The following is a 56,663-nucleotide window of genomic DNA, read 5'->3' on the forward strand; positions in this document are numbered from 1 at the left end:
GGAAGCCTTCGTGCATGCCGCGGCCGAGGTCGGCATCCCGACCAATCCGGATTTCAACGGCGCGACCCAGGAGGGCGCGGGCTTCTTCCAGACCACGACGCGGCGCGGCCGGCGCGCCTCGACGGCGCGGTCCTACCTGCGGCCGGCGCTGACGCGCGGCAATCTGCATGTCGAGACCTCGGCGCTGGCGCAGCGCATCCTGTTCGACGGCAAGCGCGCGAGCGGCGTCGCGTACAGGCACAACGGACAGTTGCGGACGGCCAAGGCACGCAAGGAAGTTCTGGTGTCGAGCGGCGCGTATAACTCGCCGCAATTGCTGCAGCTCTCCGGCGTCGGCCCCGCCGATCTGTTGAAGCAGCACGGTATCGAGGTTCTGCTCGATGCGCCCGGCGTCGGCAACGACCTACAGGATCACATGCAGGTGCGCATCGTCACGCGCTGCGCCCAGAGCGTCACGCTGAACGACGTCATCAACAATCCGGTGCGCCGCGTCATGGCCGGCCTGCGCTACGCGGCGTTGCGCAAGGGGCCACTGACCATCGCGGCCGGCACGTCGGGGGCGTTCTTCAAGACCAGTCCGCGGCTGGCGTCGCCGGACATCCAGATCCACTTTCTGCCGTTCTCGACCGACAAGATGGGCGAGAAGCTGCATGCGTTCTCGGGCTTCACGGCTTCGGTCTGCCAGCTGCGCCCGGAGAGCCGCGGCTCCTTGAAGATCCGGAGCGCGGACCCGGGCGTGCCGCCGGAGATCCGCATCAACTACCTGGCGACTGAGACCGATCGCCGCGCCTTCATCGACGGCATCCGCATCCTGCGCAAGATCCTGGCGGCGCCGGCGCTGAAGTCATACTCGGTCGGGGAAGTCGATCCCGGCGCCAAGGTGGTGAGCGACGACGATTTGCTCGATTTCTGCCGCCGAACCGGCAGCACGGTCTATCATCCGACCTCGACCTGCCGGATGGGCAGCGATGCGCTTGCGGTCGTCGACCAGCGGCTCAAGGTGCGCGGTGTCGAGGGTCTGCGCGTCGTCGATGCGTCGGTCATGCCGGACCTGATGTCGGGCAATACCAACGCGCCGACGATCATGATCGCGGAGAAGGCGTCGGATATGATTCTGGAGGATGCAAGGTAAGACGTGATCCGTCATCCTGAGGTGCGAGCGCAGCGAGCCTCGAAGGATGCACGGCCACAGACGGGCCGTCGACCCTTCGAGGGCCGCTGAAGGAGCGGCCACCTCAGGGTGACGGTGAGACGGCGGTGTCGTGGCCCGGATGGAGCGAAGCGTAATCCGGGGCCGGTCCATCGACGGAGGAGGGAGAGCCGGGCCGTCGACCCTTCGAGACGCGCGCAAGGGTGACGGTGATAGAGTGGGCTACGGGCCGATAGGCCGGGCTATCAGGCCTCACCCCTTATACGCGCGGACCCGTGCGACCATCTGCTCGACATGGGCGATCGGCGTCTCCGGCAGGATGCCGTGGCCGAGATTGAAGATCAGCCGCCCCTTGCCAAAGTTCTCCAGCACATCGTCCACCGCGCGGTCGAGCGCGGCGCCGCCGGCGATCAGGGCCAGCGGATCGAGATTGCCCTGCACGGCGACGCGACTCTGCACGCGCTCGCGGATCATCGACGGCTCGGCGGCCCAATCGATCGAGACGGCATCGACGCCGGTTTGCTCGACATAGGCCGGCAGCATGCCCGCCGCGCCGCGCGGAAAGCCGATGATCCTGGCACCGGGGACCTGCTTGCGCACCCCGGCGACGATGCGCCGGGTCGGCTCGATCGACCAGCGGGCGAACTCGCGTGGCGGCAGCACGCCGGCCCAGGTGTCGAAGATCTGCAGGCAATCGGCGCCGGCCTTGAGCTGCCCGACGAGATAGTGGATCGAGTTCTCGACCAGGACGTCGATGATCTTGGCGAAGGCGTCCGGATGGCGGTAGGCGAGCATCCGCGCCGGCGCCTGGTCCGGCGTGCCCTGTCCGGCCACCATGTAGGTCGCGACCGTCCATGGCGCGCCGCAGAAGCCGATCAACGTAATGTTCGGCGCAAGCTCGCGGCGGACGCGGCGCAGAGTTTCAAAGACCGGCTCGAGCTTGTCGAAATTGGCCTGGGTGGCCAGCGTCGCGATCTCGCCGGGCGTTGCCAGCGGATCGAGCCGCGGCCCTTCGCCGGCCTCGAAGCGCACCGAACGGCCGAGCGCGTAGGGGATCACCAGGATGTCGGAGAAGATGATCGCGGCGTCGAAGTTGAACCGGCGGATCGGCTGCAGCGTGATCTCGGTGGCGAATTCGGGCGTGAAGCAGAGATCGAGGAAGCCGCCAGCCTTGGCGCGCAGCTCGCGATATTCCGGCAGATAGCGGCCGGCCTGCCGCATCATCCAGAGCGGCGGCACGGCTTGCCGGTGGCCCGACAGGAGGTCGATGAGCGGCTTTGTGGTGGGATCCTGGGGCACGCGAAAGTTCCTGATCAAGGTCAAAATTTGGCCCCTGATACACGCTGCGGCGCAATGGGCCAAGGCGGTTCTGGAACCCCGGTTTGCGCGGGCGCGCTGCAAGGCCGGATTGGAGGATCCCTTCCCGGCCTCCGATCCGGTCAGTGCCACGCAGCCGGCGCCGTTGAGGCACGACGGCAATCCGGACAATTAGCTGGTATATCCCGGGGATCGCTAACCACGATGCGAAATGAGTTCAGCCATGCGAGAACGGCTCACTGCGGAGCGGTGGTTCGAAGCGCACCGCGCCCGCGGTGTGGGGCGCGATCGTCGCGGCAGGAATCGCCGTATCGTGATGCGCTGGACCGGCTAGACCGGACCGCTTTCGGGGCGCTGCACCCGGTCAAATTCGAAGGTCACGCCGAGCCGGCGCTCCAGCCGCCAGACCAGAATGCAGTGCCGCCGGATCGGTTCGCTCTCGATCTCGAGATCGAACGCGAACGGAATTGCGACGTCGCTTTCCACGGCCAGCCCCGCGCCGCCGGTCGAGATGTTGAGCACAAGACATCCGACGCTGGTGGTGCGGAAGAAGATCGTTCCGCGCTTCATCAGGACGGTTCGCTGGCTGTCGGTCTTGTATCTTTTTATTGTTGTACTCACGCCAGTCTCCTACCCCGATGTGATGCCCGTCGCGCTCAGTCCCCTAGTTCACCAGCACCGCGCCGTCGCAGCGAACGCCCAGCACCCAGACGTCGACCTGGCCGAGCCCGATGCCGAGCGTCGAGAGCAGCGTCGCCAGCACCTGATCGATCGGGCTCGTCACGGCGTTGAGGATGCCCATGACGAGCGCGCCCAGTCCCGGGATCGGGAGCCCGAGCGGGCCGACATTGATGGTGAGCGAGAGGTCGCCGAGCAGGGTTGATGTGAGCGACGTGAGGAAGTTGGTGGTCGTCACCGTCTTCTTCGTGCCCGACTGGATGTCGCTGTAGCTGAAATTGACGTTGGTCGGCGTGGTGTTGCCCATGCCGGCATGGGCGAGGCCGGTGACGGTGACGAGGCCAAGATTGACCAGCAGCGCCGGCGGCGGATTGGGCTTGGTCGTGAAGTTGGTCATGTCGGCAACCGTGACGTTGCCGATCCAGGCGTCGACGATTCCCGGCGTCACGCCGATCGTGACCTGCGAGGTGTTGATGTTCGGATGGCCGCAGGACACCGCGTTGAGCGTCGCGGTGCCCGAGGCGACCTCGACATAGACCGGGAGGTTGATCGCGGAAACGCTGCCGGAGCCGAGCACATTGATGGTCGCCAGGATCCTCGTCTGCGCGGTGTGGACGCTGACGCCCTGGGTGCCCATCGCGATCCAGCTCGAGCCGACCGGACGCTCGCCGATCGTTGCGATCACGGATACGTTGGCGATGCCGGGCAGGCCGAGATTGATCGAGGTTGCGATCTGATGGTTGCCGTTGGCGATCTGCGCCACCGTGTTGATGAGGTCGAAGACCGAAACGCTGGCGCCGACCTTCGGTTTCTGGCCCACCGTGAGGTTGGCGAAGGGGCCGAGATCGACCAGGGTGCCCGGCGAAATCTTGGTTGAGGAGCCGGTGACGGCCTGGGAGATCGTCGACAGTGCGGTCGTCGCCGCGCCCGCGCCGTTGGTGATCTGCTGTGTGGTCAGCGCGGCCGCCATGATATCGCCGACCTTGAGGTTGCTGCTCAGGAGGTCGCTATAGGTGACGCCGGTCAGGTTGACCCGGGTTGCCAGCGCCGACAGGAAGTCGAGGGCATCGATCTTGGCGCTGATCAGCGAATTGTAGTCCATCACCGAGAGCGACAGCGTGGTGCCGAGCATGGAGCCGAGCAGCGCGTTGAGCGCCCCGCCGTTGACGGAGAGCAGCCGCGACCCGATCGCGAACGAGGCCATTTCGGTTGACGTCGCGGTCGCGGTCGTCGTGATGTTGAAGCTGCTCGCGCCGGTCAGATAGCGCGCGAAGTAGAGCGGGGTCTTGGTTGTCAACGTGACGCGCGCGGCGTTCGGAATGCCGACCGCCGGGGTCACGAAGCGGGCCTGCGGCGCGATGGCGCTGCTTGCGGTGTAGGTCCCGGTCTCGACCTTGACCAGCGCGCTGGCCGGATAGTTGTTCTGCGTCACCGTCGCGGAGGCGGCGTTGACCGGATTGCTCAGATTGGCGGCTGCGACGATCGCGGCGAGGTCGGCGGTGCTCTGGGTCTTGCGCCGGTCGGCGAAGATCGTGCCGAGATCGATGGCAAGCCCGGCGCACCCGATCAGGAGCGTCATCAGGCCGGCCGAGATCATCGCGAAGTTTCCTCGTTCGTCGGCGCCGAAGCGCCGCATCAGCATGAGGATGCCCCTCATGCTAGAATCCCCCGTACTGGATCGCCGCGGAGCGGACGATGGTGCTCGCCGGAGCGGGGACGAAAGGCAGCTTGTAGATGAAGTTGCCGGCCGCGTTGTAGTTGACCGTCACGACGTAGACGTTGGCGTTCAATGGGGATGGTGCGGCATTGACGGTGAGATTGCTGGCGACGAGCAGCGGATAGGTCGAGGCGTTGGCGGTGACGTAGCTCGTCGCGAGGCTGTTGCGTTCAGTGTCGGTCATTCCGGCGATCGACGACCGCGCCGCTTCGGCGGCGAGTTGCTGGACGCCATGCACCATCGCGAGATACGAACCGAATACAATGATGCCGAAAATGAAGGCGAGAAACAGCGGCAGCATCAGCGCAAATTCGACAGCAGAAGCGCCGCTTCGACAGCGAAATAACCTGGTCATGGCACACCTCGAAACGCAAACAGGGCGCCACGTTGCGAGGCTTTGATTAAGGAAAACTATGAAAACGCTTCCGCGAATCAGTGACGTCAATTCAGATGAATGGCAGCGTTCAAACTTATTGGGTGGGCGACACGTTATGGGGCGATCAGGATTTTTGATGCCGTGTCCGCAGAAACCCGGGGTCTGATTGTGTTGAGGTGCTGCATGCGCGTGCAGATGCAGTCGTCCGATACCGTAGCACTACGTGGCAATGCACGTAACAATACATATGACCTGCATTCACGGCGCCGTCGCGACAAATTGAAACTAAACGAAAGTGCAACCAAATGTTAGTATAGCTGAATCACATACTGGAGAACGTAATTGCGTCCCGTGCTGAGATTGGAGGGCTCGCGATGCACAGACCACGTCAGCATTTGAATATTCCTACAGAGATCGTTCGCACCGTCGTTGCGATTGCGGAGACGGGAAGTCTATCGAAGGCCGGCGAGCGTCTCGGCCTCAGTCAGCCGGCGATCAGTTCGCAGGTCAAGCGACTGCAGAGCCTGGTCGGCGGTGCGCTCTTCGTCAGAACGGCGAACGGCACCACGACGACGGAGCTCGGCAAGGTTGCCGTGCAGCAGGCAAGGCGAATCCTCGAAGCGAACGACCAACTGCTTCGGCTCGGCGGCAATCACGAAGGACCGCAGCCGTTGCGGCTCGGAATGAGCACGATGCTCGCCGACGAATTCCTCAAGCTGCATCCGGCCGACGCACTCGCCGACGTGCTGGTTCACGCCGACATGTCGCCGATCGTCATCAGAGGATTGATCGACGGCTACATCGACATCGCCTTCGTCTACAGCAACCCTTCGCTGGAGAACGAAGACGAGGTGACGATCGCCGCCGAGGCCGACGAGCGCTCGGTATGGGTGCGATCACGCGATTTTGTTCTGCGGCCGGGCGCCCCGATCCCGATCCTGGCGTGGCCGGGTGACGACTGGATGATCCGGACGCTCACCAAGCACAACATCTCGTACAAGATCGTGTTCAGGAGCCCGAACCATCAGCTGCGACTCGAAGCCGCACGGGCCGGATACGGCCTGACGGCGTGCCCCGAGCGGATGATCCCGTCCTCGCTGATTTCGGCGAAGGACTATTATCTGCCGGAGCTTCCGCTGCAGAAGCGCATGCTGTGTGTTCGCCCGGGCCTCGAGGGAAGCCGCGCAACGGCGATGGTGCAGCGGTTGTCCAGCCTGTTCTTCAGCGGCGCGAAGCCGATGCGTCAGGTGAGCAACATGTAATCCGGCGCCGCCGGGCTCCGGCGGCACCGATCAGTAGTGCGGTGGGCGCTCGTTGGCGGGGCCCGGCGCCTGGCGTTCGGCCTCCTGAAGCCGGTCGCGCAGCTCGGCGAGCTGGCGCGTCAGCGCGTCGATCTGCTTCCATTGTGCCGTGATGGTCTGGTTCAGCGTCTCGATGGCTTCATCCTGGTAGGTCAGGCGGACCTCCAGCGCATCGATCCGTTCGTTCAGCTTTGCCGCGTCATTCATGCACGGCGTCCTCGCGTTCACGTTCACGCAGGCCGTGGCCGAGCGCGACCCGTTCGTCGAACACAAAACAGTCGCCGCGCCAGCGGCTGTCCTGCCGCGGCGTTTCCTCGAGATATTTCAGGATGCCGCCCTTGAGGTGATAGACCTCGCTGAAGCCTTGCGCGAGCAGATAGGCGCTCGCCTTCTCGCAGCGGATGCCGCCGGTGCAGAACATTGCAATCCTGCGGTGCTTCGCGGGATCGAGCTGCCGCGCGGCGAATTCCTTGAATTGTCCGAAGCTCGCGATCTTGGGATCGACCGCGCCTTCGAAACTGCCCATCGCGACCTCGAACGCGTTGCGGGTGTCGAGCACCATGACGTCAGGCGAGGCGATGAGCTCGTTCCAGTCGACGGCGTCGACATAGGTGCCGACCTGCCGCGTCGGATCGACCGTGGTGTCGCCGAGCGTCACGATCTCCTTCTTCAGCCGCACCTTGAGCCGCTGGAACGGCATCTGCGCGGCTTCGGAGAATTTCAGCTCGAGATTGTCGAGGCGGCCGCCGAACAGCGGCCCGTCCTTAAGCTCCGCGACGAAGCCATCGACGGCTTCGTCGCTGCCGGCGATGGTGCCGTTGATGCCCTCATGTGCGAGCAGCACGCTGCCCTTGAGATCAAGGTTGGTGCAGAGCGCGCGCAGCGGCTCGCGCAATGCGCGGAAGTCGGGCAGCGCGGCGAACTGGTAGAAGGCGGCGACCTTGAGGGGCATGGCCGGGGTTTATCAGGCCAGCCAGACCGGCGAAACCCCGCAAAGCCATGCATTATCGGGATAATTCCTCTGGCATACCATGCATTGCCCTGCCAGGGATGAATGTGCCATGTACGTCGCATTCCCTTGGCATCCACCCGCCGCAGCAGCATCAGACCCTCACGATCAAGCGAGCTCTCCGTTATGAGGAATTTCCACTTCGCCGGCCGTTCCACGGTCCACGCCCAGAACGCGATGGTCGCAACGTCGCATCCGGAAGCGGCGCTGGTGGCCATCGACGTGATGCGCGCGGGCGGCACCGCCGCGGACGCTGCGGTTGCGGCCTGCGCGCTGCTCGGTGTCATCGAGCCGCAATCGACCGGCATCGGCGGCGACTGCTTTGCGCTGATCCAGCCGAAGGGCGAGGGCAAGATCACGGCCTATAATGGCAGCGGCCGGGCGCCGATGGCGGCCACCGCCGAGTGGTATCTCGAACGCAAGATCCATTCGGTGCCGCTGACCTCGGCGCATGCCGTCAGCATTCCCGGCGCGATCGACGCCTGGGACGTGATCCTCAGGGATCATGGCAAGTTCGGCTTCGACCGGCTGCTGCAGCCCGCGATCAAGGCCGCCGAGGAGGGCTATGTCGTCGCTCCGCGCATCGCCTTCGACTGGAAGAACGGTTTTGAGAAGCTGAAGAACGGCACCAACACCGAGCGCTATCTGCTGCCGCACGGCAAGCCTGCGGTCGCCGGCGACGTGATCCGCCAGCCCGAACTCGGCAAGACGCTGCGCGCGATCGCGCAAAAGGGTCGCGACGCCTTCTATAGCGGCGAGATCGCCGCCGACATGGTCGACACGCTGCGCGGTATCGGCGGCCTGCATACGCTGGAGGACTTTGCGGCGCATTCGACCGAGACGACCTCGCCGATCGGCACGATGTACAAGGGCTATGACGTCTGGCAGTGCCCGCCGAACGGCCCCGGCATCACCATGCTGGTCATGCTCAACATCCTGTCGCGCTTCGACCTGACCAAGTTCAAGCCGCTCAGCATCGAGCGCTTCCACCTCGAGGCCGAGGCGGCACGCATCGCCTACATGATGCGCGAGCAGTACATCGGCGATCCCCAGCACGCCCATGTCGATGTCGCCGGTATCCTCTCCAAGGAGTTCGCCGACGAGCACATCAGGAACATCCGGATGGACCGGCTGCTCGAATTGCCGAACGTCGCGCCGCCGATGAATCCCTCGACCGTCTACATCACGGTGGTCGACAAGGACCGCAACGTCTGCTCCTTCATCAACTCGATCGCGCACTCGTTCGGCTCGGCGATCGTCTCCAACAAGACCGGCGTCCTGCTGCAGAACCGCGCCGGCGGATTCCGCATCCAGCCCGGCCATCCGAACTGCATCGCGCCGGGCAAGCGTCCGCTGCACACCATCATCCCGGCGCTAGCCACAAAAAACGGCCGCGCGGTGATGCCGTATGGCGTCATGGGCGGGCAGTATCAGCCGGTCGGCCAGACCCGCGTGCTGACCAACATGCTCGACTATGGCTGCGACATTCAGGAGGCGATCGACATGCCGCGCGGCCTGCATTACGAGGGCGTCTACCAGCTCGAGCACAGCGTGCCGGCGGAGATCGTCGAAGGCCTGAAGAAGATCGGCCACAAGACCACCAGCGTGGTCGCGCCGCTCGGCGGCGGCCAGGGCATCTGGATCGATTGGGAGAAGGGCACGCTGACCGGCGGCTCCGATCCGCGCAAGGACGGCTGCGCGCTCGGCTACTGATCGGATCAACATCAATCAAGGAAGGACGTCCCAGATGCACTCTTCACGACGCACGATCATCACGACTGCATTCGCCGGCCTTGCGGCGGCAGTCTCCACGTCCATTGCCGGCAGGACGGCAATGGCCCAAACCGCAGGAAAGCCCATGACCACAGCTTCAGGCCTTCAGATCATCGACAGCAAGGTCGGCACCGGCGCCTCGCCGAAGACCGGCCAGACCTGCGTCATGCACTATACCGGCTGGCTCTACGAAAACGGCCAGAAGGGCAAGAAATTCGACTCCTCCGTCGACCGCAACGAGCCGTTCGAGTTTCCGATCGGCCAGGGCCACGTGATCAAGGGCTGGGACGAGGGTGTCGCCACCATGAAGGTCGGCGGCAAGCGCACGCTGATCATCCCGCCGAACCTCGGCTATGGCGCGCGCGGCGCCGGCGGCGTGATCCCGCCGAATGCCACGCTGATGTTCGACGTCGAACTGCTTGGCGTAAAATAACCGGATGGCCGTCAAGTAACCGGCCCGTAACAAGAGGGCGCAGCGATGAAGATTTCGATCCTCGACGATTATTTCGACACGCTGCGCACCCTCGATTGCTTCCGCAAGCTCGACGGCTACGACGTCACGATCTGGAACGATCATGTCCAGGACGTCGATGCGCTCGCCGAACGGCTGCGCGACACCGATGCGCTGGTGCTGATCCGCGAACGCACCCTGATCCGCACCCCGCTGCTTGAACGGCTGCCGAAATTGAGGCTGATCAGCCAGCGCAGCGTCTATCCGCATATCGACATCGACACCTGCACGCGGCTCGGCATCATCGTGTCGTCGGGCCAGCACGCCGATACGCCGTCCTATGCCACCGCCGAATTCACCTGGGGCCTGATCCTCGCGGCGATGCGCGCGATCCCGCAACAGATGGCGGCGCTGAAGGCCGGCAAATGGCAGATCGGCGTCGGCCATACGTTGCGCGGCAAGACACTCGGCATCTACGGCTATGGGCGCATCGGTGCCGTGGTCGCGGGCTATGGCAAAGCGTTCGGCATGAACGTGCTGGTCTGGGCGCGCGAGGCGGCGCTGGCGAAGGCGCGCGCCGATGGTTATGAGACCGCCGCCAGCAAGGCCGATTTCTTTGCCCGCTGCGACGTGCTGTCGCTGCATATGCGGCTGGTCGACGCCACGCGCGGCATCGTCAAGGCGGAAGACCTCGCGCGAATGAAAGACACCGCGCTGATCGTCAACACCAGCCGCGCGCCGCTGATCGAGCCGGGCGCACTGGTCAACGCGCTGCGCGCCGGCCGGCCCGGCATGGCCGCGATCGACGTCTACGAGAAGGAGCCGCTGCGCGACACGTCGGATCCGCTGCTCAACATGGACAATGTGGTCTGCACGCCGCATCTCGGCTACGTCTCGCGCGACGAGTACGAAATCCAGTTCACCGACATCTTCGATCAGGTCGTGGCCTACGCCGCCGGTACGCCGACCAATGTCGTCAATCCGGATGTGCTGGCACATCCGCGCCCCCGCGGCTGACCAGTCGCTCATGCTTGAACGGCGGCTCGATGGGCCGGCCGTCTCATCTCTCGTTCAGCGGGTCCAGTGAGCCGCGGCGGTCACTCTGCTGACGGCATGTCTGACGATCCTCTTGACGCCGCCGAGTGCCTTCTGTCCCTTGCCCTTGGCTTCCAGGATCGCGCCTCTGCCCTGCATCGCCGGAGAACCGGTGACCTTGCCAAGACGCCGCTTGAACCTGCCGATTGCCTCGTTGGCCGTGCCCTTGACCCTGTCGGTCGTGCTACCCATGAAATTACTCCTTCAGAATACGCTGACACAACGCGCCGGCACATGGCGATGTTCCGATTTGGCAATGTTCCGATTTTGCGCTCGCCTGCGGGGGTGCTTTTCGGTAGCGTTCCAGGCCACGAAACTTGACCAACGAAAGCAAGAACGATGAGCGGTTCCCACGATCACACCCATTCCCAAGATCATCACCATCACGACGACGAGCGCTGGAAGCACGACGGCGTCCGGGTGATTCCGGGTAACCAGCTCGATCCGAATGTGCCGTCGACCGCCGGCATGGACCGCAAGGCCGCGATCAACTTCGCCCGGGTCGGCGCGCAGAAATTGTGGGCCGGCACCGTCAGCATCAAGCCGGACGCCAAGACCGGCGCGCATCATCACGGCCATCTCGAAAGCATCATTTATGTCGTGAAGGGCAAGGCGCGGATGCGCTGGGGCGAGAAGCTGCAGTTCACTGCCGAGGCCGGTCCCGGCGATTTCATCTTCGTGCCGCCCTACGTGCCGCACCAGGAGATCAACGCCAGTCCCGACGAGGTGCTGGAATGCGTGCTGGTGCGTTCCGACGGCGAGGCGGTTGCGATTAATCTCGACATCGAGCCGGTCGAGAAGCCGGAGAACGTGCTCTGGGTCGATCCGGTGCACCGGCATCCCGACGAGAAGAAATAACGTCGCGGCGCAGCCGCGACGAAAGACAATAACAACAAAAGCAGGGAGGCCAGCATGACGCTCGTTCGTTACGAGAGCGCCGACCACATTGCGACCATCACGATGGAACGCAACGATAAGCACAATGCGCTCAACAACGCGTTGTGTACCGAGCTGCGTGACGCTTGGCTGCGGTTTCGGGACAGCGACGATCGTGTCGCGGTGCTGGCTTCGTCGGAGGAAAGGTATTTCTCAGTCGGCGCCGATGTTGGTGATCTCCCCGCCAACATGTGGCACGCCGTGCCTGGCCTCGGCGTCGAACTGGACAAGCCGGTGATTGCCGCGACATCCGGCTGGGTCGTGGGTGGCGCCTTCGTGCTGGTCCAGATGGCCGATCTGTGTGTGGCGTCGGAGACGACGCGCTTCATCTACCCCGAGGGAAAGATCGGCACCACCGCGGGCGGCGTCTCATCGGTGATGGCGCGGATGCCGCACAAGATCGCGATGGAGTTTCTGTTGGTCGGCGACGAGATGTCGGCGGAACGCGCCTTCCAGATCGGTTTCGTCAACAAGGTCGCGCCGAAAGGTCAGCACCTCGCGCTGGCGCAGGAAATGGCTGCGAAGATCGCCGGCAATGCACCGCTGGTGGTCCGCGCGTTGAAGAAGCTGGCCCGCGAGGCGATGCCGAAGGGCCCCCTTGAAACAGTCGCCGACGCGCGGCGGCTGCTCGATGAGGTCAGGGACAGCGAGGATCTCAAGGAGGGCGTGAAGGCCTTCGCCGAGAAGCGGAAGCCGAAGTTTACGGGAAAGTAGGGCGAGAGGGCGTTCTCGCTGTTTTCGTCATTCCCCGGTGCGCAATAGCGCACCTGAGGGCTCGCGAAGCGAGAGCCCGGAATCCATCCCACCACACAATATGCGGCCAAATGGATTCCGGGCTCGACGCTTGCGCGTCCCCCCGGAACGACTGGTTCAAGCAAACACCCGGTGATCGATCGCCCCGTTCGGCACCACATAGCCGTAACGCGTGTTCGACGGCTCTACGCCGGCCTTCTCGTACTGCGCCTTCATCATCGCAAAGCGATCACCCTTGATGTCGAGCATCGCGCGCTTCGGCTGGATGTTGTAGAGCCGGGCATTGTTGTCGCCGAAGATAGCCGTCTTCACCGGTCCATCGGCGGGTCCAAGCGGCGCATAGCCGAACTTCTTCTGCATCACTTCGGGGATTTCCAGCCGCCGCAGGCCCTCGATCTGCCATTGCGGCGCGCCGGTCCACAGCGCGTCGGTGCCCCAGCAGACGTGGTCGACGCCGAGGCCCTTGATCAGGGTGCCCATCAGCGCGGCGCAGACATTGGGCTCGGCGACCAGCGTGGTCGCGAACAATTGCCCGACGTCGCCGTAGACATTGTTGACGCCGTATTGCGCCGGGATGTCGGCGAGGTCGGAGGTCCAGGCGATCCGGCCGGTGCGCTCGAATTCGGCCAGCGCGACCTTGGGATCGCCACCGACATGGCGATAGGCCGAGTGGTAGATGACGAAGTTGAGCTGCGGCCAGTCCTTGGCCGCCTTGCCGACGTCGGCAACGTCGGCGAAGCCGCGCAAATTCGGATACTGCTTCTCGATCCCGGGGGGAAACAGTCCCTTGTGCACGCAGACATTCTTGATGCCCGCCTTGACCATCTTCTCATAACCCTTGTAGGCGACCTTCTCGTCGTCCAGCCGCCAGGGATAGCGGCTGATCTCCTTGTGGGTGTTGTCGCCGATCGTGTAGCCCTTGCAGGATTCCGGCTTCAAGGCCAGCGCAGCATCGAGCTTGTCGAGCCAGCCGGGCTGGCCGGGCGTGAAGATCGCGTGGCAGAACACGCGGCGCGAGCCGGCCTCGTCGTTCATCTGCTTGCGCGCATCGGCCATCTGCTCGTTGGTCAGGAACCAGTCCTGCTCGATGTCCGACGGCGCCGAGGAGATCAGCGCGATCTTGGTGTCGGAATCGAGAAACATCTCCTTCTTGTAGTTGTTGAACTTCAGATCCTCGATGGTCTGCTCGTGAACGTTGAGCTCCTTGTTCCAGCCGGCCTTGCCGACCGCCTTGCGCATTTCCACAAAACCCATGATGCGGGTGTCGTCGCGCAGGAAATGCGTGTGCATGTCCATGATGAACTGGTCTTTCAATCCGTTGGCGCGCTCCTGCGCCATCGCAGGCGTTGCGGCCTCGGCCGGCGTGACGTCGAACAACGGGCCATAGACCTGGTTCATCGCGACAAAGGAAGCGGCCATGCCGGCCGCGGTCTGGAAGAATTTTCGGCGATCGAGACCCTGTTTGCCGCCGAGATCGTCGGCCATCGCCAGCAGACGTGCCTCGACCTCGCGCTGCCGTTCGTTCTGCGGGTCGGGATAGAACTCGTCGCTGGAGACGATCTGGGTCGGGATCGGCGTCTGGTACTGGCACAGTTCGGAGGGCATCAAGGCGGCAAGTTCTTCGTCGGTGAGATTGCTGCTCATTCTTCGCTCCCGCATCGCGCCGGATTTTTCCGGTCGGAACGCGGCGGAGACTAGGACCAAGTCCGTCCATCGTCCGCGCCGATTGCCGGAAACCGCGTTCACAAAATCGTGCGCTGCATTTGCTGTCATTGCGAGGAGCGTAAGCGACGAAGCAATCCATACTCTTGATGCAAGCGGCGCCATGGATTGCTTCGCTTGCGCTCGCAATGACGGTTGTGGATGCTAACGTCGTGCAAAACCCGAGGGGCCGAACGAAGCCCCATCGCTCAGAGGGGAGGCGAACCATGACGCCAGCAGACCATTCGCGGCGCACCATCATCAAGGGTATCGGCGTTGCGACGGCAGCCGGTGTGCTCGGCGCAGCGCCGGCGCAGGCCGCGACCGCCGTTCCTGCCGAGGGAGAAATATGGAGCAACGAATATTGGGCGAAGAAGGGTGACATCCCGCTGTGGATGTTCCGCAAGCGGATCGGCGCGCCCAAACCGGGCGAGCCGGCGCGGCCCGTGGCGTTCTTCGTCCACGGCTCGTCGGTGACGTCGAGGGTGTTCGACCTCACGGTGCCCGGCAAGGGCGAGTATTCGCTGCTCAATGTCTTTGCGCGCTACGGCTTCGATTGCTGGACCATGGATCACGAGAACTACGGCAAGTCGGGCCGCACCTCGGGCAATGCGGATATCGCAAGCGGCGTCGAGGACCTGAAGGCCGCGGTCGAGGTGATCGCGCGCGAGACCGGCGAGAAGCGATATCACTTCATCGGTGAATCCTCCGGCGCGCTGCGGGCAGGTGCCTTCGCGATGGCCGCGCCCGAGCGCATCGACCGCCTGGTGTTCGCCGCCTTCACCTACAAGGGCGAGGGCTCGCCGACACTGGCCAAGCGCGCCGAGCAACTGGCGTATTATCGTAGCCACAACATGCGCAAACGCGACCGCGACATGATCCGCTCGATCGCGACCCGCGACAGGCCAGGCACGTCGGACCCCGCCGTGATGGAAGCCCTGGCCGATGTCGAGATGCAGTTCGGCGACCAGATCCCGACCGGCACCTATCTCGACATGACCGCCAATCTGCCGGTGGTGCATCCGGAGAAGGTGCTTGCGCCGGTGCTGTTGGTCCGCGGCGAATATGACGGGATCGCGGCGGTCCCCGATCTCGAGGAGTTCTTCAACAAGCTGCCGAATGGCGACCGGCAGTTCATCATCCTGCCCGGCACCGCCCATTCGGTGGCGCTGGCCATCAATCGTGAGCTGTTCTGGCATGTGACACGGGCATTTCTGACCATGCCGACGCCGATCGTAACCTGAAGCCGCCTGCGGCAGGACGCCGCAAGAAAAATCTGCGCGGCGATGTCGGGATCCGGCTATGCGGTTCGTCCTCGGGGCACAACCCGCAAAAAGGAGCGCCTTTCATGGCCAAGCCGACAATGATCTTCGTCAACCTGCCGGTCAGCAATCTCGCCCGTGCCACCGCCTTTTACGAGGCGATCGGCGCGACGAAAAATCCGCAATTCTCCGACGACACCGCCTCCGGCATGGTGATCTCCGAGACCATCCACGTCATGTTGCTGACACACGACAAGTTCCGGCAGTTCACGCCGAAGGCAATCGCCGATGCCAGGACCACGAGCGAGGTGCTGATCTGCCTCTCCGCCGAGAGCCGCGAGGCCGTTGACAGCTATGTGACCAGGGCGAAGGGCGCGGGCGGCACCGCCGATCCGTCGCCGCAGCAGGATTACGGCTTCATGTACGGCCGCAGCTTCGAGGATCCCGATGGTCACATCTGGGAGGTGATGTGGATGGATGTCGAGGCCGCGATGAAGGCGCAGTCTGCAGCCACCGCGTGAGCCGCCGCGCCATGCAGGCGTTCGAAGCCGACCATAAGCGACAGTTGGCAATCCGCCTGACGGATTGAGACAGCACTTCAGGCTGCGGAGATGCCGTCCGGCCGGACTTCGGTCATGGCCTGGACGGCTTTTCTCCCCTGTGGCAGGTCGGCTTGCCGGCAGCCTGGGACCGGAAAGTTCAGTTCGACCGTGGTGCCGCCTCCAGGCGTCTCGCAGAGGGAAACGGTGCCGCCGTGGGTGGTCATCACCTGGGAGACGATCGAAAGCCCTAGCCCCGTTCCTTCCGCGCGGGTGTTGCCGCGCTTGAAGGGCTCAAGCAGCAATTCGGGCTGACCGAGTTGGAGCCCCGATCCGTAGTCGATAACGCTCAACCGCGCCGGTGCTCCGACCTCGATGAGGACGGAGCCACCGGCGCCGCCATGCGTCACGGCGTTTCGGATCAGGTTCGAGAGCGCGACGGCGATCGCGGTTTCCGAGCCGCGCACCCAGACCGGGTGACGAGGCTCGGTGAACTCGACGTCGCTTCCGTTCTTCAACGCCATCGGCACGTGTTCGGCCGCAACCCTGCGCGCCAGCGCCGCAAGATCCATCTCGATCAGTTCGGCAGGTTCCGCGGAGATGCGCGCGAGCTGGAGCAGCATGGTGACGATCGACGACAGCTTCTGGTTCTCGGCGATCAGCCTGGCACGCAACGGAGCGTCCTCGACCTGCTCGAGTATGGTGCGCGCATTGGTCAAGGGCGTGCGGAGTTCGTGTGCCGCATTCGACAGGAAATTTCGTTGCGATTTCGACGCGACGTCTATTCGCGATAGCGCGCGATTGAAAGCCGCGACCAGAGGCAAGAGTTCGGCCGGTGCATCTTGTTCCGGCAGTCGGCGGCCATCCGAGACCCCATCGATCATCTCGGCGGCCGCCGCGACGGCCCGGACGGGGCGCGCGATGAGCGTCGGCACGAAAACCATCGCGGTAAACGCCGTCGCCGCCAGGACCAGGATGATGGGGAGCGCGACAATCGTCGCATCGGTGAGCATTCCGGTCGTCAGTTGCGCGGCCGTGTAGGCCACGCCACCGGTTTCAATCCACACCTCGCCCACGGGCGTGTTTCTGACGGCCGACATCTTCTTCAGATTGGTGGTTTCGCCGTCGAACGCGTAGGCGAGGAAACTCGTCCCGTCACGCGATGTCTGAGTCTTTTGCGGACGCCACTTCGGGATCGGGCCGTAGCTGACCTCTCCACTCTTGTCGGACACGACATACCAGAATGTCGGGAAATTGCGGGTGATCTCGTCCAGCCTCGACGTCCGCTTGAGCGCCAGCTGCCCGGTCTCGTTGCGGATGACGGCTTCCTTCAATGCATCGGCGACGTCGGCGGCGGCCCAGGTGCCGTCATCGTCGCCGCCAAATCGGATCAGCAAGGCTGCCGCGCAGAGCAGCATGATGGTCGTCACGGCGCCGATCAGCGTCGCGGACAGCACCGCGATCGAGCGATGGACACGCTTGAGCCTTTGCCACTTCAAAATCATCATTCGCCACTCAAGAGATATCCGAGGCCACGGACCGGTTTGATGACGACCTTGCAATTGGCCGCGCGGAGGCGCCGGCGCAGCCGCGAAACGTGAGCCTCGATCGCGTTTGATTGAATCTCGTCATCAAAGCTGTAAGCGGCAACTTCAAGGGTCTCGCGCAGGACGACGCGTCCAATGCGCCGGACCATCGCTTCCAGAATCGCCAGTTCACGCCGCGGGACAACAATGGGCGCGTGATCGACGCAGACCTCGCGATTGAGGACGTCGTAGCTCAGATTGCCGATGCGAACGATCGCCCCTCTATCGAGAAAGAGACGGCGCAGCACCGCCTTGGCCCGCGCGATCAGCTCGATCGGTTCGAATGGCTTGGCCACGTAGTCGTCCGCCCCGTCGTCGAGGGCGCGCGCAATATCGAGGGGGTCATCAAGCGCCGTCAGCACGATCGTCGCGGGGCTGGGCTTCTGCTGCTTCAGGTCGCGCAGCAAGGCCAGACCGTCGCCATCCGGCAGTCCACGGTCGATCACCACGAGTTCAAAGCTTCGCACGGCGACTGCGGCGCGCCCCTCTTCAAGCGTCGTGACCATGTCGGATGCGCCGAAGGCCGTAGCCAAGGTATCCCGCAGCCATGGCCCAAGCTGAGGGTCATCCTCCACGACCAGAACTCGCACCGCATTCTCCCAAGTGTGAACAATTGTTTCTATCATTACGGACGGATTACAATAAGATTACGGCCGGGAAGAAAACCGCGGTGTCCACACGAATGCGTTGATGTGATTGGTCTTTTCCTTGTGACTCTGGAGGCATTCTCGAACGGCCGCGGTGATCGGATCGACACCTGATGGGGGCTCGTCCGAAAGACTCAATCAGGGGTGCCGCGCACATCAGCGCTCCAGGGCCGATCAGCGTCATGACAGCGAGCGAGCTTTCGCATGCGCATCCCCTCTCAGCGATGTCCCCGCCAGAGGCGTCGATCAACATGACCGGTGAATGACGGCGCGTCGGCGCGCGCAAGAATAGGTCGGGAGGCGTGAACGGAGCCACGTCAGGCTGTCGTAATGGTCACTGTGAAAAGCATGGCGGACAACGCGGCTCGCATCGCGCTCTCCGATCTCCGTCCCCAGGCTTCCGAACATATGCCGGTCGATTTTGCGTTCTCAGCGATGGCCAAGCGGTCGGATCGCAGCCCGGCGTCATGGCGCCGTCCGTTCAATCGATGGTTGGAGGGAATAGAGGCAGGGTGGTCGGTGCCGCTGCTGCTCGCCTGCTTCGTCGGCATCTGGACGGTGTATCTGTCGGTGGCCTATCACGGCGCCGGCCTGCATCCGGACGTGCTGGAGACCTGGACGTATGGCAGGCATTTCGCATGGGGTTATCCCAAGCATCCGCCGTTGATGGGGTGGACGACCGGCGCGTGGACCTCGGTCTTTCCGCTGACCGACTGGTCGTTGCAGCTGATGGCGATGACCAATGCGGCGTTGGCTTTATGGTTCGTCGATCTCATCGCAAGAAGGTTTGTGACCGGGCACAAGCGCCTGATCGTGCTGCTGCTGCTGATGCTGACCCCGGCATACCAGTTTCACGCGCAGCGCTTCAACGCCAACGCCGTGTTGCTCGCGGTCTGGCCGCTTGCAACCTACTGCTTCCTGCGCGCCTTTGAAACGAGGGCGCCGCTCTGGGCGATTGCTGCGGGTATCACGGCGTCGCTTGCAATGCTGGGCAAGTATTACTCCATCTTCCTGATCGCCAGCTTCGTGTTGTCGGCAATCATCCATCCCTCGCGACGAGCCTATTTCACGTCCAGTTCGCCCTGGATATCCACTGCCGTCGGGCTGATTGCGCTATCTCCGCATCTGCACTGGCTGGCCACGACAGGCGCCGAGCCCATCCATTATGCCGCGACGCATGTGGGGGCCGGTTTTCCTGCGTCGCTGCCGGATGCCGTCAATTTCCTGTTGGGCCTTGCTGCGGCGACGAGTGTGTCCGCCGTGACGTGGGCGATGATCGCCGGGTATCGAATCAAGCGGCTTCCGCGCGATCTCGCGGCGGCGGACCCCAACCTGAAGCTCATCGGCCACGTCGCGATCGGCACGATCGCTCTTCCTTTCATCACGTCCATCTTGCTCGGCACCGACTTGCCGTCGCTATGGGCGCTTCAGGGATTGTTCCTGCTCGCGGTGCCGGTCGTGTGCAGCACGCGTTATCCGATCGAGCGGTTCTACACGGTCAATGCAGCGCTGCTGGTTGCCGGAATAGCAATCGTTGCCGCCGTGATGGCGGCCCCAGCCCATGCGCTCTACCGCAACAGCTACGGCTATGAGGAAGGGCGAAACGTCTATCACCAGGCGGCAGACAAACTCACCCGGCTGTGGCACGAGCAGATGGGCACGCCGCTGTCGATCGTCGGCGGCAACGATAGCCTTGGGGTTGCGGTGGCCTTCTACAGCGCCGATCACCCGCATTATGGCGACCCTTTCGCCTACCAATATTCATTGGCATTGCCTCGCGAGGTGACGCCGGAGCGCGGCTGGGCGGCGCTCTGTTTCGATGATCAGGACGATTGCCTTGAATGGACCGGGCGAATGGCAGCTCACGCCGGAAGCCATGTCAAACGCGAGTTTTCCGTTCAATCGAGCCTGTTCGGAATTCCAGGCATCAAGCGAAACCTCGTTGCATTCCTGGTGGCACCGCTTCGTGAGCCGGACGATGCACCGTCAAGCCTCGTCAATGATGCCGGTCAGGGCGGAGGATATGTCTCTCCGCAAGCAGATCCGCCGCCACGCGCGGAGCCGGATGTCGCGCTGCCGGAAAATCAGCCGCCGGGAAATGCGCCGCAGACGAACGATCCAGGAGCCAACATGCTCGTGGATCAGCGAGCCATAAGGCTCTTCGTCGTGCTGCGTTGATCAGGCTTGTTCCCGGAATGCCGCCGTGATGATCGCACCCGTAATCTTGCGGTAATCGGCTCCCGCTTTATCGGCGGCGGGGTCAAGGGCGTCGTATCACGAAGGATAGCGGTCCATGCTTATCAGGTTGGTTTGCATCAGCCTCGGCGTTTGCGGAGTCATCGGTGCCACCGCGGTCGCGCAGACATCTCCATCAACGACCGGTTCAACTCACCCGGCAACCGCAACACGGCCATCGATCAGTCGCGCCGACAAGATCAACCTCAACACCGCTCCTGTCAGCGAGCTGGTGAAGCTTCCGCATCTCAGCGTGCGCGGCGTCACTGCGATCACGGAGGCGAGAGCAAAGTCAAAGTTCAAGGATTGGAATGATTTCGTGGCCCGACGGGTTGTGCCGCGATTCGTCAGGAGCGAGCTCAAGGAGCTCGTTACGTTCTAGAGGGCCTCTGTCGATCGCTGCCAAGGCGCGGTCGTTGAACGCGAACAAGGATACGCTTCAATGAAACGAGTAGCTGTTTTTGCCACCATGGCGGTGATCGCTGCGGGATGTCTTGCGTCGACGGAAGCCACGGCAGGTGGCCGGCGGGGAGATGCGGTGGCTTTGGGCATCGTCGGCGGCTTGGCCGTCGGCACGCTGTTGGGCTCCACCATGGCTGCCAGTGCGGCTCCAGCCTATGTCTACGAGAGGCACTATTATTCGCCGGCCCCTGTCGTCCACTATCGTCACGTGTACGAATACGGCGACGAATATCCGGGCGGATATGATTACGGCTATCGATCCGGGTACCGGGAAGGCTACTCGGACGGCTATTGGGACCACGATTGAATGGAGATCAGCGTCGTCGCTGATCCGGTCGCTCGACCGTGCGGGTCCGAACGAGCGGCCCCGGTCCTAATAACTGATCCGCAGCCCGACGCCGCCGTGAAGCGTGTTGCCGACCGGCTGCGGTCCGGCGGTGCCGTTGAGGAAGAGGTCGGCGATCCAGCCCTTGGTGATGCGGAAGCCGACGCGGCCGCCATATTCGAACCAGCCCTGGTTGCCGATGGTCGGCACGATGGTGCCATCGCCGGTGACGGTGGCGACGATGCCGGAATGGGTGGCGAAGGATTGCACCCAGCCGCCATTGATGTTGGTTTCGATGTTCGATCCGAACAGATGCGTCCACTGGCCGCCGATCTTGACCAGGCTGGTGCGATCGGTGCCGTCGGCGATGGTCGCATCGAACGGATTGAAGGCAATTGCAGGATCGCTATAGCCCTTGACGCGCTGCCAGAGCTGCCAGACCTCGACCGAAGCCGCGACCTCGTCGCGCGCCGACAGCCGGTTGATCCAGCCCGCGCGCCCATAGACGCCGTAATTCTCGCTCGAGGTCTCGCCGGTGACCGACACCGGGCCGAGACTGGTCGCGTAGCTGCGGGTGTAGCGCACCTTCTCCGACGGCGAGAGGATGGTGCCAATATCGAAGAACGGCCGCGACGAGCCCCAGTCGACGAAGTCGTAGCGCAGCGCGAACGCGCCGATCGGCGCGCTGGTGACGTTGTAGCCGCCCTCGCCATACTGCGTGTAGGCGATGCCGGCGAGCAGCGACAAGTTCGGCGTAATGGTCTTGCGGCCATGGATGCCGGCCGAGAACGAGCCGGCGGAGCCGAAGGCGCTGATGCAGTCGTCGCAATTGACCTGCTCGTTGACGCCGAGCAGCACCGATCCGAGCACGCGGTTGGTGATCATCTGGTTGAAGCGCTGGTCGGCGAGGTTGTTGATCGAACTGCCGCTCGACGGCGCGCCGGTGATCGGTGTCGGCGACGGGCTGGGCGTGGGTGTCGGCGTGGGCACAGGCGTAGGTGTCGGCGTTGGCGATGGTGTGGCAGTCGGTGTCGGCGTCGGCGTGGGGGTCGATGTACAGTTCGACGAAAACGAATCGGGATTCGAGGTGCAGTTCGGCGTCGGAGACTGCGCCTCGGCCGGCGCAGCCAGCGCATGGAGCATCGCGAGCGACAGCGTCATTGTCAGCGCCGCCGACAGGATCAAATGATGGATGCGCCGTAGCATGCTCACCGTCCGCACAGCATGCCGGTCGGGTCGTCGACCGGCGGCGTCACCGGCGAGGCATCCGCGAATTGGGTGACGGTGCAGAGGCCCGCGGCCTGGGTGCAGGTCGCGGCGAAGGTCCATGGCGGATTGTTGGTCTTCTGGATCGTGGTGCGGCCGCCGCTCGAGGTGATGATCGCGGTGTCGCCGGGCTGCGTCAGGTCGATGCATTGCCGGTTCGACGTACACACCGTCGATGCGCCTTCCTGCAACACCACGGTGGTCTTGCCGCGTTGCGACAGGATGTCGAGCACCGTGCCGCGAACGCCGATGGTCGCGAGCGGCGTCGTGATCGTGTAGGCGGCCTTGTTGGAGTGGCCGGTGACGAAGCGAAACGCTCCCGACGTCAGGCGGATCGCAACATCGCGATAGTGATGCTCGTCGTCGAACACGGTGCGATCGAGCTTGAGCGAGGCGTTCGGTCCAAGCGACAGGTTGGTGCTGTCGGCCATCACCAGCCGCGCGGCGCTCTCGAGGCCGGTGCGTACCGTCTCGTCGCGCAGCAGCGCGTCGCCGACATTGATCGGTGTGGTCGCGGCCGCAACGCGGACGACCTCGTTCTTCACCATCGCCGCTTCGCCGACGCGGGTTTGCGCCTGAACGGGATGAGCCGTCAGTGCGACCGCAAGACCGAGTGCAAGGAGGGAGAAAAAGCTGTGGCGCGAATTCATTGCAATACCAATCGACTTAACCCTCTCATCGTACCGGATCGCCGACGCAGCTGATATTGTATAATTGTCACAAGCCGTGTTGAGTTGCGCCGAATGCTGAGTGTCGATGGATTCGAAAATGCTCGCGGCTGCGGACATCAACGTGAGATTTGATCACACTCGTCACATACATCACACTCGCGGTCGTCGTAGCTCACACTTCGCTCACACTGGTTCCCCTCGCAGCGTGCTCGCCCTTTGATCATCGCATCCGAATCTCCTTCTGTTCTGCGGCGTCCGGTCGCGCGCACGGCGATCGTCGCGGCCATCATCTTCGTCGTCGCCCATGTCGTGCTGCTGCTCGGGATCACCACGCCGGACAAGCTCTATTTCGATGAGGTGCATTACGTGCCGGCGGCGCGCCAGATGCTGTTGCCGGTGATCGGGGGCCCGATCCTCAACCCGATGCATCCGCCGCTCGCCAAGGAGATCATCGCGCTGTCGATCAAGGCATTCGGCGACGTGCCGCTCGGATGGCGCTATCCCGCTGCGCTGTTCGGCGCGCTCGCGCTGATCGCCGTCTATCTCGGCGCCCTCGTGCTGTTCGCCTCGCAGGAGCGCGCCATCGCGGCCGTGCTGCTCGCCTTCTTCAACCAGATGCTGTTCGTGCAGTCGCGGATCGCGATGCTGGATATTTTCGCGCTCGCCTTCTGTCTGTTCGCGATCGCCGCCTTCATCCACGGCTTCAGGCAGAAGCGGCCGCAGTCTGCGTTCGCGCTCACGGGCGTATTCGCAGGGCTTGCCTGTGCCTGCAAATGGAGCGGGTTGTTCGTGCTCGCGACCTGCATCGCGATCGTGGCGGTGATCCGCCTGATGCAAGGCTGGCGCACGCGCTTCGCTGAGGCCAATGCGGAGGACTGGTACCGGCCGGACCTGTGGCCGGATTTCCGTCTTCCCCACTTCATCGCCTGTTTCGTGCTGATCCCGTCGGCCGTCTATCTCGCGAGCTTCGTGCCGGTCTACGGCTTCTCGTTCACCGACCTCGTCGAGGCACAACGCCGTATCTTTGCCGACAACACCACGACCGCGATCGCTGGCCACACCTATATGAGCTCATGGCCGTCCTGGCCGTTCCTGGTGCGTCCGGTCTGGTATCTGTTCGAGAAGGCCGGCGATGACAGGTTCGCCGCGATCGTGTTTCTCGGCAACCCGCTGATATTGTGGCCGGCGTTGATCGCGCTGATCGTCGCGCTGCGCGACTGGATCGTGACCCGCAGCCGCGATGCGTTTCTCGTGCTGGCGTTCTATCTCGGCCCCTATCTCGCCTGGGCGCTGCTGCCGCGCACGCTCGGTTTCATCTATTACTACCTGCCGGCAGCGATTACCGCGAGCTTCGTGCTGGTCTACGCATTGACGCGAAAAGGGGCGCCGCGCTGGCTGTTGTGGGCCTTCGTGGCCGTCGGATGCGCAGGCTTCATCGCGATGCTGCCGATCACGGTTGCCGCCATCGGGACGTCGATGGCGACCTTCAACCGGCTGATGCTGTTCCAGAGCTGGATTTGAATCTCTCAGAGACAAGCGATCCGCCTGCCGGGCGTGGCAAGCGGCTCCATAGCGTTTTCGAGCGAAGTGGACGCCGGTTCGCGTGAAGAAAACGCGTTCAGGTGAAAGGCGGAGCTTCGGTTCAATCTGAACCAAAGCTCCAGGCTGCGCGAGATTACTGCGACGCCGTCTTGGTATCCATGTTGACGACCTGCACGCGACGGTTGGTCGGGTCCATCGGCGCGCTCGGATCCTTCGGCCGGGTCTTGCCATAGCCGACGGTCACGAGATCAGAGCCGTTCAGGCCGTAATGCTCGACCAGATAGTTCTTGATGGTGTCGGCGCGGCGCTCCGAGAGATCCTGGTTATAGGCCTCGCTGCCGATCGCATCGGTGTGGCCGGCGACGACGAAGGTCGTGCCCTTCATGCTGGCGTCCGACAGCGCCTTGCCGAGCTCCTGCACCGCCTGGGTCGAGCCCTTGGCGATCTCAGCCGAGTTGTAGTCGAAGTGAATTTCCAGATCGATCTTCGGTTTGTTGGCGGCGATGTCGGCGATCTCCTGGCGTTCGCCCAATGACAGCGAGCGGGTCTGCCGGTTGCGAACGGTGTTGAGGAAGCTCGCTTCCTTGGCCGAAGCGGCCGGGTCGACCTGCGTGCCGGCGGAGAGGCCGCGGGTGGCCGACTTCGGCTTCAGCGCATTGAGGATCTGGGCGGCCGGAACGGTATCGCTGCCGGCCAGTGCGACGCCCGCCGTCATCGACAGCGCAGCGCCGATCGTCAAAAGAGACAGGGAACGAGAGCGGGTCATGGTTTTGGTCCTTAAATATCAGGCCAGCCAATCCGGCTGTTGTCGTTTTGATGCTGGGAACCTAGGACCGGTTCAAATCCGGGAATGTGATCTAGATCACGGATGAGTGTCCCGGGGCCCGTGCCGGGCAGGGGCCGGCGACGGAGAGGAGAACATCTTGGCCCACGTCAATCGCGTCCTCCGTTCGATCAATGACGAAGGTGCTTCGCGCTGTGTCGATATCTTCGTTCGCCCGGAAGGGACCATCGGCTTCGAGGAATATCGCCGGGACGTGGAGGATGGCCGCGGTTGGTTTCCGGTTGGCGGTCATTCGTCCCGGGTTTTCCATGAGGAAAAGGCAGCGCTCGCGGCGGCGATGGCGGACGTTCCCTGGTTGCGGCGGGCCGTTGGATCGCAGTAGCCGGTCCGAAGCGCCCCACACGTCCAGGCGCCGATGATCATGCGCGGCTGATTTGCGCCGCGTGGCACTCCACAGCTCCGCGAATCTCACTACATTGCCTGGGCAATGCCCCGCGCCGCCGAACCCTTATCCCTGAACAATGCCGCCGCCCGCCATATCTGGCTGCGCGCGCAACGGCTCGATACGACGGCGCCGTTCGGGGAGGGGGCGTCAGCCGTGGCGGCCGCCGTCGATCATCTCGGCTATGTGCAGATCGACACCATCAACGTGATCGAGCGCTGCCACCACCACATCCTGTTCACGCGGATTCCGGACTACCGCCGCGCCGACCTCAAGCAGGCGCAGAGCCAGGACAAGAGCGTGTTCGAGTACTGGACGCACGCGCTGTCCTACGTGCCGTCCAAGGACATCAACATCTTCCTGCCGGCGATGAAGGCGCATAAGCGCGAGGGCCACAAATGGTTCTCGTCGGTGACGCCGTCGGATACCCGCAAGGTGCTGCGGCTGCTGCGAGCCGGTCCGCTGACCATCCGCGACATCGAGGACGATGTGCTGACCGAGAAGGAGCATCTCTGGCAGAGCCGGAAACCCTCCAAGCGCGCGCTGCAACTCGCCTTCTATGGCGGCGTGGTCACGATCAGCGAGCGCGCCGGCATGCTGAAGACCTACGAGCTGATGGCCAGGCATTTCGGCTGGGACAAGCCGCCGAAGCCCGCACCGGCCTCGTCGCGGATCGCCTATCTGCTCGACCGCGCGTTGCGCTCACAGGGCATCGTCAGCCTGGACTCGATCTGCCATCTGGACGCGCCGAGCAAGAAGGCGGTGCGCGCCCTGATCGAGGCGAGGGTGCGCCGCAAGGAGCTGGTCCGGATCGCGCTCGATGGCGCCGGCAAGCAGGAGCATTGGGCGCGGCCCGAAGTGCTGGAGGAGACCGGCGAGGGTGATCCTGCCCTGGTTCACATCCTCTCGCCGTTCGATCCGCTGATCATCCAGCGCAAGCGCACCGAGCTGTTCTTCGGCTACGGCCACAGATTCGAGGCCTATGTGCCGAAGGAGAAGCGCCTGTTCGGCTATTTCGCGCTGCCGGTGTTGGTCGGCGACGATATCGTTGCCGCCCTCGACCTGAAGACCGACCGGCAGAACCGGAAGCTGCTGATGCAGAAATGGAGCTGGGTCGGCAACGGCAAGAAGCAGGCGGCGCGCAAGGAGCTGAAGCACCGCATCGAGGAGGAGCTCGACCGCTTCGAGCGCTTCCAGCTGGCCGAGTAGGGCTGGCTTTCTCCATTCGTCATTGCGACCCGTTGGCTCGCAATGACAGGGATGGCCGGCGGGGCGCTGCCCGGGCTTCCGTCTGGCCTGTGTGCTATGAGTTTTTGCCATTGCCCAATGCGGGGCTACCCAATAATCCTCAGGGCAAGATAGCCTTGGGGGGAACAGATGAGCCAGTCCGCAACCGTCGCGCCCGATCGCGGAGCCCGCAGCGAGGTCGAGACGTCCACAATCCGCGCGATCTCCTGGCGGCTGATCCCGTTCCTGATCCTGGCCTACTTCTTCTCCTACCTCGATCGCGTCAATCTCTCGTTCGCCGCGCTGCAAATGAATGCGGAGCTGAAGTTCTCGCCGGTGGTGTTCTCGTTCGGCGCCGGCATCTTCTTCATCGGCTATTTCATTTTCGAGGTGCCGAGCAATCTGGCGCTGGAGCGATTCGGCGCCAGCAAGTGGATCGCCCGCATCATGGTGAGCTGGGGCATCCTCTCGGCGTTGATGGCGGCAGTCTATGACGAGCACAGCTTCTATGCGTTGCGCTTCTTCCTCGGTGTCGCCGAGGCCGGCTTCTTCCCCGGCATCATCCTCTATCTCACTTACTGGTACCCGGCCGAGTATCGCGCGCGCTTCCTCGCCGCCTTCGCGCTTGCCGTGCCGATTTCGACCGTGATCGGCGCCCCGATCTCCGGCCTGTTGCTCGGGCTCGACGGCGTGATGGGGCTGAAGGGCTGGCAGTGGCTGTTCGTGATCGAGGGCATCCCCTCGGTGCTGCTCGGCATCGTCACCTGGTTCTATCTCACCGACCGGCCGGAGAAGGCCAATTGGCTCTCGGCCGAGCAGAGGGCCTGGCTGAAGGCGAAGCTCGATGCCGAGGTCGCGGCCAAGCAGGCGGCGCAGCACTTCACGCTCGGCCAGGCGCTGTCCTCGCCGAAGGTGCTGGCGCTCAGCGCGATCTATTTCGGCTTCGTCGCCTCGCTCTATGGCATGCAGTTCTGGCTGCCGCAGATCGTCAAGGCGTTCGGTCTCACCAACGCGCAGACCGGCTTCGTCACCGCGATCCCCTATGTGTTCGGCACCGTCGCGATGATCCTGTGGGCGCGCCGTTCCGACGCCACGCGGGAGCGCGTGTTTCATGTCGGCGCGCCGCTTTTGCTCACGGCGCTGTCGCTCGCCATCTCCAGCTACATCACCGATCCGACCATGACCATGGTCGTGCTGACGGTTGCCGCGATCGGCGTGTTCTGCACCTTCGCGGTGTTCTGGACGCTGCCGACCGCCTGGCTGTCAGGCACCGCCGCTGCCGGCGCGATCGCGCTGATCAACTCGATCGGCAACCTCGCCGGTTTCGGCGGGCCCTATCTGATCGGCTGGGTGAAGGAGACGACCGGCAGCACGTCGACCGGCCTCCTGGTGCTGTCGCTGCTGCCGCTCGCGGCCGGCCTGCTGGTTTTCCTCGGCAGCCACGAGACCAAGACCGAGTTCGCGGGCGCGAAATAGGGTAACGGCTGCGTAGGATGGGTAGAGCGAAGCGAAACCCATCGTTCATGGTCTGAGGCGAGACGATGGGTTTCGCTTCGCTCTACCCATCCTACATTTCTTGGCTGCTAGACCGGGTATCGCCACTTCAGCGAACGGCGCACGAAGAAGATCGCAACCAGCGTGACGCCCAGCGCTGCAAGCCACGTCCACATCAGGATGCCGCCCTGCGCCAGGGCGTAGCGCTCGGAGAGCGTGAGCGCGACCAGAACGCCGATGAGCCCGGCACCCGACCAATAGAGCGGCGAGCGCAGCATTCCCGTCGTGGCGTGCTCAGCCGCGCGTTCGCGTGCCCGGCCGACGGACCAGATCAGGAAGCCTGCGTAACCAAGGGCCAATATCCATGACATGGCGGCAACCTCGCATGCCGCTGCTTCCGTGACCGTAAACGGCCGCGGCCAGAGTCGACGTATCGGGGCGAAAGAGGCCGATTCCGGCCCGTCCTCACGAATTGGTTACTAATGACGAATATTGACATTCATCAGTGATAAATCGATACTCTTCATCAGTCGTCAGCCTGATGGAGATTTCAGATGTTCGTTCGTTCCGTTTTGTCGAGCTATTACAGGCTCTTGACCGGAGCAACGCTGGCTTTCGCGGTGTTCGCGCTGACCGGCTGCAATGACAAGGCAGCCGAAAACGCGGATCCCGGACGCCCCGTTCTGGTGGCGACCGTCCATTACGAGGCCGAAACGCCCGAGCGCAGCTTTGTCGGCACCATCAAGCCCCGTATCGAAGCCGATATGGGCTTTCGGGTCGCCGGCAAGGTGGCCAAGCGGCTGGTCGAGGTCGGACAGACAGTCGACGTCGACCAGCCCTTGGCCACCCTCGATGAGGTCGATTTGAAGCTGCAGGCCGAGCAGGCGGAGGCGGAATTCCGCGCCGCCACCGGCGTGCTGGCGCAGGCCGGGGCCGCCGAGCAGCGCGCCAAGGACCTGAAGGCCAAGGGCTGGGCCACCGATGCGGCGCTCGATTCCGCCAAGGCCGCCGGCGACGAGGCGCGGGCGCGGCTGAACCGCGCCGAGCGCTCGGTCGAGCTGACCAAGAATTCCCTCTCCTATGCAACGCTGGTGGCCGACACGAGGGGTGTCGTCACAGCGACCATGATCGAGCCCGGCCAGGTGGTTGCCGCGGGCCAGGCTTCGATCCGTGTCGCCCGACTTGGCGAGAAGGAAGCTGTCGTCGCGATCCCCGAGACGCTTCTCGCTCGTGCCAGGTCGGGCGTTGCCACGGTGACGCTGTGGTCGGATGCCAAGAAGACCTATGCCGCGAAGCTGCGTGAGGTCGCGCCGCAGGCCGATCCCGCCACCCGCACCTATCTCGCGAAGTTCTCGCTGCCCGACGCCGACGAGGCCGTCTCGCTCGGCATGACCGCGACGCTGACCCTGGCCGACAAGGCGACCGAACGGGTCGCCAAGCTGCCGCTGTCGGCGCTGTACAGCCAGGGCGGCGATCCCTCGCTCTACATCGTCGATGACAAGGGCGACATCGCGCTGAAGCCGGTCAAGGTGAAGGCCTATGAAAGCAACAACGTCGTCATCTCCGGCGGCGTCGACGATGGCGCCAAGGTGGTCGCCCTCGGCGTGCAGAAACTCGATCCGAGCCAGAAGGTCCGGGTCGTCTCGTCGCTGTCGTTCTAATCAATCGTCCGTCATTGCGAGCGAAGCGAAGCAATCCATCTCGCCGCAAAACAAATGTGGATTGCTTCGTCGCTGACGCTCCTCGCAATGACGGGTGCAGCGAAATCGGTTCAGGGACTTGGAGAGTTCGATGAAGCGCTTCAACCTTTCGGCCTGGGCGGTCAGCCATCCGACGCTGGTGCTGTTCCTGATGATCATCCTCGGCGCCGCCGGCTACTTCTCCTATCAGAAGCTCGGCCGCGCCGAGGATCCGTTCTTCACCGTCAAGGTGGTGAACGTCTCGGTGATGTGGCCGGGCGCGACCTCGCAGGAAATGCAGATGCAGGTCGCCGATCCGATCGAGAAGAAGCTGCAGGAGCTGCCGTTCTTCGACAAGGTGCAGACCTATTCCAAGCCGGGCTTCACGGCGATGCAGGTCTCCTTCAAGGATTCGACCTCGCCGAAGGACGTGCCCTATCTCTTCTATCTCATCCGCAAGAAGCTGGTCGACGTGCAGGGCGAGCTGCCCTCCGGCATTCTCGGCCCCGTGGTCAACGACGAATTCTCCGACGTCGATTCGATCCTCTATATGATGACCGGCGACGGCGCCAATTACGCGCAGCTCAAGAAGGTCGCGGAAGGTTTTCGCCAGCGTCTCTTGAAAGTGCCTGGCGTCACCAAGATCGATCTCTACGGCACCCAGGACGAGCGCATCTTCGTCGAGTTCTCGCACGCCAAGCTCGCGACGCTCGGCATCACGCCGCAGGCGCTGTTCGACTCGCTCGCCAAGCAGAACAACGTCACCCCGGCCGGCACGGTCGAGACGTCGTCGCAGCGCGTGCCGCTGCGCGTCACCGGTGCGCTTGACGGCGTCAAGGCGGTTGCCGAAACGCCGGTCGAGAGCAACGGCCGCGTGTTCCGGCTCGGCGATATCGCAACCGTCTCTCACGGCTATGTCGATCCGCCGAGCTTCAAAGTGCGTCAGGAAGGCAAGCCGGCGCTCGGCATCGGTGTCGTCACCGCCAAGGGCGCCAACATTCTCGAGCTCGGCAAGGAGGTCCAGCAGGCGACCGCCGAGTTCCTGAAGGCGGTGCCGCAGGGCGTCGACATCCAGCAGATCGCCGACCAGCCCAAGGTGGTCGAGCACGCCGTCGGCGAGTTCGTGCACTCCTTCGTCGAGGCGCTCGCGATCGTGCTGTTCGTCTCCTTTGTCGCGCTCGGCTGGCGCACCGGCATCGTGGTGGCACTCTCGGTGCCGCTGGTGCTCGGCATCGTCTTCATCGTGATGAACGCGATGTCGCTCGATCTGCACCGCATCACCCTCGGCGCGCTGATCATTGCGCTCGGCCTCCTGGTCGACGACGCCATCATCGCGGTCGAGATGATGGTGGTGAAAATGGAACAGGGCTGGGACCGCATGAAGGCGGCGTCCTTTGCCTGGGAATCTACCGCGTTTCCGATGCTCACGGGGACGCTGGTCACAGCCGCTGGCTTCCTCCCCATCGGCTTTGCCAATTCGGCGGTCGGCGAATATGCCGGCGGCATCTTCTGGATCGTGGCGATCGCGCTGGTCGCCTCCTGGTTCGTCGCGGTGATCTTCACGCCCTATATCGGCGTCAAGCTGCTGCCGAACATCAAGGTGCACCAGAACCACGATCCGCACGCGATCTATGAGACGCGGATGTATCGCGGCCTGCGCAGCGTGGTGCAGTGGTGCGTCGATCACCGCATCAAGGTGGTGGTGGCGACCGTCGGCGTGTTCGTCGCCGCGATCGTCGGCTTCGGCCACGTCCAGCAGCAGTTCTTCCCGCTGTCGGAGCGGCCCGAGTTGTTCCTGCAGCTCCGCCTGCCGGAAGGCACCGCCTTCAACGTGACCGAGAAGGCGGTGAAGCAGGCCGAAGGGCTGCTGAAGGACGACCAGGACATTCAGACCTACACCGCCTATGTCGGCCAGGGCTCGCCGCGCTTCTGGCTCGGCCTCAACCCGCAGCTGCCGAACGAGGCCTTTGCCGAGATCGTCATCCTCGCCAAGAACGTCGAGGCGCGCGAGCGCGTCAAGGCGAAGATCGAGCAGGCCGCCGCCGATGGCGCGCTGAACGAGGCGCGGGTCCGGGTCGACCGCTTCAATTTCGGTCCGCCGGTCGGCTTCCCGGTCCAGTTCCGCGTGATCGGGCCCGACGCCAACAAGGTGCGCGACATCGCCTACCAGGTGCGCGAGGTGATGCGGCAGAACAAGAACGTCAAGGACGTCCAGCTCGACTGGAACGAGCAGTCGCCCTACCTGAAGCTCGCCGTCGACCAGGATCGGGCGCGCGCGCTCGGCCTGACCCCGCAGGATGTCTCGCAGGCGCTGGCAATGCTGATCTCGGGCGCGCCGGTCACCACGATCCGCGACGGCATCGAGAAGGTCGGCGTGGTCGCCCGCGCGGTGCCGTCCGAGCGGTTCGATCTCGGCCGCGTCGGCGATCTCACCATCACCACGCGCAATGGCGTGGCGGTGCCGCTGCAGCAGATCGCCAAGATCGAGTATGCGCATGAGGAACCGATCCTGTGGCGGCGCAACCGCGACATGGCGATCACCGTGCGCTCCGACGTCGTCGACGGCGTGCAGGCGCCCGACGTCACCAACCAGATCGCGCCGAAGCTGAAGGACATCCAGGCCCATCTCGAGCCGGCCTACCGGATCGAGCCGGGCGGGGCGTTCGAGGAATCCGCCAAGGGCAATGCGTCGATCTTCATCCTCTTCCCCGTGATGGTGATGGTGATGCTGACGCTGCTGATGATCCAGCTGCAGAGCTTCTCGCGCCTGACGCTGGTGTTCCTGACCGCGCCGCTCGGCATCGTCGGCGCCTCGCTCGGGTTGAACGTCGCCAACCAGCCGTTCGGCTTCGTGGCGCTGCTCGGCCTGATCGCGCTCGCCGGCATGATCATGCGCAACGCGGTGATCCTGGTCGATCAGATCGAGAGCGACGTGTCCTCCGGCCTGACCCGGCGCGAAGCGATCGTCGAGGCCACCGTCCGGCGCGCCCGGCCCGTGGTGCTAACCGCGCTCGCGGCGATCCTCGCCATGATCCCGCTGTCGCGCTCGGCGTTCTGGGGCCCGATGGCGATCACCATCATGGGCGGTTTGTTTGTTGCGACTTTCCTGACCTTGCTGTATCTGCCGGGCCTTTACGCCCTCTGGTTCCGCAAGACCTTGGATGAAAGCGGCCCCGAGCAAGTCAATACTGCGCCGCAGCATGCGGGTGAGGGACAACTCGCATTTCCACTTGCTGAGGCGGCCGAATAATTGAAGATTGAGCAGGCCAATATGACGCTGATCCAGGAACATAGCGAAACCGACACCCGCGAGCGGATTCTCGTGGTGGCGGAGCGCTTGTTCCGGCAGATCGGCTATCAGAAGACCACGGTCGCCGACATCGCCAAAGAGCTGCGGATGAGCCCCGCCAACGTGTATCGCTTCTTCGATTCGAAGAAGTCGATCCACGAGGGCGTGGCGCGCGGCCTGATGGGCGAGGTCGAGATCGAGGCGCAGCGGATTGCCCGGTCGGAAGGGCCCGCTGCGGCGCGCTTGCGCCAGATGATGACGACCATCAATCGCATGAACACCGAGCGCTATGTCGGCGATTCCAAGCTGCACGAGATGGTCGAGATCGCGATGCAGGAGGATTGGGAGGTCTGCACCGCCCATATGGAGCTGATCGGCCAGACGATCGGCGAGGTGATCGCGCAAGGCGTGGCCTCGGGTGAATTCGAGGTCAACGACCTGGAGCTCGCCGCGCTCTGCGCCTGCACGGCGATGATGCGGTTCTTCCACCCGCAGATGATCGCCCAATGCGCCACCAAGCCGGGCCCGACCATCGACCAGATGATCGATTTCGTGATCGCCGGCCTGTCGCCGCGCATCCGCGCCAACTGAGCACCGGCACTGACGTTTTCGTCAGTTGACTCTTCCTGCATTGCAAGCGAAGCGAATTTGTAGCCCGGATGGAGCGCAGCGCAATCCGGGAATGCTTCCACGTGTGAGACGAGTCCCGGATTGCGCTGCGCTCCATCCGGGCTACCGTGAGAGGGGCCAAGCTTGACCGCAAAAGACCTGCATTTCTACGAGCCGAAGAACGGCCACGGCCTGAAGCACGACCCGTTCAATGCCATCGTGGCGCCGCGGCCGATCGGCTGGATCTCCTCGCGCGACAAGGGCGGCAACGTCAACCTCGCGCCCTACAGCTTCTTCAACGCCTTCTGCTACGTGCCGCCGATCATCGGCTTCTCCTCCACCAACTGGAAGGACAGCGTCGCCAACATCCAGGACACCGGTGAGTTCGTCTGGAACCTGGCGACGATGGACCTCGCCAAGCATATGAACGCGACCGCAGCGCATGTCGCGCGCGAAGTCGACGAGTTCAAGCTCGCAGGGCTCACGCAGGTCGCCGGCAAGCTGGTCAACGTGCCGCGCGTTGCCGAAAGCCCGGTGTCGTTCGAATGCAAGGTGAGCCAGATCGTCCAGCTCCAGGGCGCCGACGGCAAGAAGGCCGAGGCCTGGCTCACACTCGGCGAGGTGGTCGCCGTCCACATCGACAAGGCCTTCATCAAGGACGGCGTCTATCAGACCGGTCTCGCCCACCCGATCGTCCGCGCCGGCCGCCGCGGCGACTATTTCGAGATCAAGCCGGAGAACATGTTCGAGATGATCCGGCCGGATTAGTTCTTTCTTCTCCCTCGCCCCGCTTTTGCGGGGAGAGGGTTGGGGTGAGGGGCTGCCTCCACGAGTTGTGAGCGTGGTGAGACCTGTACCCCCTCACCCGAAATTCAAGCTGCGCTTGAATTTCGACCTCTCCCCGCAAGCGGGGCGAGGTAAGGAACGTCGCTCTCCGCCGTGCATTCGCGCGCCCCGCGACGCCTGCCCACACCACGACAATGTGAAATTTCCGCCCGCAGTGATGAAAAACCGTCACTCGCAACCTCCGAGCGAGCAGTCTAACCTCCCGCGCGCCAGGCCGGATCAACGGCCGGCGAACATAGTGGGAGGATGCGATGACACGCCAGGAGCGGAGCGGTCCAAAGGGCGCGCAAAGCGGTCAGAAGGAAGAGGCGCGCGATCCGAACGTTTCACGTCGAACGCTTGTCCAGGGATTGGCGGTGGGGGCGGCCGCTGCCGCAGCCGGCGTCAGCAGCGCGCTGGCGCAGAACGCGCCCGCGCCGGTCGGACCGCCGACGACCATCACCAGCCCGCCGCGCGACTTCAGTCCGCGCGGTGCGCCGACCACCTATTTCTGGGACCCCGACATCATCGCGGTCGATCCGTCCTTCAACGACCTTGCCCAGCCCAACACCTCGATCAAGCGCCTCCATACCGGGCTGTTGTGGGCGGAAGGCCCGGCCTGGAGTTCGCAGGGCCGCTATCTCCTGTGGAGCGACATCCCCAACAACCGGCAGATGCGCTGGTCGGAGGATGACGGCCATGTCAGCGTGTTCCGCACGCCGTCGAACTACTCGAACGGCAATTCGTTTGACTTCCAGGGCCGCCAGCTCTCCTGCGAACATCTCACCCGCCGGGTGACGCGCTACGAGAATGACGGCACTGCGACGGTGCTTGCTGATAACTATCAAGGCAAGCGGCTGAACTCGCCGAACGACATCGCCGCGCATCCCGACGGCAGCTACTGGTTCACCGATCCGCCCTATGGCGGCCAGCTCTACGAGGGCGAGCCTGACGCGGCCGGTGGCCCGAGCAACGCGGCCGGCAAGCTCAACCCGCGGATCGGGCAGCCCGCGGGCTTCGCGCCGGCCAAGCGCGAACTGCCGACCAATTGCTATCGCATCGATCCCTCGGGCCGCGTCGATCTCGTGGTGACCGAGGACCAGGTGCCGGATCCGAACGGCCTCTGCTTCTCGCCCGACTACAAGAAGCTCTACGTCGTCTCGACCGGCAAAGGACCGGGCGACACCGGCCCCGGCGGCAAGGGCGACGTCTTCGTGTTCGATGTCGGCGCCGACAACAAGCCCGTCAACGGCAAGCGGTTCAGCGATTTCACGATCGACGGCGTGAAGTGCGGACCGGACGGCATCCGCTGCGACGTCAACGGCAATGTCTGGTGCTCGAGCAACGCCGGCCGCGCAGTCGGTTACAACGGCGTCACGGTGTGGTCGCCGGAAGGCAAGCTGCTCGGCCGCATTCGGCTGCCCGAGGTCTGCGGCAACATCACCTTCGGCGGCCCCAAGCGCAATCGCCTGTTCATGGCCGCAAGCCAGTCGCTCTATGCGGTCTATACCGCGACCCAGGGCGCCGGGCCGGCGTAAAGTATCCGCGTGGGAGACTGCGCTCCCTCTCCCGCTTGCGGGGGAGGCATAGGCGGCCCGGCGGGCCGCCGTCCTTGAAGAGGACGCCGATGCGAAAGCGTCGGCTACGGGTGGGGGCTCTCTCCGCGAGTCGTATCGTGGAGAGAGCCCCCACCCGCCGCGCTGATGCGCGGCGACCTCCCCCGCAAGCGGGAGAGGTGGGGAGCCTGCCGCGAGACCGGCACTTGGTTCGTCCTGCTTTCGTGGTGCTACCACCCTCGGCTACCTGATTGTCGCAGCTCAGCTTTCGGAACTGAACGCGTGGTCTGCCGTTAACAAACGGCGGCTCGGCCGCGTCAATTTCGCTTTATTTGAACAGCGAAGTGTTCACCGGTGAACGGCACTTTCCGATAGGATCATCACCCATCCGCGCTGCCGTTTCATGAGGACCCCACCATGAGCTTCCGCCGCGATTACCTGTCCAAGCCGATCTTCTCCTGGGCGCGTGGTGTGCTGCCGACCATGTCGGACACCGAGCGCGAGGCGCTGGAAGCCGGCGACGTCTGGTGGGACGCCGATCTCTTCACCGGCAATCCCGACTGGTCGAAATTGCTGGCGTTCGCGCCGGCCAAATTGACCGACGAGGAGAAGGCCTTCCTGCATGGTCCGGTCGACGAGCTCTGCGCAATGCTCGACGAGTGGAAGATCAATTGGGAATGGCGCGACCTGCCGCCCGAGGTGTGGAGCTTCATCAAGGCCAAGAAATTCTTCGGCATGATCATCCCCCGGGAGTTCGGCGGCCTCGGCTTCTCGCCTTATGCGCATTCCGAAGTGGTGCGCAAGATTTCCTCGCGCTCGCTGACCGCGGCCGTCACCGTGATGGTGCCGAACTCGCTTGGGCCGGGCGAACTCCTGATGCGCTTCGGCACCAAAGAGCAGCAGGACAGATGGCTGCCGCGTTTGGCCGCGGGCCAGGACATTCCCTGCTTCGGGCTGACCAGCCCGGAGGCCGGCTCGGACGCCGCCTCGATGATCGACACCGGCGTCATCTGCAAGGGCAATTTCGAAGGCCGCGAGGTGCTTGGGCTCAAGCTCAATTGGCACAAGCGCTACATCACGCTGGGGCCGGTCGCGACGCTGCTCGGCCTCGCCTTCAAGGCCTATGATCCCGATCACCTCGTCGGCAGCGAGGAAGAGCTCGGCATCACGGTCGCGCTGATCCCGACCCATCTGCCCGGCGTCTCGATCGGCCATCGCCATCTGCCGGCGATGCAGGTGTTCCAGAACGGCCCGAACTGGGGCAAGGACGTCTTCATCCCGCTGGACTACATCATCGGCGGCCAGGAGCGCTTGGGCCAGGGCTGGAAGATGCTGATGACGGCGCTCGCCGCCGGCCGCGGCATCTCGCTGCCGTCGCTGTCGGCCGCCGGCGCCGCCTACGCCGCGCGCACCACCGGCGCCTATGCCCGCATCCGCGAGCAGTTCGGTATCTCGATCTCGAAATTCGACGGCATCGAGGAGCCGCTCGCGCGCATCGCCGGTACCGCCTATCTGCTCGACGCCGCGCGGCGGCTGACCTGCGCCGCGCTGAACGAGGGGCATCACCCCGCCGTCATCTCCGGGATCATGAAGCTTCACGCCACCGAGCGGATGCGGATCGCGATCGACGACGCCATGGACATCCACGGCGGCAAGGCCGTGATCGACGGGCCGCAGAACTATCTCGGCGGGCTCTACCGTTCGGTGCCGGTCGGCATCACGGTCGAGGGCGCCAATATCCTGACCCGCAATCTGATCGTGTTCGGGCAGGGTGCGATCCGCGCGCATCCGTATCTGCTGCAGGAGATGAACGCGCTCAGCGAGACCGATCGCGACAAGGGCCTGACTGCGTTCGACACCGCGTTCTGGAAGCATGTCGGCCACAGCTTCGCGACCATGTTCCGCGCCTGGGGCCGCAGCTGGAGCTTTGGCCTGTTCGCACCGGCGCCAGATGCCGGCGATGCGACGGAGTTCTATCGCCAGCTCTCGCGCTATTCGTCGGCGTTCGCGTTGTGTGCCGATATGGCGCTGCTCACCCTCGGCGGCGCGCTGAAGCGCAAGGAAATGCTCTCGGCGCGCTTCGGCGACATCCTGTCCGAGCTGTATTTGCTCTCCGCCGCGCTGAAACGCTGGCAGGACGAGGGGCGGCAGAAGGAGGATCTTCCCGCGCTCGAATGGTGCATGGCGTCGGGCTTCAAGACCATCGAGAACCGCTTTGCGGAGATCCTCGCCAATCTGCCGAACCGCCCGGTGGCATGGATGCTGAAATTCTTGATCCAGCCGTTCGGCGCGCGCGTCACGGGTCCGTCGGACCGCGTCGTGCATCTCTGCGCACAACTCGTGCTGTCGCCGTCGGCGGCACGCGACCGCCTGACGCCCGACCTCGCCTTTGTCGAGGATGATGGCGGCATTGCGCGGCTGGAAAAGGCCTTCCGTCTCGTCACCGAGTCCGAGGATGCGGCCAAGCAGCTGCGTGCAGCGCGGCTGCATGACTGGAAGGAAGCCGTCAAGAAAGGCGTCATCACCGAGGCCGACGGCGAGAAGCTCGCCGCCGCCCATGAGGCCGTCGCCAAGGTCATCGAGGTCGATGATTTTGCGCCCGAGGCGCTGTCCCCGATTTACAAGAAAACCGCCGACGTGCATCAGTTCTTCCAGGAGCTGGGTGAGCAGAGGGCGGCGAGCTGATGGCGCGACCAGTCTTTATCGTCGACGGCAGCCGGACGCCGTTCCTGAAGGCGCGCTCCGGTCCCGGTCCGTTCACCCCGGTCGATCTTGCCGTGCAATGCGGCCGGCCGCTGCTGGCGCGGCAGCCTTTCGCGCCCACCGCCTTCGACCAGGTCATCCTCGGCTGCGTCAACGTCATCGCCGACGAGATGAACCCGGCGCGGGTCGCAGCGCTCCGGCTCGGCATGGGCGAGCAGATGGTCGCCTTCACGGTGCAGATCAATTGCGGCTCCGGCATGCAGTCGATCGATACCGGCTATCGTTACATCCGCGAGGGCATCTCCGATTTGATCCTCGCCGGCGGCGCCGAGGCGCTGAGCCACGCGCCGCTGGTCTGGCCCAATTCAGGTGTGCGCTGGTTTGCCGGCTTTGCCGGCGCCAAGGGGGTAGGGGCCAAGATCGCCGCGGCGCTGAAGGTGAGGCCGAGCTACTTCAAGCCGATCATCGGGCTGGAGCGCGGGCTGACCGATCCGATCACCGAACTGAACATGGGCCAGACTGCCGAGAAGGTCGGCCATCTCTTCGGCATCACCCGTGCGCAGTCCGATGCTTACGCCGCCGAGAGCCACCAGCGGCTGGCGAAGGCGCAGAAGGAGGGCTTCCTCAAGGGCGAGGTCGAGACCGCGTTCTCCCGCGACGGCAAGTTCTACGACCATGACGACGGCGTCCGCCCGGATTCGACAGCCGAAACGCTGGCAAAGCTGAAACCGGTGTTCGAGCGCCCGTGGGGTCAGGTCACCGCCGGCAATTCCTCGCAAATCACCGACGGCGCCTCCTGGGTGATCCTGGCGTCCGAGACGGCGGTGGCAAAGCACGGGCTGACGCCGAAGGCCGTCATCCTCGACAGCCAGTGGTCGGCGCTCGATCCATCGATCATGGGCCTCGGTCCGGTGCTGTCGGCGAGCGCACTGCTCAAGCGCAACGGGCTGACCTTGCAGGAGGTCGAGACCTGGGAGCTGAACGAGGCCTTTGCCACGCAGGTGCTCGGCTGTCTCGCCGCCTGGAACGACGACAAATTCTGCCGCGAGATTTTGGGACTCGACGGCGCGGCCGGTGAGATCGACCGCGCGAAGTTGAACGTCGACGGCGGAGCGATCAGCCTCGGCCATCCCGTCGGCACCAGCGGCAACCGCATCGTGCTGCATCTGGTCAATGCGATGAAGCGGCTCGGCACCAGGCGCGGCGTCGCCACCGAATGCATCGGTGGCGGGCAGGGCGGCGCGATGTTGATAGAGACGGTGTGATCATGGATTCACGGATCATGGACGTTCTCGCCGACCGCGTGCTCGAGCTCGGGCCGAAGCCGGCAGCCGACAGCCCCTACAAGAATTTCAAGCTGACGCGGGACGAGGACGGCATTGCCTGGCTGCTGTTCGACCGCGCCGGCACCAGTGCCAATACACTTTCCGCCGATCTGCTCGAGGAGCTCGATGCTGTTGTCGCGGCACTGGAGAATCAGCGGCCCACCGGCCTCGTGGTGCGCTCCGCGAAAAAGAGCGGCTTCATCGCCGGGGCCGACGTCAATGAGTTTCGCGGCGCCAGCGACCCGCGGGCGGTCGAGACCGAGATCGGCCGCGCCCATGCGGTGATCGACCGGCTCGAGGCGTTGCGCGTGCCGTCGGTCGCCGTGATCCACGGTTTCTGTCTCGGCGGCGGCCTCGAGGTCGCGCTGGCCTGCCAGATGCGGATCGCGATCGACGATGCGCGGTTCGGTTTCCCCGAGGTGATGCTCGGCCTGCACCCCGGCCTCGGCGGCACCGTGCGCTTCACCGAACTGGTCAACCCGATGCAGGCGATGACCTTGATGCTGACCGGCAAGACGATCGACGCGCGCCGCGCCAAATCGCTCGGCTTGGTCGATGCCGTCACCCAGGAACGCCACGTCCGCAACGCGGTGAAGGATGCTGTGTTCGGCCGGCTGAAGCGCGGCAAACCGGGCATGCTCAACGCGATCCTCAATCTTGGCCCGGTCCGGGGCGTGCTTGCCTCGCGGATGCGCAGCGAGGCCGAGAAGGCTGCGCCGCGCAAGCATTATCCGGCGCCCTATGCGCTGATCGAGCTCTGGGAGAAGCACGCAGGCAACCGCTCGGCGATGCTCAATGCGGAGAAGGCCTCGTTCGCCAATCTGATGGTGGCGCCGACCGCGCAAAACCTGATCCGGGTGTTCTTCCTGCGCGAGCAAATGAAGAAGGCGGCAGGCCCCGGTAACAAGGTTGCGCACGTCCATGTCATCGGCGCCGGCGCGATGGGCGGCGACATCGCGGCCTGGTGCGCCAACCAGGACATGCGCGTCACGCTCGCCGACATGAAGGCCGAACCGATCGCGGGCGCGATGAAGCGCGCCGCGGATCTGTTCGGCAAGATCATGCGCAAGAAGATCGACCAGCGCGACGCGCTCGACCGACTGATCCCCGACATGGACGGCGAGGGCGTCCGTAATGCGGATCTGATTATCGAGGCGGTGCCGGAGAAGCTCGAGCTCAAGCAGAAGGTCTATGCCTCGCTCGAGCCGAAGCTGAAACCGGGCGCGATCCTCGCCACCAACACATCGAGCATCCCCTTGCAGGATCTGCGCACCACGCTGGCACGGCCGGAGCGGCTGCTCGGATTGCATTTCTTCAACCCGGTGTCGCGGCTGCAGCTCGTCGAGGTCGTCAGCCATGACGGCACCGATGCCGCGATGCTGAAGGAAGCGCTCGCCTTTGTCGGCGCCATCGATCGCCTGCCGCTGCCGGTGAAGAGCTCGCCGGGCTTCCTCGTCAACCGCGCGCTGACGCCCTACATGCTCGAAGCGATGATGATGCTGGACGAGAAGACCGACCAGCGCCTGATCGACGCGTCGGCGGTCGAGTTCGGCATGCCGATGGGCCCGATCGAGCTGGCCGACCAGGTCGGCCTCGATATCTGCCTCGATGTCGGCGACATGCTGCGCTCGAAGTTCGGCGACACCTTGCCGCCGACGCCGGCGTGGCTGCGCGAGAAGGTGGCCAAGGGTGAGCTCGGCCGCAAGACCGGCAAGGGCTTCTACACCTGGAAGGACGGCAAGGCGGAGAAAGCGCCGCTGCCGGAGACCGGTCCGAAAGTGAGCGACGAGATGATCGACCGCCTGGTGCTGCCGATCTCCAATGTCTGCGTCGCCGCCTTGCGCGAAGGCATCGTCGAAGACCCCGATATGGTCGACGGCGCGATGATCTTCGGCACCGGCTATGCTCCGTTCCGCGGCGGCCCGCTCAACTACGCGCGCACGCGCGGCGTCGACAGCGTCGTATCCGCGCTGCGCGCACTGACGCAGAAGTTCGGCGATCGTTTCGCACCCGATGCAGGCTGGGAGACCTTCAAGTGACCGACACCCAAGCGCCCGAAACGCACGTTCACGCGCCGCCGATCAGCGGCAACGAGCCGCAGGGCGATCTCTGCATCCGTACGCTGGCGATGCCGGCCGATACCAATGCCAATGGCGATATCTTCGGCGGCTGGCTGCTCAGCCAGATGGACGTCGGCGGCGGCGTGTTCGCCTCCAAGCTGGCGAAGTCCCGCACCGTGACGGTTGCGATCGAGGCGATGAACTTCCGCAAGGCGGTCTATGTCGGCGATCTCGTCTCGGTGCACGCCAACCTCGTGCGTGTCGGCCGCACCTCGATCACGGTGCATCTCGAAGCCTGGGTGCTGCGCCGCCGCGAGCAGCAGTCGATCCTCGTCACCGACGGCAATTTCACCTACGTCTCGATCGACGAGCAGGGCCATCCGCAACCGATCCAGCGCGATGGTGCGACGATTTCGACCTGACGTCTTTCGTGCGAAAAGCGCCGCTGATTCGGCGCAAGAAAAAACGAGTCGAAACTGAGACCGGAGCGCGGCTCGATCGCAAAAAGCGGCGCTTCGCTTCGCAAAAAACTCAGGAACAAACAGGCGGCGATGCCGTTGTCGGCGCGGAATCAAACCGAGGCCGATAATGTCAGACTGCTACGTCATCGAAGTAAGTTCCGAGACCGCGGGTATCGTGGTGCGCGATACCAGGGGTTACGCGTTTTTCGCGGCTTCGCACCGCTTCCAGGCCCTGGAGGGCCAAATCTTCCGCAATGCACGCGAGGCCGAGCGCGCGGCGCGACGGCTTGTCACTGGGCAAGATCTGCAGCTGGCCTCCTGATATGGAGCCACGCGGCGCGCCGTTTGCGCGCGCCGCAAGAGTCTGTATTGATGCATCCGAACTCACGGAAATGTTTTTCGGATGACGCAGACACAAGGCAGAGCGCTGCTGTTCGATATCGACGGCACGCTCGCCGACACCGATCCGCTGCATCTGGCGGCGTTCAACCAGGTGCTCGGCCCCCATGGACACAGCTTCGATCACGCGCGCTTCGGCAAGGAGCTGCAAGGCTTCTCCAATGCTTCGATCGGCGAGCGCTTCCTCGCCCACGAGCCGGCCGACCGCCGCGCCGGCATCCTCGGCGAGAAGGAGCGGATCTTCCGCGAATTGGTCTCCGGCCAGATCGTGCCGGTGCCGGGATTGATGGCGCTGCTCGACCGCGCCGATCGCGCCGGCGTGCCGATGGTGGCGGTGACCAACGCGCCGCGCCCGAACGCCGAACTGCTGCTGTCGGGGATGGACATCGCGCACCGTTTCAAGGCGCTCGTGATCGGCGATGAACTGGCGCACGGCAAGCCGCATCCATTGCCGTATCTCGAGGGGTTGCGCCTCGCAGGCGCGCAGGCTTCGGCTTCGCTCGCGTTCGAGGATTCGCGCTCCGGCATCCAGTCCGCGACGGCGGCGGGCATCGCGACGATCGGGATGCGAACCGGGCTCGGTCATGCCGATCTGCTCGCGGCCGGCGCGGTCGCCAGCGCTGCGGCATTCGATGATCCGGAATTGATTCGCCTTGTTGCATCCGCCATGTCTTGGTGAGGAAACGGCTTGGTGAGGAATCGGCTTGGTGAGGCATTGTGCCGAAACGTTGCCGGCTCGACATTGCTGCAACGCAGTCCTTAACCCCGCCGATGCTTGCTCGTTGACCTCCGTGCCGAACGGTCGCACGATGGGTCATTCGCCGTTTCAAGGGGGCCGCCGTGGCCGGACTCTCCCATCGCCAGACTGAAATCCTCAACATCGCACGTGCATTCGGCCGGGTCATGGTCGAGGACCTTGCCAAGCGATTCGAGGTGTCGGCGCAGACCATCCGCAAGGACCTCAACGATCTCTGCGACGAGCGGTCGCTGACCCGCATCCATGGCGGCGCGATCATCGCCTCGGGTGTCGAGAACCTCGCCTATGAGGCGCGCCGCTTCGTCGCCGCCGAGGAGAAGAAGGCGATTGGCGCCGCCGCGGCCGCGCGGATTCCAAACGGCTGCTCGCTGTTCATCAATATCGGCACCACCACGGAAGAGGTCGCCAGCGCGCTGACCTCGCATGAGGACCTGCTGGTCATCACCAACAACCTCAACGTCGCGATGCTGCTGTATCGCCATCCGCGCATCGAGGTGGTGGTGGCCGGCGGCACGGTGCGCCGCGCCGACGGTGCCGTGGTCGGCTCCACCGCGACGCAACTGATCGGCCAGTTCAAGGTCGATTACGCGATCATCGGCGCGTCCGCGATCGACGAGGAGGGCGCGCTGCTCGACTTCGACTATCGCGAGGTGCAGGTCGCGCAGGCGATCATCGCCAACGCGCGCAACGTGATGCTGGTGTCGGATGCGACAAAACTCCGCCGCAGCGCGCCGGTGCGGATCGCCCATATGAGCCAGATCCAGACCTTCGTCACCGATTCGCCCTTGCCCGCAGGCCTCGCCAACATCTGCCACAGCCGCGGCATCGAGGTGGTCGTCGCGATGGACAAGCCGCAGGCCGATATCGACGACAACGGCGCCGACGCCGCGCCCGCGACGCTGCGCAGCGCGTAATTCCTCTCTCGCTTTCATCGCTCGGCGATCCGACGAATCCACGCGCACAGCTCTCTCACCGTCATCCTGAGGAGCGCGCCCTTGCGCGCGTCTCGAAGGAACGACGGCCACCGGCGGGGCCGTGCACCCTTCGAGGCTCGCTCCGCTCGCACCTCAGGGTGACGGGTCTTGTACTGACGGGCCGAACGAGGGGTCTGCCCCCGCTACGATCATTCCGCCCAAAAAATCCCCAACAAAAGTTCCCTATTTTCACTTTGCTTTCGTTTTCGGTTGTGATCTACTTCAATCCGAAAGTAAAACCGTCAAAGCGAAAACGGTTGCCGGGGGAAGCGCTCTTTGGACCGAATTTACGACCTCGCCATCATTGGAGGCGGCGTTAATGGCTGCGGCATCGCGCGCGATGCGGCGGGCCGGGGCAATTCTGTTTTCCTCTGTGAAATGAATGATTTGGCCAGCGGAACGTCGTCCTGGTCGACCAAGCTCGTGCATGGCGGTCTGCGCTATCTCGAGTATTACGAGTTTCGTCTGGTGCGCGAGGCGCTGATCGAGCGCGAGATCCTCTGGCAGATCGCGCCGCATATCATTCGTCCGCTGCGTTTCGTTTTGCCGCACCATTCGGGCCTGCGCCCGGCCTGGCTGCTGCGGCTCGGCCTTTTCCTCTACGACCATATCGGCGGCCGGCACCTGCTGCCGGCGACGCGCTCGGTCGATCTGACACGCGACGTGGTCGGCAAGCCGCTGATCCCCGGGCGCTACACCAAGGGCTTTGAATATTCCGATTGCTTCGTCGACGACGCGCGGCTGGTGGCGCTGACCGCGCGCGATGCCGCCGATCGCGGCGCCGAGATTCGCACCCGTACCCGCGCGGTGGAGATCAGGCAGGTCGACGGCGTCTGGCACGTCACGGTCGAGGACGGCGCCACCGGCGCCCGCGACACCATCAAGGCGCGCGTGCTGGTCAACGCCGGCGGTCCCTGGGTCGAGCAGGTGCTGGCCACCGGTGTCGGCGTCAACGCGCGGGCCAAGGTGCGGCTGGTGCAGGGCTCGCATATCGTCGTGCCGAAACTCTACGACCACGACCGCGCCTACATCTTCCAGAATGCCGACGGCCGCATCATCTTCGTCATTCCCTACCAGAACGATTTCTCGCTGATCGGCACCACCGATCGCGATTATGACGGCGATCCGGCCGAGGTGAAGGCGACGCGTGAGGAGATCGAGTATCTCTGCGCCTCCGCCAGCGAATACCTTGCCAAGCCGGTGAAGCCCGAGGACGTGGTCTGGAATTACTCCGGCGTGCGTCCGCTCTATGACGACGGTGCGAGCGAAGCCAAGGCCGCGACCCGCGACTACGTGTTCGAGCTCGATACGCCCGGCGGTGCCCCGCTGCTGTCGATCTATGGCGGCAAGATCACCACCTATCGCCGCCTCTCCGAAGAGGCGCTGGAGCGGCTGTCGCCCTATCTCCGCGGCGCGAAGGCGCAGGAGGGTTGGACCGGCAAGGCGCCGCTGCCCGGCGGCGACATGGATGTCTCGGCGGTCGCGGCGCTGAGCGCCGAGCTGGTTCGCAACTATCCGTTCCTCGCACAGTCCCACGCCAACCGTCTCGCCCACGCCTATGGCACGCGCGCCAGCAAGGTCTTGGGCAATGCAGCAACGGCTGATGATCTCGGCCGCGCCTTCGGCGCCACCTTGACGGAGAGTGAAGTCCGGTACCTGATGGCGAACGAATGGGCACGGACCGCGGACGATGTCGTCTGGCGACGATCCAAGCTGGGCTTGCGGATGACGGCGGGTGAAATCGCCGCGCTCGACGAGTGGATGGTCGCCAACCGCGTGTCAGGTGAACGTCCCCTCCGCGAAGCGGGAGGACGGGCATGAGCGTTACACTGCAGAACGTCACGCGAACCGTGGATGGCATTCAGACCATCCGCAATGTTTCGCTGACGCTGGAGCGTGGCACGCTCAGCGTGCTGCTCGGGCCCACGCTGTCTGGCAAGACCTCGATCATGCGGCTGCTCGCCGGCCTCGACAAGCCGACCACCGGCCGCGTGCTGGTCGACGGCAGGGACGTCACCGGCGCCGACGTGCGGCAACGCTCGGTGGCGATGGTCTATCAGCAGTTCATCAACTATCCCTCGCTGACGGTCTACGAGAACATCGCCTCGCCGCTGCGGGTGCAGGGCAAGCCGAAGGCCGAGATCGAGCAGCGGGTGGCCGAGGCGGCCAGCCTGTTGCGGCTCGAGCCCTATCTGAAGCGGACGCCGCTGCAGCTTTCCGGCGGCCAGCAGCAGCGCACCGCGATTGCCCGCGCGCTGGTCAAGGGCGCCGACCTCGTGCTGCTCGACGAGCCGCTCGCCAACCTCGATTACAAGCTGCGCGAGGAACTGCGCGCCGAACTGCCGCGGATCTTCGAGGCCTCGGGTGCGATCTTCGTCTATGCCACCACCGAGCCGTCGGAAGCGCTGCTGCTCGGCGGCGACACGGTGTGCATGTGGGAAGGCCAGGCGCTGCAGACCGGCGCGACGCCGAAGGTCTACCGCCATCCCGACACGCTGCGGGTCGCGCAGGTGTTCTCCGATCCGCCGCTCAACATCATCGGCATCCAGAAGAAGGGCGACCGGGTGGTCTATGCCGGCGGCGAGCAGGCGCCCGCGGCGGGGCTGTACGCCAATCTGCCTGACGGCACGTACAAGATCGGCTTCCGGGCGCATCAACTCGAGGTCGGGAGCGTCGTGCCCGGCCGCCACAAATTCTCCGCCACCGTGACGGTGACCGAGATCACCGGGTCGGAGAGCTTCGTGCACGTTCATGTCCACGATTCGAACTGGGTCGCGGTGCTGCATGGCGTGCACGAATATGAACCCGGGCAGGTGCTCGAGGCCGCGCTCGATCCCGAGAATATCTTTGTGTTTGACGCCGCCGACCGCCTGGTCGCGTCGCCCGCGACCGCGTTTGCAAGCGAATTGTATGGCAGTTCGCTGGCGGCACGCGTGTCAGCCAGCAAGAGCAATTGAGGGAGATGCCCGATGGCTCGCATTGACCTCGTCGATCTCGCGCAATCCTACAGCGGCAACGACGCGCCGCTGGAATCCTTTGCGCTGAAACCGGTCACCATGACCTGGCGGCAGGGCGGCGCCTATGCGCTGCTCGGGCCCTCCGGCTGCGGCAAGACCACGCTGCTGAATCTGATTTCCGGCATCGTGACGCCGTCGCGCGGCAAGATCCTGTTCGACGGCCAGGACATCACGCCGCTGTCGACGCAGAAGCGCAACATCGCGCAGGTGTTCCAGTTCCCGGTGATCTACGACACCATGACGGTCGGCCAGAACCTGGCCTTCCCGCTGAAGAACCGCGGCGTCGCCAAGGCCGAGGTCGATGCGCGGGTCAGGCAGATCGCCGATTTGCTCGATCTGACGCCGTACCTGAACCGCAAGGCGACGCGGCTCACCGCCGACGCCAAGCAGAAGATCTCGCTCGGCCGCGGCCTGGTGCGCTCCGACGTCGCCGCCGTGCTGTTCGACGAGCCGCTGACCGTGATCGATCCCGAGCTGAAATGGCAGCTGCGCTCCAAGCTGAAGGCGCTGCATCGTGAGCTCGACCTCACGATGATCTACGTCACCCACGACCAGACCGAGGCGCTGACCTTTGCCGATACCGTCGTCGTCATGCATGACGGCCGCGTGGTGCAGAGCGGCACGCCGGCCGAACTGTTCGACAAGCCGGCGCACACCTTCGTCGGCTATTTCATCGGCTCGCCCGGCATGAACATCGTGCCCGCCGAGGTCAGTGGCCACGAGGCGCGGATCGACGGCCATGTCATCGGCCTGCATCGAAACTATGGTGTCCTGCCGGCCGGCAAGAAGATCGAGATCGGCGTGCGGCCTGAATTTGTCGATGTCGCGGCGCCCGCGTCCGGGCTGCTGTCGGCCACCATCGAGCGGATCGACGATCTCGGCCGCATCCAGTTCGCCCGCGTCCGGATCGGCAACACCAAACTCGCGGCGCGTGTGCCGCCGGGCTTCTCGATCTCCGGCGATACCGCCGGCCTGATCTTCAATCCCGCCAACGTCCACGTCTATGCCGACAGCCATTTGGTCGAAGGGGTCGCCTGATGGACAAGACCATCAACCAAAAAGCCTGGTTCCTGGTGCTGCCGGTGTTCCTGGTGGTGGCGTTCTCGGCGGTGCTGCCGCTGATGACCGTCGTGAACTATTCGATGCAGGACACTTTCGGCAACAACCAGTTCTTCTGGAACGGCGTCGGCTGGTTCAAGGAGCTGCTCGATCCCTCGACCGATCTCGGCGGCCGCTTCCTGGCCTCGCTCGGCCGCAACCTGTTCTTCTCCGCGGTGATCCTTGCGATCGAGGTGCCGCTCGGCATCATCGTCGCGCTGTCGATGCCGCGCGAGGGCTGGAGCGTCGCGGCCTGCCTCGTCACCCTCGCATTGCCGCTGCTGATTCCGTGGAACGTGGTCGGCACCATCTGGCAGATCTTCGGCCGGCCCGATATCGGCCTGCTCGGCTATACGCTGAACCACCTTGGCTTCAACTACAACTACGTCTCCAACGACGTCGACGCCTGGGTCACTGTCATCGTGATGGACGTCTGGCATTGGACGAGCCTCGTCGCGCTGCTCTGCTACGCGGGCCTGAAGTCGATCCCCGACGCCTATTACCAGGCGGCGCAGATCGACGGCGCCTCGCGCTGGGCGGTGTTCAAGGCGATCCAGCTGCCGAAGATGAACCGCGTGCTGCTGATCGCGGTGCTGCTGCGCTTCATGGATAGCTTCATGATCTACACCGAGCCGTTCGTGGTCACCGGCGGCGGCCCCGGCAACTCGACGACCTTCGTCTCGATCGAGCTCGTCAAGATCGCGCTCGGCCAGTTCGACCTCGGCAAGGCAGCCGCGCTGTCGCTGGCCTACAATCTCATCATCCTGATCGTGTGCTGGGTGTTCTACACCGTGATGACCAATGCCGGCACCGAGCGTCCGGTCAAGGAGGGAGCGGCATGATGCATTCGATTCCCGGCCGCCGCCTGATCATGGCGCTGTTCCTGATCTTCCTGCTGTTGCCGATCTACTGGCTCGTCAACATGAGCTTCAAGACCAACGCCGAGATCGTCTCGACGATGACGCTGTGGCCGCATACACCGACGCTGCAGCACTACCGGCGCATCTTCACCGACGAGAGCTGGTACTCGGGCTACATCAACTCACTGGAATATGTCGTCATCAACACCGTGATCTCGATCGCGGTGGCGTTGCCGGCGGCCTATGCGTTCTCGCGCTACCGCTTCCTCGGCGACAAGCACCTGTTCTTCTGGCTGCTGTCGAACCGCATGGCGCCGGCGGCGGTCTATGCGCTGCCGTTCTTCAACCTGTACTCGGCGATCGGCCTGTTCGATACGCCATGGGCGGTCGCGCTGGCGCACTGCATCTTCAACGTGCCGCTGGCGGTGTGGATCCTCGAAGGCTTCGTCTCCGGCGTGCCGCGCGAGATCGACGAGACCGCCTTCCTCGACGGCTATTCGTTCCCGCGCTTCTTCATCAAGATCCTGGTGCCGCTGATCGCGAGTGGCATCGGCGTCGCCGCATTCTTCTGCTTCATGTTCTCCTGGGTCGAGCTGCTGCTCGCGCGCACGCTGACCTCGGTTGCCGCCAAGCCGATCTCCGCGGTGATGACGCGGACGGTATCGGCCGCCGGCATGGACTGGGGCCTGCTTGCCGCGGCCGGCGTGCTCACCATCATCCCGGGCGCACTGGTGATCTGGTTCGTCCGCAACTACATCGCGCGCGGCTTCGCGCTCGGCCGGGTCTAGGAGGGCTCATGGACAGCATCGCATGGATGGCATGGACCTGGCCCACCGCGATCTTCTTCGTGCTGCTTGCCTCTACACTCGGGATGATGACCTGGCTCGCGATCGGCTATCCCGAGGCGGAGCGGGTTGGCGTGCTGCGCATTCCGACCACGCGCGGCGATCGCCTGTTCGTTTCGCTGGTGCTGGCGGCGGTGATCCACCTGCTGTGGATCGGCCTCGTCGGCACCGATCCGATTTTCACCCTGCCGATCGCGGAGGGCGTCGAGATTTCGAGCCTGTGGCTCGGAACGGTAATTTCGCTTCTTTCAGCCGTGGTGATTTTTCGCACCGTCTGAAGAACGCGAAAAAGAGCAGATCCGGGGTCTACCCGGGCCTGAATTTAGTCGCTGCAACCGGAGGAATCTAATGCGACATTTACGAATGACTAAAGATAAGCTTTTGACGATGACCAGCGCGGTCGCGCTCGTCGCAGCATCGGTCACTCTTGTCGCGCCGGCCCGCGCCGACGAGGCGGCCGCGAAGAAGTGGATCGACAGCGAATTCCAGCCGTCGACCCTCTCCAAGGACGACCAGATGAAGGAGATGCAGTGGTTCATCAAGGCCGCTGCCCCCTTCAAGGGCATGGAGATCAACGTCGTCTCCGAAACCCTGACCACCCACGAATATGAGTCCCGCACGCTCGCCAAGGCGTTCGAGGAGATCACCGGCATCAAGGTCAAGCACGACATCATCCAGGAAGGTGACGTCGTCGAGAAGATCCAGACCCAGATGCAGTCCGGCAAGAACGTCTATGACGGCTGGATCAACGACTCCGACTTCATCGGCACCCACTTCCGCTATGGCCAGGCCGTCGACCTGACCGACTGGATGAAGGGCGAAGCCAAGGACGTCACCGATCCGATGCTCGACGTCGACGACTTCATCGGCAAGTCGTTCACCACGGCGCCGAACGGTCACCTCTATCAGCTGCCCGACCAGCAGTTCGCGAACCTCTACTGGTTCCGCTACGACTGGTTTACCAACCCGGACTACAAGGCCAAGTTCAAGGCCAAGTACGGCTACGATCTCGGCGTTCCCGTGAACTGGTCGGCCTATGAGGACATCGCCGAGTTCTTCACCAACGACGTCAAGGAAGTCAGCGGCGTCCGCGTCTATGGTCACATGGACTACGGCAAGAAGGATCCCTCGCTCGGCTGGCGTTTCACCGACGCATGGCTGTCGATGGCCGGCAACGGCGACAAGGGTCTCCCGAACGGCCTGCCGGTCGACGAATGGGGCATCCGCATGGAAGGCTGCCGTCCGGTCGGCTCGTCGGTCGAACGTGGCGGCGACGTCAATGGTCCGGCGTCGGTCTATTCGATCGTCAAGTATCTCGACTGGATGAAGAAGTATGCTCCGCCGCAGGCACAGGGCATGACCTTCTCCGAGTCGGGTCCGGTGCCGTCGCAGGGCAACATCGCCCAGCAGATCTTCTGGTACACCGCTTTCACCGCCGACATGGTGAAGCCCGGTCTGCCCGTGATGAACGCGGACGGTACGCCGAAGTGGCGTATGGCTCCGTCGCCGCACGGCTCGTACTGGAAGGACGGCATGAAGCTCGGCTACCAGGACGTGGGTTCGGCGACGCTTCTGAAGTCGACCCCGGTCGACCGCCGCAAGGCGGCCTGGCTCTATCTGCAGTTCATCGTCTCCAAGACGACGAGCCTGAAGAAGAGCCATGTCGGTCTCACCTTCATCCGTGAATCCGACATCTGGGACAAGTCGTTCACCGAGCGCGCGCCGAAGCTCGGTGGCCTGATCGAGTTCTACCGCTCGCCCGCGCGCGTGCAGTGGACCCCGACCGGCAACAACGTGCCTGACTATCCGAAGCTCGCTCAGCTCTGGTGGCAGAACATCGGCGATGCGTCGTCCGGTGCGAAGACGCCGCAAGCTGCGATGGACGCGCTCGCCGCGGCCCAGGATTCGGTGATGGAGCGTCTTGAGAAGTCCGGTGTGCAGGGTGCCTGCGGACCGAAGCTGAACAAGAAGGAAACCGCCGAGTTCTGGTACAAGAAGGCCGAGAAGGACGGCACCATCGCTCCGCAGCGCAAGCTTGCGAACGAGAAGCCGAAGGGCGAAACGATCGACTACGACACGCTGATCAAGTCGTGGCCGGCGACCCCGCCGAAGCGCGCCGAAGCCAAGTAAGGCGGTAAGGCGTACCAGCCCACGCCATCCGCAGACTGCAGAAGGCCGGGAGCAATCCCGGCCTTTTTTGCCGGATCTGTGGCTGTGGAGACCGGTTCAGGATTGTGCTCAAATGACGCGATGAGGTCATATGCGTCTTCCCGTCATCGCATCATGATCCCGGAGTTTCGTCATGCGCATGACTTTTCGTTGCGATCCGCGGCTCGCCGATCATCTGCCGCGGCCACATCCGGCCCGCACTGCGTTGCCCGATTGGTTGCGCGCGATGCCGGCGAAGGCGCATTCCGACATCCACGACCGCGAGATCCGGACGGTCAAGCAATGCCCGCCCTTCGTCGATGCGATGGCCCATGGGGTCATGATCCCGCTACCCTGCGATGTCAGGGTCGAGCGCGGCGCATTCGCCTGGGACTGGGACATTCCGGAGCCCGCAACGCAGGGCCATCCGCGCGCGCCGCTCAGCTTCCATCCCGTCGCGCAATTCGCCGGCGCGCCGTTTGCCAACGGGCTGGCTGCGCTGAAATTCAACAGCTTCTGGACCATCGAGCTCGAGCCGGGCTGGTCGCTGTTCGCGACCCATCCGGTCAATCGCGACGACCTGCCGTTCCGCGTGATCTCGGGGTTGGTCGACGCCGACCGGTTTCACGACGGCGGCATCAATTTCCCGGCGGTCTGGACCCAGCCTGATTTTGCCGGCGTGTTGCCGAAGGGGATGCCGGTCGTGCAATGTTTCGCGGTGCCGCGCGCGGCCCCCGAACTGGTGTTCGAGGTGTTCGACGATGCGCATCGCGAGGCCTATTCGAAAGTCGTCGGCGAGGTGTTGGCTGCGCCCAATGTCTATCGCAAACATTTCCGCGCCAAGCGCGGCCGGCTAGTGACCTAGCGCTGCACGCAGCGCGCGCTCATCGAGCCACAGCCGGCCGTGCGGGGCCGAGGTCAGCGCCATCGCGATCGATCCGAACAGCTGTGGACGCAAGGCATAGGCGCGCGCGAAGGCCTGCATCGCGGCGTCGGGCTCGCCGCTGTCCTGCAGCGTGATCCCCAGATTGAGCGCCGCTTCGGCGTAATCCGGCTTGATCTCGAGCGCCTTGCGGTAGGCGCGTGCGGCACCGTCATGGTCGAGCAAATCCTGCTTTGCGACGCCGAGATCGAACCACGCCGAAGCCGGTGCCGCACTCGCAACGGCGCGCTCGAGCAGGCTTACAGCATCGGCGAGGTCACCGGCCTCCCAGGCGAGCCGGCCGAGCCTTGCATTGGCTTCCTGATGCTCCGGGATCGCCTTGAGGATCGCCTCCCAGGCCTCGCCGGCCTGCACCTTGCGGCCAGCCAGCTCCAGTGTGCGTGCCTTCTCGACGAAGGCTTCGCGTTGCGGCTTGAGCGCGATGGCGCGGTCGAGATGCGTCAGTGCCGCATCGAATTCGCCGCCGTCGCGGGCGAGGCGCCCCGCGAGCAGCCGCGCCGCCGCATTGTCGGGGCGCTGCGCCAGGCTGGTCTCGATATGCTTGCGGGCTAGTGCGATCTCGCCTTTGGCGAACAGCACGGCGGCGAGCAGATGGCTCAGCATCGGCTCGCCGGGCTGGCGCGCAAGGCCGCGTTCGCAGAGCTCGATCGCCTCGCCATGCCGGCCGCCATTGAAGGCGACGGTGGCGCGTCGAACGATATCCTCGGCGTTGTCCTTGCTCATTTCCGTGGGCGACCGTCTTCAGGTTAGCTCGTTACGGTCCATGCTATGCGGCGCCGGAGATCATGACCAGCGCTTACCGCGCCGGGGAGTAGCCGGCCGCCGCGCGCATCTGCATGGGCATAGGAATCCGGAGCACGGCACGCAACGAATAAAGGCCGGGAGCGATCCCGGCCTTGTTCCTCTCGTCGCAATTCCAGCATTCTCTTTCGACATTCCCGGGCGCGCGAAGCGCGAGCCCGGAATCTATCCTGACGCAAGTGATGCGGATCAATGGATTCCGGGGTCTGCGCCTGGCGGCGCATCCCGGAATGACGATGTGGAAGGAAAGCGGACCGGGTTTTACTCCGCCGCTTCGGTCGCCTTCAGCGTCGGATAATCCGTGTAGCCCTTGGCGCCGCCGCCGTAGAAGGTCGCCTTGTCCCAGTCGTTGAGCGGGGCGCCGGCCTTGAGCCGCTCGACCAGATCGGGATTGGAGATGAACGGCTTGCCGAACGCGATCAGGTCGGCAGCACCGGCCTCCAGCACCTTCTCCGCCAGCGCGAAGTCGTAGCCGTTGTTGGCGACATAGGCCTGCTTGAAGCGCTTGCGCAGCGAGGCGTAGTCGAACGGTGCGATGTCGCGCGGGCCGCCGGTCGCGCCCTCGATGACGTGGATATAGGTCAGCTTGAGCGCATTGAGCTGGTCGACGATGTAGTCGAACAGCGGTTGCGGATTGCTGTCGGAGACGTCGTTGGCCGGCGTCACCGGCGAGATGCGGATGCCGGTACGCTCGGCGCCGGCCTCCTTGGCGACGACCTTGGAGACCTCCAGCATCAGCTGGGCGCGTTTCTCGATCGAACCGCCATAGGCGTCGGTGCGCTTGTTGGTGCCGTCCTTCGCGAACTGGTCGAGCAAATAGCCGTTGGCGCCATGGATCTCGACGCCGTCGAACCCGGCCGCCAGCGCATTCGCGGTGCCGCGCTTGAAATCCTCGATGATCCCGGGGATCTCCGACAGGTCGAGCGCGCGGGGCTCGGACACGTCGGCGAAGGTGCCGTTCACGAAGGTCTTGCCCTTGGCGCGGATTGCGCTCGGCGCCACCGGCGCGCCGCCGTTCGGCTGCAGCGAGGTGTGCGAGATGCGGCCGACATGCCAGAGCTGGATGAAGATGTGGCCACCGCGCTCATGCACGCGATCGGTGACCTTGCGCCAGGCCGCGACCTGCTCCTTCGAATAGATGCCGGGGGTGTCCTGATAGCCCTGGCCCTGCTGCGAGACCTGGCTCGCCTCGGTGATCAGAAGGCCGGCAGAAGCGCGCTGGCCGTAATAGTCCACCGCGAGCGGGCTTGGCACCATGCCGGGCGGCACCGCGCGGTTGCGCGTCAGCGGCGCCATCACGAATCGGTTCGGCAGCGTCAGCGGGCCAAGCTTGTAGGGCTCGAGAAGTTTGGTCGGGTGGCTCATGTGAAACGGTTCCAGACAATGATCGATGAGGAGAGATTTGTGCATTGCCGCGACGAGCGCAATGGTCGGGATATGCCCAGTTTGCAGGCTAGCCGCGCACAATTCCGCCCATGTGGCCGGCATCGAGGAACAAAGTGTGCGCGTTCACGTAGGAGGATTCATTCGAAATCAGGAACAGCGCGGCATAGGCGACCTCCCAGCCGGTACCCT

Annotated in this window: 53 protein-coding genes (2 of these 53 running past the window's edge); 36 read left to right on the forward strand and 17 right to left on the reverse strand. The window is 64.3% G+C overall.

Annotated features, from left to right (window positions below; translation table 11 throughout):
* Positions 1–1,132: the 3' portion of a choline dehydrogenase gene (locus AAFG07_RS09585; RefSeq protein ID WP_342727060.1), read on the forward strand. 500 nt of this gene lie to the left of the window's left edge; only the last 1,132 of its 1,632 coding nucleotides appear in the window; the start codon falls outside the window, past its left edge; the stop codon is at positions 1,130–1,132.
* A gap of 270 nt (positions 1,133–1,402) precedes the next feature.
* On the opposite strand, the gene hemE is transcribed toward AAFG07_RS09585, so the two are convergent.
* From hemE to AAFG07_RS09605, 4 genes are all read right to left on the reverse strand, one after another.
* Positions 1,403–2,449, reverse strand: a complete 1,047-nt coding sequence (gene hemE / locus AAFG07_RS09590; RefSeq protein ID WP_342727061.1) for a uroporphyrinogen decarboxylase — start codon at positions 2,447–2,449, stop codon at positions 1,403–1,405.
* 348 nt (positions 2,450–2,797) lie between these two features.
* On the reverse strand, positions 2,798–3,088 hold the full coding sequence (locus AAFG07_RS09595; RefSeq protein ID WP_342727062.1) for a hypothetical protein: 291 nt from the start codon (positions 3,086–3,088) through the stop codon (positions 2,798–2,800).
* Positions 3,089–3,131: 43 nt separating this feature from the next.
* Entirely contained in the window at positions 3,132–4,802 is a 1,671-nt protein-coding gene (locus tag AAFG07_RS09600) for a pilus assembly protein TadG-related protein (protein ID WP_342727063.1), read from the reverse strand.
* A 1-nt stretch (position 4,803) separates the two neighbouring features.
* On the reverse strand, positions 4,804–5,217 hold the full coding sequence (locus AAFG07_RS09605) for a TadE/TadG family type IV pilus assembly protein (protein WP_229166077.1): 414 nt from the start codon (positions 5,215–5,217) through the stop codon (positions 4,804–4,806).
* Positions 5,218–5,612: 395 nt separating this feature from the next.
* Here AAFG07_RS09605 and AAFG07_RS09610 point away from each other — a divergent pair, with 395 nt between their 5' ends.
* Positions 5,613–6,500 carry a LysR family transcriptional regulator gene (locus AAFG07_RS09610; protein ID WP_342727064.1) on the forward strand — a complete coding sequence of 296 codons (888 nt, stop codon included), beginning with the start codon at positions 5,613–5,615 and terminating at the stop codon, positions 6,498–6,500.
* Between the two features lie 30 nt (positions 6,501–6,530).
* Here the strand turns inward: AAFG07_RS09610 and AAFG07_RS09615 are convergent, their stop codons facing one another.
* On the reverse strand, positions 6,531–6,746 hold the full coding sequence (locus AAFG07_RS09615) for a SlyX family protein (RefSeq protein ID WP_342727065.1): 216 nt from the start codon (positions 6,744–6,746) through the stop codon (positions 6,531–6,533).
* Positions 6,739–7,491, reverse strand: coding sequence for a rhodanese-related sulfurtransferase (locus AAFG07_RS09620; RefSeq protein WP_342727066.1), 753 nt, complete (start codon positions 7,489–7,491; stop codon positions 6,739–6,741). Before AAFG07_RS09620 ends, AAFG07_RS09615 begins: the two co-directional genes overlap by 8 nt.
* Before the next feature lie 183 nt (positions 7,492–7,674).
* Here AAFG07_RS09620 and ggt point away from each other — a divergent pair, with 183 nt between their 5' ends.
* The 3 genes from ggt to AAFG07_RS09635 are packed head-to-tail and all read left to right on the forward strand — an operon-like array spanning position 7,675 to position 10,789.
* A complete protein-coding gene (gene ggt, locus AAFG07_RS09625; RefSeq protein ID WP_342727067.1) occupies positions 7,675–9,261 on the forward strand; it encodes a gamma-glutamyltransferase in 1,587 nt (528 codons plus the stop codon).
* A 34-nt stretch (positions 9,262–9,295) separates the two neighbouring features.
* Positions 9,296–9,754 carry an FKBP-type peptidyl-prolyl cis-trans isomerase gene (locus tag AAFG07_RS09630; protein ID WP_342727068.1) on the forward strand — a complete coding sequence of 153 codons (459 nt, stop codon included), beginning with the start codon at positions 9,296–9,298 and terminating at the stop codon, positions 9,752–9,754.
* Between the two features lie 45 nt (positions 9,755–9,799).
* A complete protein-coding gene (locus tag AAFG07_RS09635) occupies positions 9,800–10,789 on the forward strand; it encodes a D-2-hydroxyacid dehydrogenase family protein (protein ID WP_342727069.1) in 990 nt (329 codons plus the stop codon).
* A gap of 54 nt (positions 10,790–10,843) precedes the next feature.
* Here the strand turns inward: AAFG07_RS09635 and AAFG07_RS09640 are convergent, their stop codons facing one another.
* Positions 10,844–11,059, reverse strand: a complete 216-nt coding sequence (locus tag AAFG07_RS09640) for a CsbD family protein (protein WP_342727070.1) — start codon at positions 11,057–11,059, stop codon at positions 10,844–10,846.
* 147 nt (positions 11,060–11,206) lie between these two features.
* On the opposite strand from AAFG07_RS09640, the gene AAFG07_RS09645 reads away from it, so the two are divergent.
* The gene (locus tag AAFG07_RS09645; RefSeq protein WP_342727071.1) at positions 11,207–11,725 is read left to right on the forward strand and encodes a cupin domain-containing protein; all 519 of its coding nucleotides are present in this window, start codon (positions 11,207–11,209) and stop codon (positions 11,723–11,725) included.
* 54 nt (positions 11,726–11,779) lie between these two features.
* Positions 11,780–12,517 carry an enoyl-CoA hydratase-related protein gene (locus AAFG07_RS09650; RefSeq protein ID WP_342727072.1) on the forward strand — a complete coding sequence of 246 codons (738 nt, stop codon included), beginning with the start codon at positions 11,780–11,782 and terminating at the stop codon, positions 12,515–12,517.
* A gap of 156 nt (positions 12,518–12,673) precedes the next feature.
* Here AAFG07_RS09650 and AAFG07_RS09655 read toward each other — a convergent pair whose 3' ends face one another.
* The gene (locus tag AAFG07_RS09655) at positions 12,674–14,200 is read right to left on the reverse strand and encodes an amidohydrolase family protein (RefSeq protein WP_342727073.1); all 1,527 of its coding nucleotides are present in this window, start codon (positions 14,198–14,200) and stop codon (positions 12,674–12,676) included.
* A 284-nt stretch (positions 14,201–14,484) separates the two neighbouring features.
* Here AAFG07_RS09655 and AAFG07_RS09660 point away from each other — a divergent pair, with 284 nt between their 5' ends.
* Positions 14,485–15,501: an alpha/beta fold hydrolase gene (locus tag AAFG07_RS09660; protein WP_342727075.1), complete on the forward strand. Its 1,017-nt coding sequence runs from the start codon at positions 14,485–14,487 to the stop codon at positions 15,499–15,501.
* 104 nt (positions 15,502–15,605) lie between these two features.
* The gene (locus tag AAFG07_RS09665) at positions 15,606–16,040 is read left to right on the forward strand and encodes a VOC family protein (protein WP_212315653.1); all 435 of its coding nucleotides are present in this window, start codon (positions 15,606–15,608) and stop codon (positions 16,038–16,040) included.
* Between the two features lie 77 nt (positions 16,041–16,117).
* Here AAFG07_RS09665 and AAFG07_RS09670 read toward each other — a convergent pair whose 3' ends face one another.
* Entirely contained in the window at positions 16,118–17,563 is a 1,446-nt protein-coding gene (locus AAFG07_RS09670; protein ID WP_342729103.1) for a HAMP domain-containing sensor histidine kinase, read from the reverse strand.
* A complete protein-coding gene (locus AAFG07_RS09675) occupies positions 17,563–18,234 on the reverse strand; it encodes a response regulator transcription factor (protein ID WP_050401724.1) in 672 nt (223 codons plus the stop codon). The genes AAFG07_RS09670 and AAFG07_RS09675 overlap by 1 nt, the downstream gene beginning before the upstream one ends.
* A 465-nt stretch (positions 18,235–18,699) precedes the next feature.
* Here AAFG07_RS09675 and AAFG07_RS09680 point away from each other — a divergent pair, with 465 nt between their 5' ends.
* The 3 genes from AAFG07_RS09680 (at position 18,700) to AAFG07_RS09690 (ending at position 21,295) form a co-directional block, all read left to right on the forward strand.
* Positions 18,700–20,469 carry a glycosyltransferase family 39 protein gene (locus AAFG07_RS09680; RefSeq protein ID WP_342729104.1) on the forward strand — a complete coding sequence of 590 codons (1,770 nt, stop codon included), beginning with the start codon at positions 18,700–18,702 and terminating at the stop codon, positions 20,467–20,469.
* Positions 20,470–20,584: 115 nt separating this feature from the next.
* Positions 20,585–20,908 (forward strand): hypothetical protein, encoded by a 324-nt coding sequence (locus AAFG07_RS09685; protein ID WP_342727076.1) that lies wholly within the window; start codon positions 20,585–20,587, stop codon positions 20,906–20,908.
* A 60-nt stretch (positions 20,909–20,968) separates the two neighbouring features.
* Complete coding sequence (locus AAFG07_RS09690) at positions 20,969–21,295, forward strand: hypothetical protein (protein WP_342727077.1); 327 nt, start codon at positions 20,969–20,971, stop codon at positions 21,293–21,295.
* Positions 21,296–21,361: 66 nt separating this feature from the next.
* On the opposite strand, the gene AAFG07_RS09695 is transcribed toward AAFG07_RS09690, so the two are convergent.
* A complete protein-coding gene (locus AAFG07_RS09695) occupies positions 21,362–22,519 on the reverse strand; it encodes a hypothetical protein (RefSeq protein ID WP_342727078.1) in 1,158 nt (385 codons plus the stop codon).
* Between the two features lie 2 nt (positions 22,520–22,521).
* Positions 22,522–23,229: a FecR family protein gene (locus AAFG07_RS09700; RefSeq protein ID WP_212315645.1), complete on the reverse strand. Its 708-nt coding sequence runs from the start codon at positions 23,227–23,229 to the stop codon at positions 22,522–22,524.
* Between the two features lie 237 nt (positions 23,230–23,466).
* Between AAFG07_RS09700 and AAFG07_RS09705 the strand changes: the two genes are divergently transcribed.
* The gene (locus AAFG07_RS09705; protein ID WP_342727079.1) at positions 23,467–24,771 is read left to right on the forward strand and encodes a phospholipid carrier-dependent glycosyltransferase; all 1,305 of its coding nucleotides are present in this window, start codon (positions 23,467–23,469) and stop codon (positions 24,769–24,771) included.
* A gap of 154 nt (positions 24,772–24,925) precedes the next feature.
* On the opposite strand, the gene AAFG07_RS09710 is transcribed toward AAFG07_RS09705, so the two are convergent.
* Positions 24,926–25,558, reverse strand: a complete 633-nt coding sequence (locus AAFG07_RS09710; RefSeq protein WP_342727080.1) for an OmpA family protein — start codon at positions 25,556–25,558, stop codon at positions 24,926–24,928.
* A 157-nt stretch (positions 25,559–25,715) separates the two neighbouring features.
* Here AAFG07_RS09710 and AAFG07_RS09715 point away from each other — a divergent pair, with 157 nt between their 5' ends.
* From AAFG07_RS09715 to AAFG07_RS09725, 3 genes are all read left to right on the forward strand, one after another.
* Positions 25,716–25,958, forward strand: a complete 243-nt coding sequence (locus AAFG07_RS09715; protein ID WP_342727081.1) for a hypothetical protein — start codon at positions 25,716–25,718, stop codon at positions 25,956–25,958.
* 105 nt (positions 25,959–26,063) lie between these two features.
* On the forward strand, positions 26,064–27,227 hold the full coding sequence (locus tag AAFG07_RS09720; RefSeq protein ID WP_342727082.1) for a winged helix DNA-binding domain-containing protein: 1,164 nt from the start codon (positions 26,064–26,066) through the stop codon (positions 27,225–27,227).
* Positions 27,228–27,395: 168 nt separating this feature from the next.
* Positions 27,396–28,721, forward strand: a complete 1,326-nt coding sequence (locus AAFG07_RS09725) for an MFS transporter (RefSeq protein WP_342727083.1) — start codon at positions 27,396–27,398, stop codon at positions 28,719–28,721.
* 107 nt (positions 28,722–28,828) lie between these two features.
* Here AAFG07_RS09725 and AAFG07_RS09730 read toward each other — a convergent pair whose 3' ends face one another.
* On the reverse strand, positions 28,829–29,110 hold the full coding sequence (locus AAFG07_RS09730) for a hypothetical protein (protein ID WP_342727084.1): 282 nt from the start codon (positions 29,108–29,110) through the stop codon (positions 28,829–28,831).
* Positions 29,111–29,293: 183 nt separating this feature from the next.
* Between AAFG07_RS09730 and AAFG07_RS09735 the strand changes: the two genes are divergently transcribed.
* The 20 genes from AAFG07_RS09735 to AAFG07_RS09830 all read left to right on the forward strand — a co-directional run bounded on the left by AAFG07_RS09735 (position 29,294) and on the right by AAFG07_RS09830 (position 54,209).
* Entirely contained in the window at positions 29,294–30,400 is a 1,107-nt protein-coding gene (locus tag AAFG07_RS09735) for an efflux RND transporter periplasmic adaptor subunit (protein WP_342727085.1), read from the forward strand.
* Positions 30,401–30,530: 130 nt separating this feature from the next.
* On the forward strand, positions 30,531–33,668 hold the full coding sequence (locus AAFG07_RS09740) for an efflux RND transporter permease subunit (protein ID WP_342727086.1): 3,138 nt from the start codon (positions 30,531–30,533) through the stop codon (positions 33,666–33,668).
* Positions 33,669–33,689: 21 nt separating this feature from the next.
* On the forward strand, positions 33,690–34,298 hold the full coding sequence (locus AAFG07_RS09745) for a TetR/AcrR family transcriptional regulator (protein WP_342727087.1): 609 nt from the start codon (positions 33,690–33,692) through the stop codon (positions 34,296–34,298).
* Between the two features lie 162 nt (positions 34,299–34,460).
* Positions 34,461–35,084: a flavin reductase family protein gene (locus AAFG07_RS09750; protein ID WP_342727088.1), complete on the forward strand. Its 624-nt coding sequence runs from the start codon at positions 34,461–34,463 to the stop codon at positions 35,082–35,084.
* Positions 35,085–35,413: 329 nt separating this feature from the next.
* Positions 35,414–36,679, forward strand: coding sequence for an SMP-30/gluconolactonase/LRE family protein (locus AAFG07_RS09755; RefSeq protein ID WP_342727089.1), 1,266 nt, complete (start codon positions 35,414–35,416; stop codon positions 36,677–36,679).
* Positions 36,680–37,114: 435 nt separating this feature from the next.
* The gene (locus AAFG07_RS09760; protein WP_342727090.1) at positions 37,115–39,382 is read left to right on the forward strand and encodes an acyl-CoA dehydrogenase; all 2,268 of its coding nucleotides are present in this window, start codon (positions 37,115–37,117) and stop codon (positions 39,380–39,382) included.
* Positions 39,382–40,665 (forward strand): acetyl-CoA C-acetyltransferase, encoded by a 1,284-nt coding sequence (locus AAFG07_RS09765; protein ID WP_342727091.1) that lies wholly within the window; start codon positions 39,382–39,384, stop codon positions 40,663–40,665. Before AAFG07_RS09760 ends, AAFG07_RS09765 begins: the two co-directional genes overlap by 1 nt.
* A gap of 2 nt (positions 40,666–40,667) precedes the next feature.
* Complete coding sequence (locus tag AAFG07_RS09770; RefSeq protein ID WP_342727092.1) at positions 40,668–42,764, forward strand: 3-hydroxyacyl-CoA dehydrogenase NAD-binding domain-containing protein; 2,097 nt, start codon at positions 40,668–40,670, stop codon at positions 42,762–42,764.
* A 41-nt stretch (positions 42,765–42,805) separates the two neighbouring features.
* A complete protein-coding gene (locus tag AAFG07_RS09775; protein WP_223969804.1) occupies positions 42,806–43,207 on the forward strand; it encodes an acyl-CoA thioesterase in 402 nt (133 codons plus the stop codon).
* 166 nt (positions 43,208–43,373) lie between these two features.
* On the forward strand, positions 43,374–43,568 hold the full coding sequence (locus AAFG07_RS09780) for a hypothetical protein (RefSeq protein ID WP_342727093.1): 195 nt from the start codon (positions 43,374–43,376) through the stop codon (positions 43,566–43,568).
* Between the two features lie 81 nt (positions 43,569–43,649).
* Positions 43,650–44,324, forward strand: a complete 675-nt coding sequence (locus tag AAFG07_RS09785; protein WP_342727094.1) for an HAD-IA family hydrolase — start codon at positions 43,650–43,652, stop codon at positions 44,322–44,324.
* Positions 44,325–44,485: 161 nt separating this feature from the next.
* A complete protein-coding gene (locus AAFG07_RS09790; protein WP_092124510.1) occupies positions 44,486–45,316 on the forward strand; it encodes a DeoR/GlpR family DNA-binding transcription regulator in 831 nt (276 codons plus the stop codon).
* Between the two features lie 336 nt (positions 45,317–45,652).
* A complete protein-coding gene (gene glpD / locus AAFG07_RS09795; RefSeq protein WP_342727095.1) occupies positions 45,653–47,197 on the forward strand; it encodes a glycerol-3-phosphate dehydrogenase in 1,545 nt (514 codons plus the stop codon).
* Positions 47,194–48,333, forward strand: coding sequence for an ABC transporter ATP-binding protein (locus AAFG07_RS09800; protein WP_342727096.1), 1,140 nt, complete (start codon positions 47,194–47,196; stop codon positions 48,331–48,333). Before glpD ends, AAFG07_RS09800 begins: the two co-directional genes overlap by 4 nt.
* 12 nt (positions 48,334–48,345) lie before the next feature.
* Positions 48,346–49,431, forward strand: coding sequence for an ABC transporter ATP-binding protein (locus AAFG07_RS09805; protein ID WP_092124513.1), 1,086 nt, complete (start codon positions 48,346–48,348; stop codon positions 49,429–49,431).
* Positions 49,431–50,333: a sugar ABC transporter permease gene (locus AAFG07_RS09810; protein ID WP_342727097.1), complete on the forward strand. Its 903-nt coding sequence runs from the start codon at positions 49,431–49,433 to the stop codon at positions 50,331–50,333. Before AAFG07_RS09805 ends, AAFG07_RS09810 begins: the two co-directional genes overlap by 1 nt.
* Positions 50,333–51,139: a carbohydrate ABC transporter permease gene (locus AAFG07_RS09815; RefSeq protein ID WP_342729106.1), complete on the forward strand. Its 807-nt coding sequence runs from the start codon at positions 50,333–50,335 to the stop codon at positions 51,137–51,139. The genes AAFG07_RS09810 and AAFG07_RS09815 overlap by 1 nt, the downstream gene beginning before the upstream one ends.
* 8 nt (positions 51,140–51,147) lie before the next feature.
* Entirely contained in the window at positions 51,148–51,474 is a 327-nt protein-coding gene (locus tag AAFG07_RS09820; protein WP_342727098.1) for a DUF2160 domain-containing protein, read from the forward strand.
* A 109-nt stretch (positions 51,475–51,583) separates the two neighbouring features.
* On the forward strand, positions 51,584–53,326 hold the full coding sequence (locus AAFG07_RS09825) for an ABC transporter substrate-binding protein (protein WP_342729107.1): 1,743 nt from the start codon (positions 51,584–51,586) through the stop codon (positions 53,324–53,326).
* A 172-nt stretch (positions 53,327–53,498) separates the two neighbouring features.
* Positions 53,499–54,209 (forward strand): hypothetical protein, encoded by a 711-nt coding sequence (locus AAFG07_RS09830; RefSeq protein WP_342727099.1) that lies wholly within the window; start codon positions 53,499–53,501, stop codon positions 54,207–54,209.
* Here the strand turns inward: AAFG07_RS09830 and AAFG07_RS09835 are convergent.
* The 3 genes from AAFG07_RS09835 to AAFG07_RS09845 form a co-directional block, all read right to left on the reverse strand.
* Positions 54,198–55,010, reverse strand: a complete 813-nt coding sequence (locus AAFG07_RS09835; RefSeq protein WP_342727100.1) for a tetratricopeptide repeat protein — start codon at positions 55,008–55,010, stop codon at positions 54,198–54,200. The genes AAFG07_RS09830 and AAFG07_RS09835 overlap by 12 nt on opposite strands.
* A gap of 339 nt (positions 55,011–55,349) precedes the next feature.
* Positions 55,350–56,453, reverse strand: coding sequence for an alkene reductase (locus tag AAFG07_RS09840; RefSeq protein WP_342727101.1), 1,104 nt, complete (start codon positions 56,451–56,453; stop codon positions 55,350–55,352).
* Between the two features lie 88 nt (positions 56,454–56,541).
* Positions 56,542–56,663 carry the final stretch of an SDR family oxidoreductase gene (locus AAFG07_RS09845; protein WP_342727102.1) on the reverse strand. Its footprint extends 739 nt past the window's final position, so 122 of the gene's 861 nt are visible here — the last part of the coding sequence; the start codon falls outside the window, past its right edge; its stop codon occupies positions 56,542–56,544.

It is taken from the genome of Bradyrhizobium sp. B097, assembly GCF_038957035.1.
GTDB lineage: Bacteria > Pseudomonadota > Alphaproteobacteria > Rhizobiales > Xanthobacteraceae > Bradyrhizobium.

What these genes read in the sequence shown, in the direction of transcription:
- AAFG07_RS09600 (WP_342727063.1), bottom strand. Translation starts at nt 4,802, where the DNA reads ATGAGGGGCATCCTCATGCTGATGCGGCGCTTCGGCGCCGACGAACGA.
- AAFG07_RS09605 (WP_229166077.1), bottom strand. Translation starts at nt 5,217, where the DNA reads ATGACCAGGTTATTTCGCTGTCGAAGCGGCGCTTCTGCTGTCGAATTT.
- AAFG07_RS09610 (WP_342727064.1), top strand. Translation starts at nt 5,613, where the DNA reads ATGCACAGACCACGTCAGCATTTGAATATTCCTACAGAGATCGTTCGC.
- AAFG07_RS09615 (WP_342727065.1), bottom strand. Translation starts at nt 6,746, where the DNA reads ATGAATGACGCGGCAAAGCTGAACGAACGGATCGATGCGCTGGAGGTC.
- AAFG07_RS09620 (WP_342727066.1), bottom strand. Translation starts at nt 7,491, where the DNA reads ATGCCCCTCAAGGTCGCCGCCTTCTACCAGTTCGCCGCGCTGCCCGAC.
- ggt (WP_342727067.1), top strand. Translation starts at nt 7,675, where the DNA reads ATGAGGAATTTCCACTTCGCCGGCCGTTCCACGGTCCACGCCCAGAAC.
- AAFG07_RS09630 (WP_342727068.1), top strand. Translation starts at nt 9,296, where the DNA reads ATGCACTCTTCACGACGCACGATCATCACGACTGCATTCGCCGGCCTT.
- AAFG07_RS09635 (WP_342727069.1), top strand. Translation starts at nt 9,800, where the DNA reads ATGAAGATTTCGATCCTCGACGATTATTTCGACACGCTGCGCACCCTC.
- AAFG07_RS09640 (WP_342727070.1), bottom strand. Translation starts at nt 11,059, where the DNA reads ATGGGTAGCACGACCGACAGGGTCAAGGGCACGGCCAACGAGGCAATC.
- AAFG07_RS09645 (WP_342727071.1), top strand. Translation starts at nt 11,207, where the DNA reads ATGAGCGGTTCCCACGATCACACCCATTCCCAAGATCATCACCATCAC.
- AAFG07_RS09650 (WP_342727072.1), top strand. Translation starts at nt 11,780, where the DNA reads ATGACGCTCGTTCGTTACGAGAGCGCCGACCACATTGCGACCATCACG.
- AAFG07_RS09655 (WP_342727073.1), bottom strand. Translation starts at nt 14,200, where the DNA reads ATGAGCAGCAATCTCACCGACGAAGAACTTGCCGCCTTGATGCCCTCC.
- AAFG07_RS09660 (WP_342727075.1), top strand. Translation starts at nt 14,485, where the DNA reads ATGACGCCAGCAGACCATTCGCGGCGCACCATCATCAAGGGTATCGGC.
- AAFG07_RS09665 (WP_212315653.1), top strand. Translation starts at nt 15,606, where the DNA reads ATGGCCAAGCCGACAATGATCTTCGTCAACCTGCCGGTCAGCAATCTC.
- AAFG07_RS09670 (WP_342729103.1), bottom strand. Translation starts at nt 17,563, where the DNA reads ATGATTTTGAAGTGGCAAAGGCTCAAGCGTGTCCATCGCTCGATCGCG.
- AAFG07_RS09680 (WP_342729104.1), top strand. Translation starts at nt 18,700, where the DNA reads ATGCCGGTCGATTTTGCGTTCTCAGCGATGGCCAAGCGGTCGGATCGC.
- AAFG07_RS09685 (WP_342727076.1), top strand. Translation starts at nt 20,585, where the DNA reads ATGCTTATCAGGTTGGTTTGCATCAGCCTCGGCGTTTGCGGAGTCATC.
- AAFG07_RS09690 (WP_342727077.1), top strand. Translation starts at nt 20,969, where the DNA reads ATGAAACGAGTAGCTGTTTTTGCCACCATGGCGGTGATCGCTGCGGGA.
- AAFG07_RS09695 (WP_342727078.1), bottom strand. Translation starts at nt 22,519, where the DNA reads ATGCTACGGCGCATCCATCATTTGATCCTGTCGGCGGCGCTGACAATG.
- AAFG07_RS09700 (WP_212315645.1), bottom strand. Translation starts at nt 23,229, where the DNA reads ATGAATTCGCGCCACAGCTTTTTCTCCCTCCTTGCACTCGGTCTTGCG.
- AAFG07_RS09710 (WP_342727080.1), bottom strand. Translation starts at nt 25,558, where the DNA reads ATGACCCGCTCTCGTTCCCTGTCTCTTTTGACGATCGGCGCTGCGCTG.
- AAFG07_RS09720 (WP_342727082.1), top strand. Translation starts at nt 26,064, where the DNA reads ATGCCCCGCGCCGCCGAACCCTTATCCCTGAACAATGCCGCCGCCCGC.
- AAFG07_RS09725 (WP_342727083.1), top strand. Translation starts at nt 27,396, where the DNA reads ATGAGCCAGTCCGCAACCGTCGCGCCCGATCGCGGAGCCCGCAGCGAG.
- AAFG07_RS09730 (WP_342727084.1), bottom strand. Translation starts at nt 29,110, where the DNA reads ATGTCATGGATATTGGCCCTTGGTTACGCAGGCTTCCTGATCTGGTCC.
- AAFG07_RS09735 (WP_342727085.1), top strand. Translation starts at nt 29,294, where the DNA reads ATGTTCGTTCGTTCCGTTTTGTCGAGCTATTACAGGCTCTTGACCGGA.
- AAFG07_RS09740 (WP_342727086.1), top strand. Translation starts at nt 30,531, where the DNA reads ATGAAGCGCTTCAACCTTTCGGCCTGGGCGGTCAGCCATCCGACGCTG.
- AAFG07_RS09745 (WP_342727087.1), top strand. Translation starts at nt 33,690, where the DNA reads ATGACGCTGATCCAGGAACATAGCGAAACCGACACCCGCGAGCGGATT.
- AAFG07_RS09755 (WP_342727089.1), top strand. Translation starts at nt 35,414, where the DNA reads ATGACACGCCAGGAGCGGAGCGGTCCAAAGGGCGCGCAAAGCGGTCAG.
- AAFG07_RS09760 (WP_342727090.1), top strand. Translation starts at nt 37,115, where the DNA reads ATGAGCTTCCGCCGCGATTACCTGTCCAAGCCGATCTTCTCCTGGGCG.
- AAFG07_RS09765 (WP_342727091.1), top strand. Translation starts at nt 39,382, where the DNA reads ATGGCGCGACCAGTCTTTATCGTCGACGGCAGCCGGACGCCGTTCCTG.
- AAFG07_RS09770 (WP_342727092.1), top strand. Translation starts at nt 40,668, where the DNA reads ATGGATTCACGGATCATGGACGTTCTCGCCGACCGCGTGCTCGAGCTC.
- AAFG07_RS09780 (WP_342727093.1), top strand. Translation starts at nt 43,374, where the DNA reads ATGTCAGACTGCTACGTCATCGAAGTAAGTTCCGAGACCGCGGGTATC.
- AAFG07_RS09785 (WP_342727094.1), top strand. Translation starts at nt 43,650, where the DNA reads ATGACGCAGACACAAGGCAGAGCGCTGCTGTTCGATATCGACGGCACG.
- AAFG07_RS09800 (WP_342727096.1), top strand. Translation starts at nt 47,194, where the DNA reads ATGAGCGTTACACTGCAGAACGTCACGCGAACCGTGGATGGCATTCAG.
- AAFG07_RS09805 (WP_092124513.1), top strand. Translation starts at nt 48,346, where the DNA reads ATGGCTCGCATTGACCTCGTCGATCTCGCGCAATCCTACAGCGGCAAC.
- AAFG07_RS09810 (WP_342727097.1), top strand. Translation starts at nt 49,431, where the DNA reads ATGGACAAGACCATCAACCAAAAAGCCTGGTTCCTGGTGCTGCCGGTG.
- AAFG07_RS09815 (WP_342729106.1), top strand. Translation starts at nt 50,333, where the DNA reads ATGCATTCGATTCCCGGCCGCCGCCTGATCATGGCGCTGTTCCTGATC.
- AAFG07_RS09820 (WP_342727098.1), top strand. Translation starts at nt 51,148, where the DNA reads ATGGACAGCATCGCATGGATGGCATGGACCTGGCCCACCGCGATCTTC.
- AAFG07_RS09825 (WP_342729107.1), top strand. Translation starts at nt 51,584, where the DNA reads ATGACCAGCGCGGTCGCGCTCGTCGCAGCATCGGTCACTCTTGTCGCG.
- AAFG07_RS09830 (WP_342727099.1), top strand. Translation starts at nt 53,499, where the DNA reads ATGCGCATGACTTTTCGTTGCGATCCGCGGCTCGCCGATCATCTGCCG.
- AAFG07_RS09835 (WP_342727100.1), bottom strand. Translation starts at nt 55,010, where the DNA reads ATGAGCAAGGACAACGCCGAGGATATCGTTCGACGCGCCACCGTCGCC.
- AAFG07_RS09840 (WP_342727101.1), bottom strand. Translation starts at nt 56,453, where the DNA reads ATGAGCCACCCGACCAAACTTCTCGAGCCCTACAAGCTTGGCCCGCTG.